Source organism: Streptomyces sp. CG4 (assembly GCF_041080655.1).
GTDB lineage: Bacteria > Actinomycetota > Actinomycetes > Streptomycetales > Streptomycetaceae > Streptomyces.
This window is the reverse complement of record NZ_CP163525.1, coordinates 2,694,010-2,749,627: the sequence shown is the minus strand read 5'-3', so window position 1 is coordinate 2,749,627 and position 55,618 is coordinate 2,694,010. Positions and strand designations below refer to the sequence as shown.

The 55,618-nt window shown below is 70.8% G+C and carries 52 protein-coding genes (2 of these 52 running past the window's edge); 21 read left to right on the top strand and 31 right to left on the bottom strand.

Features of this window, described 5'->3' with window-relative positions; genetic code table 11:
• From AB5L52_RS12445 to AB5L52_RS12415, 7 genes are all read left to right on the top strand, one after another.
• Positions 1 to 2,661, top strand: the 3' portion of a protein-coding gene (locus tag AB5L52_RS12445; RefSeq protein ID WP_369364004.1) for a DNA translocase FtsK. It extends 63 nt beyond the left edge of the window; 2,661 of the gene's 2,724 nt are visible here — the last part of the coding sequence; its start codon lies off the left edge, out of view; the stop codon is at positions 2,659 to 2,661.
• Positions 2,662 to 2,939: 278 nt separating this feature from the next.
• Positions 2,940 to 3,782, top strand: coding sequence for a helix-turn-helix domain-containing protein (locus tag AB5L52_RS12440; RefSeq protein WP_369364002.1), 843 nt, complete (start codon positions 2,940 to 2,942; stop codon positions 3,780 to 3,782).
• Between the two features lie 95 nt (positions 3,783 to 3,877).
• Positions 3,878 to 5,350, top strand: a complete 1,473-nt coding sequence (gene rimO, locus AB5L52_RS12435) for a 30S ribosomal protein S12 methylthiotransferase RimO (RefSeq protein WP_369364001.1) — start codon at positions 3,878 to 3,880, stop codon at positions 5,348 to 5,350.
• A complete protein-coding gene (gene pgsA, locus AB5L52_RS12430) occupies positions 5,347 to 6,111 on the top strand; it encodes a CDP-diacylglycerol--glycerol-3-phosphate 3-phosphatidyltransferase (RefSeq protein WP_369363999.1) in 765 nt (254 codons plus the stop codon). Before rimO ends, pgsA begins: the two co-directional genes overlap by 4 nt.
• Positions 6,108 to 6,653: a CinA family protein gene (locus tag AB5L52_RS12425; RefSeq protein WP_351016326.1), complete on the top strand. Its 546-nt coding sequence runs from the start codon at positions 6,108 to 6,110 to the stop codon at positions 6,651 to 6,653. The genes pgsA and AB5L52_RS12425 overlap by 4 nt, the downstream gene beginning before the upstream one ends.
• Positions 6,654 to 6,762: 109 nt before the next feature.
• Positions 6,763 to 7,137, top strand: coding sequence for a helix-turn-helix domain-containing protein (locus AB5L52_RS12420; protein ID WP_369363997.1), 375 nt, complete (start codon positions 6,763 to 6,765; stop codon positions 7,135 to 7,137).
• Positions 7,138 to 7,445: 308 nt separating this feature from the next.
• Complete coding sequence (locus tag AB5L52_RS12415; protein ID WP_351564146.1) at positions 7,446 to 7,727, top strand: hypothetical protein; 282 nt, start codon at positions 7,446 to 7,448, stop codon at positions 7,725 to 7,727.
• Here AB5L52_RS12415 and AB5L52_RS12410 read toward each other — a convergent pair.
• The 4 genes from AB5L52_RS12410 to AB5L52_RS12395 form a co-directional block, all read right to left on the bottom strand.
• Positions 7,675 to 8,439 (bottom strand): SDR family NAD(P)-dependent oxidoreductase, encoded by a 765-nt coding sequence (locus tag AB5L52_RS12410; protein ID WP_369363995.1) that lies wholly within the window; start codon positions 8,437 to 8,439, stop codon positions 7,675 to 7,677. The two genes, AB5L52_RS12415 and AB5L52_RS12410, sit on opposite strands and share 53 nt — an antisense overlap.
• 94 nt (positions 8,440 to 8,533) lie before the next feature.
• Entirely contained in the window at positions 8,534 to 9,379 is an 846-nt protein-coding gene (locus AB5L52_RS12405; protein WP_351564142.1) for a DNA-formamidopyrimidine glycosylase family protein, read from the bottom strand.
• A gap of 206 nt (positions 9,380 to 9,585) precedes the next feature.
• Positions 9,586 to 14,658 carry an ATP-dependent helicase gene (locus AB5L52_RS12400; protein WP_369363993.1) on the bottom strand — a complete coding sequence of 1,691 codons (5,073 nt, stop codon included), beginning with the start codon at positions 14,656 to 14,658 and terminating at the stop codon, positions 9,586 to 9,588.
• A gap of 135 nt (positions 14,659 to 14,793) precedes the next feature.
• Positions 14,794 to 15,768 carry a hypothetical protein gene (locus tag AB5L52_RS12395; RefSeq protein WP_369363990.1) on the bottom strand — a complete coding sequence of 325 codons (975 nt, stop codon included), beginning with the start codon at positions 15,766 to 15,768 and terminating at the stop codon, positions 14,794 to 14,796.
• Between the two features lie 80 nt (positions 15,769 to 15,848).
• On the opposite strand from AB5L52_RS12395, the gene AB5L52_RS12390 reads away from it, so the two are divergent.
• On the top strand, positions 15,849 to 16,043 hold the full coding sequence (locus AB5L52_RS12390; RefSeq protein WP_351016309.1) for a DUF3046 domain-containing protein: 195 nt from the start codon (positions 15,849 to 15,851) through the stop codon (positions 16,041 to 16,043).
• Between the two features lie 509 nt (positions 16,044 to 16,552).
• Here AB5L52_RS12390 and AB5L52_RS12385 read toward each other — a convergent pair.
• On the bottom strand, positions 16,553 to 17,296 hold the full coding sequence (locus AB5L52_RS12385; protein ID WP_369363988.1) for a hypothetical protein: 744 nt from the start codon (positions 17,294 to 17,296) through the stop codon (positions 16,553 to 16,555).
• A 150-nt stretch (positions 17,297 to 17,446) separates the two neighbouring features.
• Positions 17,447 to 18,364, bottom strand: coding sequence for an aminoglycoside phosphotransferase family protein (locus tag AB5L52_RS12380; protein ID WP_369363986.1), 918 nt, complete (start codon positions 18,362 to 18,364; stop codon positions 17,447 to 17,449).
• Positions 18,365 to 18,648: 284 nt separating this feature from the next.
• Here AB5L52_RS12380 and recA point away from each other — a divergent pair, with 284 nt between their 5' ends.
• Together recA and recX are read left to right on the top strand one after the other, a co-directional pair.
• Entirely contained in the window at positions 18,649 to 19,776 is a 1,128-nt protein-coding gene (recA, locus tag AB5L52_RS12375; RefSeq protein WP_351016300.1) for a recombinase RecA, read from the top strand.
• Between the two features lie 3 nt (positions 19,777 to 19,779).
• Complete coding sequence (recX, locus tag AB5L52_RS12370; RefSeq protein ID WP_369363984.1) at positions 19,780 to 20,679, top strand: recombination regulator RecX; 900 nt, start codon at positions 19,780 to 19,782, stop codon at positions 20,677 to 20,679.
• Positions 20,680 to 20,803: 124 nt separating this feature from the next.
• On the opposite strand, the gene AB5L52_RS12365 is transcribed toward recX, so the two are convergent.
• From AB5L52_RS12365 to AB5L52_RS12330, 8 genes are all read right to left on the bottom strand, one after another.
• On the bottom strand, positions 20,804 to 21,184 hold the full coding sequence (locus AB5L52_RS12365; RefSeq protein WP_369368858.1) for a rhodanese-like domain-containing protein: 381 nt from the start codon (positions 21,182 to 21,184) through the stop codon (positions 20,804 to 20,806).
• 188 nt (positions 21,185 to 21,372) lie between these two features.
• Positions 21,373 to 21,906 carry a cysteine dioxygenase gene (locus tag AB5L52_RS12360; RefSeq protein WP_369363982.1) on the bottom strand — a complete coding sequence of 178 codons (534 nt, stop codon included), beginning with the start codon at positions 21,904 to 21,906 and terminating at the stop codon, positions 21,373 to 21,375.
• A gap of 69 nt (positions 21,907 to 21,975) precedes the next feature.
• A complete protein-coding gene (locus AB5L52_RS12355; RefSeq protein ID WP_350958930.1) occupies positions 21,976 to 22,062 on the bottom strand; it encodes a putative leader peptide in 87 nt (28 codons plus the stop codon).
• 77 nt (positions 22,063 to 22,139) lie between these two features.
• Positions 22,140 to 23,750, bottom strand: coding sequence for an FAD-dependent monooxygenase (locus AB5L52_RS12350; RefSeq protein ID WP_369363980.1), 1,611 nt, complete (start codon positions 23,748 to 23,750; stop codon positions 22,140 to 22,142).
• A 200-nt stretch (positions 23,751 to 23,950) separates the two neighbouring features.
• Positions 23,951 to 24,841 (bottom strand): amino acid ABC transporter permease, encoded by an 891-nt coding sequence (locus AB5L52_RS12345; protein ID WP_351564123.1) that lies wholly within the window; start codon positions 24,839 to 24,841, stop codon positions 23,951 to 23,953.
• Positions 24,838 to 25,503 carry an amino acid ABC transporter permease gene (locus AB5L52_RS12340; protein ID WP_351016284.1) on the bottom strand — a complete coding sequence of 222 codons (666 nt, stop codon included), beginning with the start codon at positions 25,501 to 25,503 and terminating at the stop codon, positions 24,838 to 24,840. Before AB5L52_RS12340 ends, AB5L52_RS12345 begins: the two co-directional genes overlap by 4 nt.
• A 78-nt stretch (positions 25,504 to 25,581) precedes the next feature.
• Positions 25,582 to 26,412 carry a glutamate ABC transporter substrate-binding protein gene (locus AB5L52_RS12335; protein ID WP_369363978.1) on the bottom strand — a complete coding sequence of 277 codons (831 nt, stop codon included), beginning with the start codon at positions 26,410 to 26,412 and terminating at the stop codon, positions 25,582 to 25,584.
• A 77-nt stretch (positions 26,413 to 26,489) separates the two neighbouring features.
• The gene (locus AB5L52_RS12330; protein WP_351016279.1) at positions 26,490 to 27,266 is read right to left on the bottom strand and encodes an amino acid ABC transporter ATP-binding protein; all 777 of its coding nucleotides are present in this window, start codon (positions 27,264 to 27,266) and stop codon (positions 26,490 to 26,492) included.
• A gap of 291 nt (positions 27,267 to 27,557) precedes the next feature.
• Here AB5L52_RS12330 and AB5L52_RS12325 point away from each other — a divergent pair, with 291 nt between their 5' ends.
• The gene (locus AB5L52_RS12325; protein WP_369363976.1) at positions 27,558 to 28,244 is read left to right on the top strand and encodes a response regulator transcription factor; all 687 of its coding nucleotides are present in this window, start codon (positions 27,558 to 27,560) and stop codon (positions 28,242 to 28,244) included.
• Positions 28,245 to 28,253: 9 nt separating this feature from the next.
• Positions 28,254 to 29,657: an ATP-binding protein gene (locus AB5L52_RS12320; protein WP_369363974.1), complete on the top strand. Its 1,404-nt coding sequence runs from the start codon at positions 28,254 to 28,256 to the stop codon at positions 29,655 to 29,657.
• A 160-nt stretch (positions 29,658 to 29,817) separates the two neighbouring features.
• Here AB5L52_RS12320 and AB5L52_RS12315 read toward each other — a convergent pair whose 3' ends face one another.
• Positions 29,818 to 30,816, bottom strand: a complete 999-nt coding sequence (locus AB5L52_RS12315; protein WP_351016270.1) for a TAXI family TRAP transporter solute-binding subunit — start codon at positions 30,814 to 30,816, stop codon at positions 29,818 to 29,820.
• 106 nt (positions 30,817 to 30,922) lie between these two features.
• On the opposite strand from AB5L52_RS12315, the gene AB5L52_RS12310 reads away from it, so the two are divergent.
• Positions 30,923 to 31,354: a MazG nucleotide pyrophosphohydrolase domain-containing protein gene (locus AB5L52_RS12310; protein ID WP_351016268.1), complete on the top strand. Its 432-nt coding sequence runs from the start codon at positions 30,923 to 30,925 to the stop codon at positions 31,352 to 31,354.
• Between the two features lie 146 nt (positions 31,355 to 31,500).
• On the opposite strand, the gene AB5L52_RS12305 is transcribed toward AB5L52_RS12310, so the two are convergent.
• From AB5L52_RS12305 to AB5L52_RS12295, 3 genes are all read right to left on the bottom strand, one after another.
• On the bottom strand, positions 31,501 to 32,955 hold the full coding sequence (locus AB5L52_RS12305; protein WP_351016265.1) for a hypothetical protein: 1,455 nt from the start codon (positions 32,953 to 32,955) through the stop codon (positions 31,501 to 31,503).
• 248 nt (positions 32,956 to 33,203) lie between these two features.
• Entirely contained in the window at positions 33,204 to 33,647 is a 444-nt protein-coding gene (locus tag AB5L52_RS12300) for a MarR family winged helix-turn-helix transcriptional regulator (RefSeq protein WP_369363971.1), read from the bottom strand.
• Between the two features lie 96 nt (positions 33,648 to 33,743).
• Positions 33,744 to 34,103 carry a DUF6204 family protein gene (locus AB5L52_RS12295; RefSeq protein WP_351016259.1) on the bottom strand — a complete coding sequence of 120 codons (360 nt, stop codon included), beginning with the start codon at positions 34,101 to 34,103 and terminating at the stop codon, positions 33,744 to 33,746.
• Positions 34,104 to 34,378: 275 nt separating this feature from the next.
• Between AB5L52_RS12295 and AB5L52_RS12290 the strand changes: the two genes are divergently transcribed.
• Positions 34,379 to 35,140 carry a PP2C family serine/threonine-protein phosphatase gene (locus AB5L52_RS12290; RefSeq protein WP_351016257.1) on the top strand — a complete coding sequence of 254 codons (762 nt, stop codon included), beginning with the start codon at positions 34,379 to 34,381 and terminating at the stop codon, positions 35,138 to 35,140.
• 18 nt (positions 35,141 to 35,158) lie between these two features.
• Here AB5L52_RS12290 and AB5L52_RS12285 read toward each other — a convergent pair whose 3' ends face one another.
• Positions 35,159 to 35,815, bottom strand: coding sequence for a protein-L-isoaspartate O-methyltransferase (locus AB5L52_RS12285; RefSeq protein WP_369363968.1), 657 nt, complete (start codon positions 35,813 to 35,815; stop codon positions 35,159 to 35,161).
• 87 nt (positions 35,816 to 35,902) lie between these two features.
• Between AB5L52_RS12285 and AB5L52_RS12280 the strand changes: the two genes are divergently transcribed.
• A complete protein-coding gene (locus AB5L52_RS12280) occupies positions 35,903 to 36,181 on the top strand; it encodes a hypothetical protein (RefSeq protein WP_351016252.1) in 279 nt (92 codons plus the stop codon).
• 49 nt (positions 36,182 to 36,230) lie between these two features.
• Here the strand turns inward: AB5L52_RS12280 and AB5L52_RS12275 are convergent, their stop codons facing one another.
• Complete coding sequence (locus AB5L52_RS12275; protein WP_351016249.1) at positions 36,231 to 36,656, bottom strand: SRPBCC family protein; 426 nt, start codon at positions 36,654 to 36,656, stop codon at positions 36,231 to 36,233.
• A 274-nt stretch (positions 36,657 to 36,930) separates the two neighbouring features.
• Between AB5L52_RS12275 and AB5L52_RS12270 the strand changes: the two genes are divergently transcribed.
• Together AB5L52_RS12270 and AB5L52_RS12265 are read left to right on the top strand one after the other, a co-directional pair.
• On the top strand, positions 36,931 to 37,800 hold the full coding sequence (locus AB5L52_RS12270; protein WP_369363966.1) for an ATP-binding cassette domain-containing protein: 870 nt from the start codon (positions 36,931 to 36,933) through the stop codon (positions 37,798 to 37,800).
• Positions 37,797 to 38,456 carry a hypothetical protein gene (locus AB5L52_RS12265; RefSeq protein ID WP_369363964.1) on the top strand — a complete coding sequence of 220 codons (660 nt, stop codon included), beginning with the start codon at positions 37,797 to 37,799 and terminating at the stop codon, positions 38,454 to 38,456. Before AB5L52_RS12270 ends, AB5L52_RS12265 begins: the two co-directional genes overlap by 4 nt.
• Positions 38,457 to 38,568: 112 nt before the next feature.
• On the opposite strand, the gene AB5L52_RS12260 is transcribed toward AB5L52_RS12265, so the two are convergent.
• Positions 38,569 to 39,495 carry an aldo/keto reductase gene (locus AB5L52_RS12260; protein ID WP_369363962.1) on the bottom strand — a complete coding sequence of 309 codons (927 nt, stop codon included), beginning with the start codon at positions 39,493 to 39,495 and terminating at the stop codon, positions 38,569 to 38,571.
• A gap of 334 nt (positions 39,496 to 39,829) precedes the next feature.
• Here AB5L52_RS12260 and AB5L52_RS12255 point away from each other — a divergent pair, with 334 nt between their 5' ends.
• Both AB5L52_RS12255 and AB5L52_RS12250 read left to right on the top strand, forming a co-directional pair.
• Positions 39,830 to 40,687, top strand: coding sequence for a hypothetical protein (locus AB5L52_RS12255; protein WP_369363960.1), 858 nt, complete (start codon positions 39,830 to 39,832; stop codon positions 40,685 to 40,687).
• 15 nt (positions 40,688 to 40,702) lie between these two features.
• Entirely contained in the window at positions 40,703 to 41,698 is a 996-nt protein-coding gene (locus AB5L52_RS12250; RefSeq protein WP_369363958.1) for a TauD/TfdA dioxygenase family protein, read from the top strand.
• Between the two features lie 8 nt (positions 41,699 to 41,706).
• Here AB5L52_RS12250 and AB5L52_RS12245 read toward each other — a convergent pair whose 3' ends face one another.
• From AB5L52_RS12245 to AB5L52_RS12235, 3 genes are all read right to left on the bottom strand, one after another.
• The gene (locus tag AB5L52_RS12245; protein ID WP_369363956.1) at positions 41,707 to 42,873 is read right to left on the bottom strand and encodes a glycosyltransferase family 4 protein; all 1,167 of its coding nucleotides are present in this window, start codon (positions 42,871 to 42,873) and stop codon (positions 41,707 to 41,709) included.
• Positions 42,874 to 42,948: 75 nt separating this feature from the next.
• Complete coding sequence (locus AB5L52_RS12240) at positions 42,949 to 43,644, bottom strand: hypothetical protein (protein WP_369363954.1); 696 nt, start codon at positions 43,642 to 43,644, stop codon at positions 42,949 to 42,951.
• Complete coding sequence (locus tag AB5L52_RS12235) at positions 43,641 to 45,632, bottom strand: Gfo/Idh/MocA family oxidoreductase (protein ID WP_369363952.1); 1,992 nt, start codon at positions 45,630 to 45,632, stop codon at positions 43,641 to 43,643. The genes AB5L52_RS12240 and AB5L52_RS12235 overlap by 4 nt, the downstream gene beginning before the upstream one ends.
• Before the next feature lie 96 nt (positions 45,633 to 45,728).
• On the opposite strand from AB5L52_RS12235, the gene AB5L52_RS12230 reads away from it, so the two are divergent.
• The gene (locus AB5L52_RS12230) at positions 45,729 to 46,484 is read left to right on the top strand and encodes a methyltransferase domain-containing protein (RefSeq protein WP_369363950.1); all 756 of its coding nucleotides are present in this window, start codon (positions 45,729 to 45,731) and stop codon (positions 46,482 to 46,484) included.
• Here AB5L52_RS12230 and AB5L52_RS12225 read toward each other — a convergent pair.
• From AB5L52_RS12225 to AB5L52_RS12215, 3 genes are read right to left on the bottom strand one after another with little or no spacing between them, the layout of a single operon-like run.
• A complete protein-coding gene (locus AB5L52_RS12225; RefSeq protein WP_351016224.1) occupies positions 46,457 to 47,296 on the bottom strand; it encodes a hypothetical protein in 840 nt (279 codons plus the stop codon). The two genes, AB5L52_RS12230 and AB5L52_RS12225, sit on opposite strands and share 28 nt — an antisense overlap.
• Before the next feature lie 55 nt (positions 47,297 to 47,351).
• Complete coding sequence (locus AB5L52_RS12220; RefSeq protein WP_369363948.1) at positions 47,352 to 48,611, bottom strand: hypothetical protein; 1,260 nt, start codon at positions 48,609 to 48,611, stop codon at positions 47,352 to 47,354.
• Positions 48,612 to 48,622: 11 nt separating this feature from the next.
• On the bottom strand, positions 48,623 to 49,756 hold the full coding sequence (locus tag AB5L52_RS12215; protein ID WP_369363946.1) for an amidohydrolase family protein: 1,134 nt from the start codon (positions 49,754 to 49,756) through the stop codon (positions 48,623 to 48,625).
• Positions 49,757 to 50,041: 285 nt separating this feature from the next.
• Between AB5L52_RS12215 and AB5L52_RS12210 the strand changes: the two genes are divergently transcribed.
• Entirely contained in the window at positions 50,042 to 52,045 is a 2,004-nt protein-coding gene (locus AB5L52_RS12210) for a radical SAM protein (RefSeq protein WP_369363944.1), read from the top strand.
• Positions 52,046 to 52,055: 10 nt separating this feature from the next.
• Here AB5L52_RS12210 and AB5L52_RS12205 read toward each other — a convergent pair whose 3' ends face one another.
• The 4 genes from AB5L52_RS12205 to AB5L52_RS12190 form a co-directional block, all read right to left on the bottom strand.
• The gene (locus AB5L52_RS12205; RefSeq protein ID WP_369363943.1) at positions 52,056 to 53,159 is read right to left on the bottom strand and encodes an amidinotransferase; all 1,104 of its coding nucleotides are present in this window, start codon (positions 53,157 to 53,159) and stop codon (positions 52,056 to 52,058) included.
• Complete coding sequence (locus AB5L52_RS12200) at positions 53,156 to 53,977, bottom strand: SDR family NAD(P)-dependent oxidoreductase (protein ID WP_369368857.1); 822 nt, start codon at positions 53,975 to 53,977, stop codon at positions 53,156 to 53,158. Before AB5L52_RS12200 ends, AB5L52_RS12205 begins: the two co-directional genes overlap by 4 nt.
• Positions 53,978 to 54,040: 63 nt before the next feature.
• Positions 54,041 to 55,075, bottom strand: a complete 1,035-nt coding sequence (locus AB5L52_RS12195; RefSeq protein ID WP_369363941.1) for a cupin-like domain-containing protein — start codon at positions 55,073 to 55,075, stop codon at positions 54,041 to 54,043.
• 34 nt (positions 55,076 to 55,109) lie between these two features.
• A protein-coding gene (locus tag AB5L52_RS12190) for a hypothetical protein (RefSeq protein ID WP_369363938.1) crosses the window boundary here: on the bottom strand, positions 55,110 to 55,618 show its 3' portion. The gene runs 208 nt beyond the window's last position; the window shows 509 of its 717 coding nt (coding positions 209-717); the start codon falls outside the window, past its right edge; its stop codon occupies positions 55,110 to 55,112.

Here is a 55,618-nt window from a genome sequence, read left to right as displayed (position 1 = left end):
GCTCCGGCGAAGAAGGCCGCAGCGAAGAAGGCGGCGGCCAAGAAGGCGCCTGCCAAAAAGGCACCGGCCAGGAAGGCCGCGCCGAAGCCGGCACCCAGCCCCACCGGGGGCGTGTACAGGCTCGTGCGCGCCCTCTGGCTCGGTGTCGCGCACGCCGTCGGCGCCCTCTTCCGCGGCATAGGCCGGGGCGCGAAGAACCTCGACCCGGCCCATCGCAAGGACGGCATCGCACTGCTCCTGTTCGGCATCGCCCTGATCGTCGCCGCCGGCACCTGGGCCAACCTCAAGGGCCCCGTCGGCGACCTCGTGGAGATCCTCGTCACCGGCGCCTTCGGCCGGCTCGACCTCCTGGTCCCGATACTGCTCGCGGTGATCGCCGTACGGTTCATCCGGCACCCGGAGCAGCCGGAGGCCAACGGCCGGATCGTGATCGGCCTGTCCGCGCTCGTCATCGGGGTGCTCGGCCAGGTCCACATCGCCTGCGGCTCGCCCGCGCGCAGCGACGGCATGCAGGCCATAAGGGACGCCGGCGGCCTCATCGGCTGGGCGGCGGCCACCCCGCTGACGTACACCATGACCGATGTCCTCGCCGTACCCCTGCTGGCGCTGCTGACGATCTTCGGCCTGCTCGTGGTGACCGCCACCCCGGTCAACGCCATCCCGCAGCGACTGCGCGCGCTCGGCGTACGCCTGGGCGTGCTGCACGACCACGAGGCGGAGGACTTCAGCGAGGACGACGAGCGCTACGACGAGCAGTGGCGCGAAGCGCTGCCCGCGCGCCCCCGCAAGCGCTCGTCCGCCCCCAAGTCGTACGACCCCGACGGCGCCGAGGAAGAGGCCCTCTCGCAGCGCCGCGGCCGCCCCAGGCGCTCCGCGGTGCCCCAGCCGGATCCGCAGCGCCAGATGGACGCCGTGGACGTCGCCGCGGCCGCCGCCGCGGCGCTCGACGGCGCGGTGCTGCACGGCATGCCGCCCTCGCCGCTGGTCGCCGACCTCACCCAGGGCGTCAGCATCGGCGACCGCGAGGAGACGACTCCGGTACCGACCCCCGCGCCCGCGCCGTCCCCGGTGCCGGCCGCGCGCCCCAAGCAGGAGCAAATCCAGCCCGGGACCGTCCCCGACCTGACCAAGAAGGCCCCCGAGGAGCCCCGCGACCTGCCGCCGCGCGCGGAGCAGCTCCAGCTCGCCGGGGACATCACCTACGCGCTGCCGTCGCTGGACCTGCTCACGCGCGGCGGTCCTGGCAAGGCGCGCAGCGAGGCCAACGACGCGGTCGTCGCCTCGCTCACCCAGGTCTTCACCGAGTTCAAGGTGGACGCGGCCGTCACCGGTTTCACCCGCGGCCCGACGGTCACCCGCTACGAGGTCGAGCTCGGCCCGGCCGTGAAGGTCGAGCGGATCACCGCGCTGACCAAGAACATCGCGTACGCCGTCGCCAGCCCGGACGTGCGGATCATCAGCCCCATCCCCGGCAAGTCCGCGGTCGGCATCGAGATCCCGAACACCGACCGGGAGATGGTCAACCTCGGCGACGTGCTGCGCCTCGCGGAGTCCGCCGAGGACGACGATCCGATGCTGGTCGCCTTCGGCAAGGACGTCGAGGGCGGGTACGTGATGCACTCGCTGGCGAAGATGCCGCACATGCTGGTCGCGGGCGCCACCGGCTCCGGCAAGTCGTCCTGCATCAACTGCCTGATCACCTCGGTCATGATCCGGGCGACTCCCGAGGACGTCCGGATGATCCTCGTGGACCCCAAACGCGTCGAACTGACCGCGTACGAGGGCATCCCGCACCTGATCACGCCGATCATCACCAACCCCAAGCGGGCCGCCGAGGCGCTGCAGTGGGTCGTCCGCGAGATGGACCTGCGCTACGACGACCTCGCGGCCTACGGCTACCGGCACATCGACGACTTCAACCAGGCGGTGCGCGACGGCAAGGCCAAGCCGCCGGAGGGCAGCGAGCGGGAGCTGCAGCCGTACCCGTATCTGCTGGTGATCGTCGACGAGCTGGCCGACCTGATGATGGTCGCCCCCCGGGACGTCGAGGACTCGATCGTGCGCATCACACAGCTCGCGCGCGCGGCCGGCATCCACCTGGTGCTCGCCACCCAGCGCCCCTCGGTCGACGTGGTCACCGGTCTGATCAAGGCCAACGTGCCCTCCCGGCTGGCCTTCGCGACCTCCTCGCTCGCCGACTCCCGGGTCATCCTCGACCAGCCCGGCGCCGAGAAGCTGATCGGCAAGGGCGACGGCCTGTTCCTGCCGATGGGCGCGAACAAGCCGACCCGTATGCAGGGCGCGTTCGTCACCGAGGCCGAGGTCGCGGCCGTCGTCCAGCACTGCAAGGACCAGATGACGCCGGTCTTCCGGGACGACGTCACGGTCGGCACCAAGCAGAAGAAGGAGATCGACGAGGACATCGGCGACGACCTGGACCTGCTGTGCCAGGCGGCCGAACTGGTCGTCTCCACCCAGTTCGGGTCGACCTCCATGCTCCAGCGCAAGCTGCGCGTCGGCTTCGCCAAGGCCGGGCGGCTCATGGACCTCATGGAGTCCCGCAACATCGTGGGGCCGAGCGAGGGCTCCAAGGCACGTGACGTTCTTGTGAAGCCTGATGAGCTGGACGGCGTGCTCGCGCTGATTCGGGGGGAGGAATAGGGCGAAGGGTCGCCCGGCGGACGCCGGTTACGCCGGGTGGCCTCATCGTCGTGATCCACCCGTTAGAGATCGGCGGGCAACCGTTTCCCTTTCTCGTACGTCAAGTTGAGCGAGAGGACAGGAAGGCATCTCATCCTGGGGTACGTCTTGTCCAGCCCTCGGCGTGTCCGGCCATTCCGATGGCGTACAAAGTCCCACCGCCCGGTTGCCCCACCCTTTCGTACCACCCCTAGACTGAACTTCCAGCACAGGTGGCTACACGCTCGAAAGGCGCCCCCGTGTCCATCGGCAAATCCCCTGAAGACGAGCGTCCGTTCCGAGACGAGTCCCAGGAAGCCCGTGTCTCCGTGGGCCACGCCCTCAAGGAGGCGCGGATCGCGGCCGGGCTCACCGTGGACGACGTCAGCAGTGCCACTCGTGTCCGCATCGCCATCGTGCACGCCATCGAGGCGGACGACTTCACCCCGTGCGGCGGCGACGTGTACGCCCGCGGGCACATCCGTACGCTGGCCAAGGCCGTCCATCTCGATCCCACTCCCCTGATCGCCCAGTTCGACGCCGAGCACGGCGGGCGTCCCGCCCCCACCCCGGCAGCACCTCTGTTCGAGGCCGAGCGGATCCGGCCCGAGCGGCGCGGGCCCAACTGGACCGCGGCCATGGTCGCCGCGATCGTCGTCGTGATCGGTTTCGTCGGCTTCACCATGGTGAAGGGCGGCGACTCCGGAAGCGATGCGAAGTCGCAGGTCGCCGAGGGCAGCACGCCCGCCGCCAGCAAGTCGGCCTCCGCCCCGCCGAAGAAGGACAAGCCCGCCGCACCGAGCACCGAACCCTCCGACAGCGCCATCGCGGCGGCGCCCCAGGACAAGGTGACCGTCCAGGTCAGTGCGCCCAACGGACGCAGCTGGATCTCGGCCAAGGACCACAACGGCCGGATGCTCTTCGACGGGCTGCTCAAGAAGGGCGAGTCCAAGACCTTCCAGGACAGCTCCAAGATCAACCTGATCCTCGGCGACGCCGGCGCGATCGAGCTGTACGTCAACGGCAAGAAGATCGACGACAACTTCCAGCCGGGCGCCGTGGAGCGCCTGACCTACACGAAGGGCGATCCGGTAGCGGGCTGACCGGCCCCTTCGGAAGCGCCTGTGCGACGGAGTCGGCCAAGATCAGCCAACCCCGTCGACGTGGGCTGTCAGTGAGACGAAGTAGTCTTGAGCCCATGCCTGAACGCCGTACCGTCGCACTCGTCACTCTTGGCTGCGCCCGTAACGAGGTGGACTCGGAGGAGCTCGCAGGCCGTTTGGAGGCGGACGGCTGGCAGCTCGTCGAGGACGCCGCGGACGCCGATGTCGCCGTGGTCAACACGTGTGGCTTCGTGGAGGCCGCGAAGAAGGACTCCGTCGACGCCCTCCTCGAGGCCAACGACCTCAAGGACCATGGGAGAACCCAGGCCGTCGTGGCGGTGGGCTGCATGGCCGAGCGGTACGGCAAGGAGCTGGCCGAGGCGCTGCCCGAGGCCGACGGCGTGCTCGGCTTCGACGACTACGCGGACATCTCCGACCGCCTGCAGACCATCCTGTCCGGCGGCATCCACGCCGCCCACACCCCGCGGGACCGCCGCAAACTGCTGCCGATCAGCCCCGCCGAGCGGCAGGAATCGGCCGCCGCGGTCGCGCTGCCCGGCCACGGCCCGGCCGACCTCCCGCAGGGCGTCGCGCCCGCCTCCGGCCCGCGCGCACCCCTGCGCCGCCGCCTGGACGGCTCACCGGTCGCCTCGGTGAAGCTCGCTTCCGGCTGCGACCGGCGCTGCTCCTTCTGCGCCATCCCGTCCTTCCGTGGCTCATTCATCTCCCGCCGCCCCAGCGACGTGCTGAACGAGACCCGCTGGCTGGCCGAGCAGGGTGTGACGGAGATCATGCTCGTCTCCGAGAACAACACCTCCTACGGCAAGGACCTGGGCGACATCCGCCTGCTGGAGTCCCTGCTGCCGGAGCTGGCCGAGGTCGACGGCATCGAGCGGGTCCGCGTGAGCTATCTGCAGCCGGCCGAGATGCGCCCGGGACTCATCGACGTCCTGACCTCGACCCCCAAGGTCGCCCCGTACTTCGACCTGTCCTTCCAGCACTCCGCGCCCGGCGTGCTGCGCGCCATGCGCCGCTTCGGCGACACCGACCGGTTCCTCGATCTGCTCGACACGATTCGCGCCAAGGCCCCCGAGGCCGGCGTGCGCTCCAACTTCATCGTCGGCTTCCCCGGCGAGAGCGAGGCGGACCTGGCCGAGCTGGAGCGCTTCCTGAACGGCGCCCGCCTGGACGCCATCGGCGTCTTCGGCTACTCCGACGAGGAGGGCACGGAAGCGGCGACGTACGACGACAAGCTGGACGAGGACGTCGTGGCCGAGCGCCTGGCGCGGGTGTCCCGGCTGGCCGAGGAGCTCGTCTCGCAGCGCGCCGAGGAGCGCGTCGGCGAATCGGTACGCGTGCTGGTCGAGTCGGTCGACGAGGAAGAGGGCGTCTACGGCCGCGCCGCGCACCAGGCGCCCGAGACCGATGGCCAGGTGCTGCTCACGAGCGGCGCGGGCCTCACCGTCGGACGTATGGTCGAGGCGAAGGTGGTCGGTACGGAAGGTGTCGACCTGGTGGCCGAGCCGCTGACCGGTTCGCTCGGGTGTAGTGAGGAGGCGGGCAGATGACCGGAGTCCCGGCATCCGCCGCGGGTGGCTCCTCCGGCGCGCACGGCGCACGGGGCCCCGCCGCCGACGGCGCCCGGTCCGAGGTCTCCGGTTCTGCCCCTGCTCCCGGCTCCGGCAACGCGGCCGACGCGAAGCCGGCGCGCGGCGGCAAGATCGCGGCCGCGGCCGTCAACCAGGCGAGCGTCTGGAACGTGGCCAATCTGCTGACCATGCTCCGCCTGGTCCTGGTGCCCGGCTTCGTGGCACTGATGCTGGCGAACGGCGGCCACGACCCGGCCTGGCGCGCACTGGCCTGGGCGGCCTTCGCCATCGCCATGATCACCGACCTGTTCGACGGGCATCTGGCCCGCACGTACAACCTGGTCACCGACTTCGGGAAGATCGCCGACCCCATCGCCGACAAGGCGATCATGGGGGCGGCGCTGATCTGTCTGTCGGCTTTGCGCGATCTGCCGTGGTGGGTGACGGCCGTGATCCTCGGCCGGGAACTCGGCATCACGCTGCTGCGTTTTCTGGTCATTCGCTACGGCGTGATCCCGGCCAGCCGTGGGGGCAAGCTGAAGACCCTCACCCAGGGCGTGGCGGTCGGGATGTATGTCCTGGTGCTCACGGGATGGCTGGCCACTCTGCGTTTCTGGGTGATGGCCGTGGCGGTCGTCCTCACCGTTGTCACCGGCCTCGACTACGTAAGACAAGCCATTGTGCTGCGGCGGCGGGGAATCGCCGCGCGCGCGGCAGCGTTGGAGGAGAAGGAAGCGTGAGCGCTCAGGCCACCGAACTGGTGCGACTACTGACTGTGAGGGGAGAGACCCTCGCTGTCGCCGAGTCCCTCACCGGTGGCCTGGTGGCGGCGGAGATCACCTCGGTTCCCGGAGCGTCCAAGGTGTTCCGCGGTTCGGTCACCGCCTACGCCACGGCGCTGAAGCACGAGCTGCTGGGCGTCGACGCCACCTTGCTGGCGCAGCAAGGAGCGGTGGACCCGCAGGTCGCGGGCCAGATGGCAGCCGGAGTGCGGAAGGCTCTGGACGCCGACTGGGGCATCGCGACCACCGGAGTCGCCGGCCCCGAACCGCAGGACGGCAGGCCCGTCGGGACGGTCTTCGTGGCCGTCGACGGGCCGCTCACCGACCGCCCCGGTTCTGCCGGTGGCGGAAAAGTGGAGGCCCTGCGGTTGAACGGCAGCCGTGCGGAAATCCGTATGGAGAGTGTACGGAGCGTGCTCACACTGCTCCTTGAGCAGCTTGCGGGCGAACACACCGGGAATGAGCGGGCACAGGATACGGAACGGAACGGGGGGTTTTGATGTTTGCAGCCCTGAGTGAACACGACATCGCTCCCCGCACGGCCGCGGCGCAAGGCGGTACGGTGGGGCGAGAAGGATGCGGCTACGCGGTCCGAGGAGGGAGCCACCGATGATTCTGCTCCGTCGCCTGCTGGGTGACGTGCTGCGTCGGCAGCGCCAACGCCAGGGCCGTACTCTGCGCGAAGTCTCCTCGTCCGCCCGAGTCTCACTCGGCTATCTCTCCGAGGTGGAGCGGGGGCAGAAGGAGGCTTCCTCCGAGCTGCTCGCCGCCATCTGCGACGCGCTGGACGTACGGATGTCGGAACTCATGCGGGAAGTGAGCGACGAGCTGGCGCTCGCCGAACTGGCCCAGTCCGCCAGGGCCACCGAGCCCGTGCCTGCGCCGGTCCGTCCGATGCTGGGTTCGGTGTCGGTGACCGGTGTGCCACCGGAACGGGTGACCATCAAGGTGCCCGCCGAGGCGGTGGACGTGGTCGCCGCGTGAGTCTGTGCGCGGCTTAGCAATCCGAGACGAGTGAAGCCCCGGCCGGCTGCTCCAGGAAGACCTGGAGCGCCGGCCGGGGCTTTCGCCTTGCCGTCTCCCGCCCGTCGGGTGTGCGGCTCGCGTTGCTTGTGCGTCCGTTTGCCGGGCCCGGGTGGTGCGGTCATGGTGGAGGGATGCGGCGGCAGGGACGTAAGCGTTGCGGCCGAGATCGGTGCGCTGATGTGTGGCCGGTGCTGCATCGGTGAGCCCTCGGTGCGCCTCCCGCGCTGCGCGGGCGGCGGTCTAGCGTCCCGCTGGAGGTGACGGCCATGGTGGTGCGGACAGCGCGCTACGGGGTCGCCCTGGTGCTGGGGGCCGTGTGGTGGTGGGCCGTGCTGCGGCTCGCCCTCGGGCAGGGCGCGGGCGTGCTGGAAGGGGCCGTCGCGGCCGGCGGATGGGGCCTGAGCCTGCTCCCGGTGCACTGTGTGCCCAAGGGACGGGCGGACGGGGCGTTGCCGACGGGGCGCTGGGTGGCCGCCTGGCGAGCGGGGGACGACGTCACCAGGGCATCGACACACCCCCGTTCGGGCGAAGTATCTGACCCGTCGTGAACGCCGACGCGTCCGACGCCAGGTACAGCACCGCGTGCGCGACGTCGTCCGGCTCGCCGACCCGGCCCAGTGGCGCCATCCGCGCCATCATGCCCTCGGTGTGCGCCTGCGCCTCACGATCATGTCGCTCGGTCATCGGGGTGCGGACCCAGCCCGGTGCGATCGCGTTGACCCGGATGCCGTGCCGGCCGATCTCGGTGGCCAGCGTCTTGGTCAGCTGGACCACGGCCGCCTTCGCCGCGCCGTAGCAGAGCAGCCCGGGGCCGCCGGTGTCGACCGCGCCGGACGCCATGGTGACGATGCTGCCCCGGGTGTCCCGGGCCAGCATCAGCCGGGCCGCCTCCTGGCAGGCGTGGAGCACGCCCTTGAAGTTGACGTTCAGCACCCGGTCGAGATCTTCGTCGCGGGTCTCCAGTACGGGGCTGTTGTGCATGATCCCGGCGATCGCCGCCATCACGTCCAGGCGCTCGCAGGACCGGACCGCCTCGGCCAGCGCCGCCCGGTCGGTGACGTCCAGGACATGGGTACGGGCCGTGCCGCCGCGTTTCTCGATCAGTTCCGCCGTGCGGTGCAGGCCGTCCGCGTCCCGGTCGGCACAGTGCACGGTCGCGCCCGCCTTGGCGAGCAGCACGGCGGAGGCCCGGCCGATGCCGCCGGCGGCTCCGGTGACGAATGCGGTGCGTCCGGTGAGGTCGTACGCCGTGAGGGGCATGTAGCGACGGTACGAGCGTTTCTGACGGATCGTCAATTAGTGGGGCGGTGCGGATCGTCCACCACCCCTGGAGGCGGGGTGTCGTGGCGCGTCGTCAGGCTGTGCGGCGGGGGTGGCGATCGCGCCGGCGCTGAGGTGCGCCGGGGGCGGGCGCGGGGCCCGGCTGGCAGGTCGGGCACCAGTAGGTGGGGCGGTCCTGGGAGCCGTCGCCCTGGTCGGCCACGCGGACGGGGGTGTGGCAGCGCAGGCAGGGGCGGGGTGCGCGGCCGTAGACGAACAGGTCGTGCCGGTGCAGGCCCGTGGTCCGGCGGACCGGGCGGTCGCGGTTCGCCTCCAGGAGCTTCTTGGCGAGCCCGGGCAGCTTCTCGGCGCGATCCGCGGGCAGCGCACCGACCGGCAGCCATGGGGTGACGCCGAGCAGGAAGCACAGCTCGCTCTTGTAGACATTGCCGATGCCGGCCAGATTGCGCTGGTCGAGCAGGGCCTCGCCGAGCGGGCGGGCGGGATCGGCGAGCACGTTGGCGAGAGCGCGCTCGGGGTCCCAGTCCGGGCCGAGCAGATCCGGGCCGAGGTGGCCGACGACCCGCCCTTCCTCGCCGGTGCGCAGCAGCTCCAGGACCTGGAGGCGATAGCCCACGGCCGTGCGATCGACGGTACCGAGGACCGCCCGGATCTGGTGCGCCGGGCCGCCGCGCCAGCGCTCGCCCGTGCCGTACACCTTCCACGCGCCCTCCATCCGCAGATGGGTGTGCAGGGTCAGGCCGCCCTCGAACCGGGTGAGCAGGTGCTTGCCGCGCGGAATCGTGCCGAGCACCGTACGGCCCGTGAGGTCGACCGTCGCGTACTTCGGCACCCGGAAGTCGCTGCGGGTCAGCGCCTTGCCCGCGAGAGCCTCGTGCAGCCGCCGCGCGGCCTGCCAGACCGTGTCACCTTCGGGCATGCGTCCAGGGTGCCATGGGGGAGGCGGGGTCCAGGGAGCGGCTGCTCGGGGGGGGGGGGGCGCCCCGAAGGGGCGCGGGGCTGTGTTTGACATGCGGCTACCGCCGCGCGGGCGCGACCAGCCACCCGCGACCAGCCACGATGACGCCGCAGCCGCACGACGGCACAGCGCGGCAGTTTCAGCTGCGCGGTGCTCCTGGCCGTACGTCACGCTCTCAGGCGCAGGCCGCGTGGCGTGGCCACGAAACCCGCGGCTTCCAGAAGGGTGCCTATGGGCGAGGTCAGGGCCTGGGCGCCGTTGATCCGCTCGACGGTGACCGTGCCGAGGGAGCCCTCGCGGGCGGCCGCGGCCAGAGCCTCGGCGGCCGTACGGAGACGGGGGTCGTCCGGGGCCGCGGTGTCCGTGGTGACGGGCCAGGCCAGCAGGGTCTTGCCGCCGCGCTCCATGTACAGCGTCAGCTCCCCCTCCACCAGGACGACCAGCGAGCCCGCCTTGCGGCCCGGCTTGTGCCCGGCATCGGTCGGCGGCTCGGGCCAGGAGAGAGCCGCGCCGTAGGCGTTGGCGGGGTCGGCCGCGGCGAGGATCACGGCACGGGGGTCGGGCGCGGACGTGCCCGTACGAGCACTGCCGTACGCCCGGTGCGCCGGTGCGCCGTAGCCGCCGGTGCCGCCTCCTCGGGGGCCGCCGTAGCCGGGGGAGGCGAAGGGGTCGGCGAGGTCGCGGGGCGAGACATGGTCGCCGGGGGCGGGGAGGGGGTCCGCCGGGGGCCAGGTGAGGTCTCCGTCGAGACCGGGGTGCCCGAATCCGCCGTCGCCGCCGCCGGGGAGCGCGTGGTCGTGTGGTGAGGGGGTGTGCGGTGAGGGGACGTGCGGTGCGCTGTCGGACGTGCCGAGGCGGTCCGGGAAGGCAGGATCGGCGAAGCCGCTGGTGAAGGCTGTGTCGGCGAAGCCGTTCGGGAAGGCCGAGCTTGGGTAGCCGGCCGGGAAGCCCGAGGTGGGCAAGCCGTCCTGGCGGGCTGGGGCGGTCAGGGTCTCGCCGCGTTCGCGCGCGTTGGCCACTGCGCGGAGCCGGTCCACGGCACCGTCCATGGCGAACTGGGCCGCGCCCAGGCCCTCGACCACATAGCCGCGCCGCGCCTGACCGCTCTCCTCGAACGCGGACAGCACCCGGTACACCGCCGAGAAGCCGCCCTCGATCCCCTCCGCGGCGACCGCCCCGCGGGTGACCACGCCGTGCCGGTCCAGGAGGGTGCGGGCCAGGGCGTGGGCGCGCACGGTGGCGTCCGGTTCGGCCGTGGGCAGCAGTGACCAGCGGCCGGCGACGGTCGGCGGGCCCGTACGGGACGCGGTGCGCGCCGCCGCCGTCAGGGAGCCGTAGCGCCCGCGCGGGACGGCGCGCTTGGCGCGGTGAGCCGTGGCGCCCGCCGTACGACCGGATCCCAGGAGCGAGCGCATCGGGGCGAGGGTGTCGTTGGTGAGCCGGCCCGACCAGGCCAGGTCCCAGAGCGCGTCGGCCAGTTGGGGGTCGGTGGCGTCGGGGTGGGTGGTGGCACGGACCTGGTCGGCGATCTGGCGGAAGAACAGGCCGTAGCCGCCGGAGAGCGCGTCCAGGACGGACTGGTGGAGCGCGGTCAGCTCCAGGGGGTGGGGCGGCGGGAGCAACAGGGGAGCCGCGTCCGCCAGATAGAGGGAGACCCAGCCGTCCTTGCCGGGCAGGGCGCCCGCGCCCGCCCACACCACCTCGCCGGCGGCGGTCAGTTCGTCGAGCATCGACGGCGTGTAGTGCGCCACGCGGGACGGCAGGACCAGCTTCTCCAGCGCGGAGGCGGGCACGGAGGCGCCCTGCAACTGCTCGACGGCGCGCACCAGTCCGTCGATGCCGCGCAGCCCGTGCCCCTTGCCGATGTGCTGCCACTGGGGCAGGAACTGGGCGAGCGCGGCCGGTGGCACGGGCTCCAGCTCATGGCGCAGGGCCGCCAGGGAGCGGCGGCGCAGTCGGCGCAGTACCGCCGAGTCGCACCACTCCTGGCCGATGCCCGCCGGGTGGAACTCGCCCTGGACGACCCGGCCGCTCGCGGCCAGCCGTTGCAGGGCACCCTCGGTGACCGCCACGCCCAGGCCGAAGCGGGCGGCCGCCGTGGCCGAAGTGAACGGGCCGTGTGTACGGGCGTACCGGGCGAGGAGGTCGCCCAGGGGGTCCTTCACCGGCTCGGTGAAGGCCTCGGGCACGCCGACCGGCAGGGCCGTGCCGAGCGCGTCGCGCAGCCGGCCCGCGTCCTCGATCGCCGCCCAGTGGTCGGCTCCGGCGATGCGGACCTTGATGGCCCGGCGGGCCCCGGCCAGCTCGCGCGCCCACTGCGGATCCGCGCCCCGTGCGACCAACTCGGCGTCGGTCAGGGGGCCGAGCAGCCGGAGCACATCGGCCGCGCCCTCCACGTCCTTGACCTGGCGGTCCTCGGTGAGCCACTGCAGCTCGCGCTCCAGCTCGGTCAGCACCTCGGCGTCGAGCAGCTCGCGCAGCTCCGCCTGGCCCAGCAGCTCGGCCAGCAGCCGGGAGTCCAGGGACAGCGCCGCGGCACGGCGCTCGGCGAGCGGGGAGTCGCCCTCGTACAGGAACTGGGCCACATACCCGAAGAGGAGGGAGCGGGCGAATGGCGACGGCTCCGGGGTGGTGACCTCGACCAGGCGCACCTTGCGGGACTCGATGTCGCCCATCAGCTCGACGAGCCCGGGGACGTCGAAGACGTCCTGGAGGCATTCGCGGACCGCCTCCAGAACGATCGGGAACGAGCCGAACTCGCTCGCCACCTGAAGCAGTTGGGCCGCGCGCTGGCGCTGCTGCCACAGCGGGGTGCGCTTGCCGGGGTTGCGGCGCGGCAGCAGCAAGGCACGGGCTGCGCACTCGCGGAACCGGGAGGCGAACAGGGCGGAGCCGCCGACCTGGTCGGTGACGATCTGGTCGACCTCGCCCTTGTCGAAGGCGACGTCCGCGGCGCCGACGGGTGCCTGCTCGGCGTCGTACTCCGTGCCGGCCTTCATGGGAGCCTGGTCGAGCAGGTCCAGGCCCATCAGGTCGGCGTCGGGCAGGCGCAGCACGATGCCGTCGTCGGCGTGCATGACCTGCGTGTCCATGCCGTACCGCTCGGACAGCCGGGCGCCGAGCGCGAGCGCCCAGGGGGCGTGGACCTGAGCGCCGAAGGGGGAGTGGACGACGACCCGCCAGTCGCCCAGCTCGTCCCGGAAGCGCTCCACGACGATCGTGCGGTCGTCCGGGACGTGGCCGCAGGCCTCACGCTGCTCGTCCAGGTACGACAGCACGTTGTCCGCCGCCCAGGTGTCCAGGCCCGCCGCCAGCAGCCGCAGCCGGGCGTCGTCCTTGGGCAGTGAGCCGACCTCACGCAGGAACGCGCCCACCGCGCGGCCCAGTTCGAGCGGTCGGCCCAGCTGGTCGCCCTTCCAGAAGGGCAGTCGGCCCGGCACGCCCGGCGCGGGGGAGACCAGGACGCGGTCGCGGGTGATGTCCTCGATGCGCCAGGAACTCGTGCCCAGCGTGAAGACGTCGCCCACCCGGGACTCGTAGACCATCTCCTCGTCCAGCTCGCCGACCCGGCCGCCGCCCTTCTTGGGGTCGGAACCGGCGAGGAAGACCCCGAACAGGCCCCGGTCCGGGATCGTGCCACCGGAGGTGACGGCGAGGCGCTGGGCGCCCGGCCGGCCGGTGATCTCCCCGGTCACGCGGTCCCACACCACACGCGGGCGCAGCTCCGCGAACGCGTCGGACGGGTAGCGGCCCGCGAGCATGTCGAGGGTCGCCGTGAACGCCGACTCGGGCAGCGAGGCGAAGGGTGCCGCGCGACGGACCGCGGCCAGCAGGTCGTCGAACTGCCAGGTGTCCAGCGCCGTCATGGCGACCAGCTGCTGCGCGAGCACGTCCAGCGGGTTCGCGGGCACCCTCAGGGACTCGATCGAGCCCGTGCGCATCCGCTCGGTGACCACGGCCGCCTGGACCAGGTCGCCCCGGTACTTGGGGAAGACCACGCCGGTGGAGACGGCGCCCACCTGGTGTCCCGCACGGCCTACGCGCTGGAGCCCGGAGGCGACGGACGGCGGGGACTCGACCTGCACGACCAGGTCGACGGCGCCCATGTCGATGCCCAGCTCCAGGCTGGACGTGGCGACCACGGCGGGCAGCCGGCCGGCCTTCAGGTCCTCCTCGACCAAGGCGCGCTGCTCCTTGGAGACCGAGCCGTGGTGCGCGCGGGCGATCACCGCGGGCGCGCCCTGGGCGGCGCCCGAGCCGCCCATCAGCTGGGCCGGGGAGTGATGCTCCTCCAGCGTCTCGCCGGTGGCCCGCTCGTACGCGATCTCGTTGAGCCGGTTGCACAGGCGCTCCGCGAGGCGCCGGGAGTTGGCGAACACGATCGTGGAGCGGTGGGACTGGACCAGGTCGGCGATCCGCTCCTCCACATGCGGCCAGATCGACGGCTTCTCACCGCCCTCCGCGGCGTCGGCCGCCGGGGAGCCGCCCAGCTCGCCCATGTCCTCGACGGGCACGACCACGGACAGGTCGAACTCCTTGCCGGACTCCGGCTGGACGATCTCCACCTTGCGGCGCGGCGAGAGATACCGGGCCACCTCGTCCACCGGGCGGACGGTGGCCGACAGGCCGATCCGGCGAGCCGGCTTCGGCAGCAGCTCGTCGAGCCGCTCCAGGGAGAGCGCGAGATGGGCGCCGCGCTTGGTGCCCGCGACCGCGTGCACCTCGTCCAGGATCACCGTGTCCACGCCTGTGAGCGCGTCGCGCGTGGCCGAGGTCAGCATCAGGAACAGCGACTCGGGGGTGGTGATCAGGATGTCCGGCGGGCGGGTGGACAGGGCACGCCGCTCGGCCGCCGGGGTGTCGCCGGAGCGGATGCCGACCCGGACCTCGGGCTCGGGCAGGCCCAGGCGCACGGACTCCTGGCGGATGCCGGTCAGCGGGCTGCGCAGATTCCGCTCGACGTCGACCGCGAGGGCCTTCAGCGGCGACACGTACAGCACCCGGCAGCGCTTCCTCGGGTCGGCCGGGGGCGGGGCCGAGGCGAGCTGGTCCAGGGCGGCGAGGAACGCGGCCAGCGTCTTGCCCGAGCCGGTCGGGGCCACCACCAGCACGTCCGAGCCCGCGCCGATGGCCTGCCACGCGCCGGCCTGGGCCGCGGTGGGCGCGGAGAACGCCCCCGTGAACCAGCCGCGGGTCGCGGGTGAGAAGCCGTCGAGGGCTCGGTGTGCGGAGCTGACCATGCGTCCATCCTGCACCCGCCCACTGACAATCGCGCTGACCTGGGAAAACGCCGTGGAGCGGGGAGCAGGGAGCGGGGGGCGGGTGGCGGCGGGACGTGGGGCGGGGAGTCGCCGCAGAACGCGGCGCAGGCCGGCTCAGCCCACGAAGCGGCCGTAGGCCCGGAGGGTCCGCAGCGCCTCGATCGTCACCAGGGCGCGCGCTTCCAGTGCGGGGGCCGGGGCCCACTCGCGCCGGGCGTACCACCCAGGCTTCAGGCAGTGCGGGAGGACGGGCCAGCCGCCGTCGTCCTGTTGCTCGGCGGCCAGGTGGTCCAGGGAGCGGGCCATCTCGTCGTCCGTGAACCACGCGCGCGCGAGTGACTCCGGACTTCTGGCGAAGTCGTGCGGGAAGTGGTGCTCGCCCGGGGCATGGCCGGAGGCGACCGGACCGGCGTCGAGCCGGCCCGGGTCCAGGACCACGAGCCGTTGCTCCCGCACCATGCGGCCGAGCCGGTCCGCCGCGGCCTCCGCACGCGAGCGGTCGGGAGCGGAGTCCAGGAAGGCCACGGCGGCCTCCACCTCGTACGGATGGGACTTGTCCAGGGACTCCACCGCCTGCCAGCAGAAGTCGGTGGCCCGGAACAGCCAGGCGTGCCACACCTCGTTGCGGTGCAGCAGCCCGATCACCGGTCCGGTGGCGAGCAGCTCGCTGGGCGGGTCGTCGACGACCGGGACGAACGGTGCCGTCGGATACCCGCGCTGGCTCGGACGGACCGCCGGCAGGGCGCCGTCCGCGGCAGAGACCGACGTCAGATAGCGGCACACCCGCTCGGCCCGCTGCCCGCCGCAGCGCCCGATGGCGTCCAGGACGCGCAGCGCGTGCGCGGTGTGCAGGGGCTGGCTCACCGGGCCGCGCAGATCGGGCTCCAGCCCGTGCCCGTACCCGCCGTCTTCGTTGCGGTAGGCGTCCAGCGCCGCTTCCACCGCGTCCGGGGTGCCGTGCAGGAAGTGGTACGCGAAGAGGCGCTGCTCCAGCACGCGCGCGGTGAGCCACACGAACTGCTCGGCGCGGAAGAGCGGAGAGCGCGCCGGGGGCGTGGAGGGGAGTGGGGGAACTCCGGTTTCGGACATGCGTCAGACCGTAGGACGGAAAGCGGTCTCGGCAAGGGCTCCCGGCCGGGGCCCACCCCCAGGGGCGGGATACTGGAGTCATGCGGTTGACGGTCTTCTGGCAGCGGATGGCGGAACACTTCGGTTCGGGGTACGCCGACACCTTCGCGCGCGATCACGTCATGACGGAACTGGGCGGACGCACGGTGCACGAGGCGCTGGACGCCGGCTGGGACGCGAAGGACGTGTGGCGCGTGGTCTGCACGGTCATGGAGGTGCCGGGCGAGCGCCGCTGACGCGTCGAGCGCCGTGGTGCCGAGGCGTTCTGGGACTGGGGTGCCGAGACGCTGACGCACCTGCCCGATACGCCCTGATCACCCGTGAGGAGGCCCGCCCCAGGGCGCCGGTCGGTCACGAAGATCGCAGGTGGGCACCGGTTGTCGGTGGCGTCGGTGACACTTGGCGCGTGGCACGCACTGACGAGGACAACGAGCCGTTGACCCGGAATGCGGCAGCTACCGGCACGACACCGTCCGACCGGCCCCAGGCCTCCGACACCGTCGTTCCGGGCGGTCGCATGCCGCGCAGGCTGCCGCGCGCCGTGGGCCGAGCGCCCCGGGGTGCTTGCACGCATACGCAGGCTGCGGGCGCCGCAGCCCGAGCTGGAGCCGGAGGAGTCGTCGTAGGCGGGTGCTGGTCAGGCCGGAGGAGCGTGGGCGTGTGGCGGTCGGCTCAGAAGGGTGCCGGTCAGGTTCAGAGGGCGCGGCAGGCCGGTGCCGTCTCGGTCCTGGGCTGACTGCCTTCTTCAGTACGTCAGCACCGCCCACACCCCCGTGCTCGCGACGGCCGCCGCGTAACAGCCGACGGCTGTGGCCACGATCCGTCGGCGGGTCCGTTCGCTCCAGGGCGAGCGGGACAGCAGCCAGGCCAGTGCGGGCAGGACGAGCACGGCGTGCAGACTCACGCCGTGCAGGGGCTTGAGCGGGGCCGTCGAGTGATAGGCGGCCTCCTGGTGGCCGGTCCGCGTCAGCACCACCCCGCGCGCGATCATCGCCGCCCCGGAGGCCAGCGCCACCAGCAGGAACGCGAACCCGGAGCGGATCGCGAGCGGCATGCCGACCGGACCTGCCGGCCGGTGTCGGAAGGACGCGACGGCGAAGAACGTGAGCAGGGCGACCAGGACACCGCCGCCCACCGCGAGCGTCATGGACACCGCCGTGTCGAAGGGGGTCTCCATGTTCAGGTGCGAGGGCACCCGGCGCCACGCCTGGAGGGTGATCCCGCCGACCTCCACCGCGCAGTCGGCGGCGAAGACGAGCAGCAGGACCGAACGCAGCCGCGGGCCGGTGCGCAAATACGAGGTGACCCAGGTGATCGCGATCAGGGTCAGCCCGAAGGAGAGCCCGAAGGTGATGGGCTTGCGCCAGGAGACGGGGCCGTACCAGGAGCCGCCGTCGACCGCGAACACCACCACGTGTACGAGACCGGACAGGACGAGAAAGAGCCCCGTCGCATGACAGAGGCGGTCGACGACGCGCGGATTCTCCATGGGCCAAGGCTCCCGGGAGCGGCCGCCGCGGTCGTCGTCCGGCCGAAGGCATCCGCCGTACGCCAACGGAAGTAGCGGTGCCGAGTGGTGGAGAACGGCGCCTTGTGACAGCGAAGCTCAAGGGTTTGCCCTGGAAGGCTGAGAGTGTGGTCAGCGGCGGGCCGTTGCGAGGAGACGTCGTAGCGCGGCCCGGGCGGGTGGCCCCCAGGTGGGCTTGCCGCCCGGGCGGCCGTGGACGCCGGCCTCTCCGATGAGGAGGCCGCTGAGGGCGCGCAGCAGCGCCCAGCCGCGGGCGCGGCGCAGGGTCGCGGGGTCCGGGGCGGGCCGGTAGGCGGCGTGGAAGCGGTCGGCGGCGCCGTCCGGCAGGAGTACCCAGGCGGCGGCGAGGTCGCAGGCCGGATCGCCGGTGCAGAGGTCACCGAAATCGATCACGCCGCAGAAGGTGCCGTCGTCGGTGAGGACGTTGGCCGGATGCAGGTCGCCGTGGAGCCACAGGGCCGGACCCGACCACGCAGGCGCGGCGGCAGCGTCCTCCCAGACCGCGTGGACGGCTTCCGCGTCGGGGACCAGCCCCTGCTCGGTGGCCGAGGCGAGTTGCCGGGTGAACTGTTCGGTGCAGCCGGCCAGCGGCCCTCCGCGGCCATGGCCGGCCGGTGCCTCGTCGGGGGCGGGTTTGTGAAGGGCCGTCAGGAAGTCGGCCAGGGCGTCGGCCGCCTTCGCGCCCCTCGTGGCGGGGGCACGGTCGGCGGGCGAACCCGGTAGCCACGTGGTGACGATCCAGGGGCGCGGAAACCGCTCGGAGGGCTCGCCGAGGCGCTGTGGGACGGGGACCGGCAGGGGGAGGCCCGGGGCGAGGCCGGGCAGCCAGGCGTACTCCTTGCGCAGCAGCGCGTCCGCGGACCGTGTCGCCCAGGGCAGCCGGACGGCCAGGTCGTCACCGAGCCGCCACAGCTGGTTGTCCCAGCCGCGCGCGCCGAGCCGCACCGGGCGATCGGCCAGATCCGGGTGCTGGTCGCGCAGCAGATCCCGGACGAACTCCGCGGTGATCTCGGTCTCGGTGTGGGTCATGCCGAGCGACGATAGGCGTGCGGCGGCCGGCCCGGGCCGCTTTCCGGCCCGCCGGCGCCGCCGGACCCCGGCTTCCGGCGGCGGGTGGTGCGCTTGACACGAAAATCGAACATCTATTCTCATGGAGATTCAGGCAAGGCTTTCGGCGGTGGGGTTCGTCCTGTTTCGCGGGAGGAAGTCCCTCGGTTATCCACAGGCTCGGCCTGCGTCGGGGCGCATTGTCAGTGGCAGGGGTTAGCGTCTTTGACGTGAAGCGATCGACTCAAGCAAACCGGGTGGAACCCATGGCAGGAACCGACCGCGAGAAGGCGCTCGACGCCGCGCTCGCGCAGATTGAACGGCAATTCGGCAAGGGCGCGGTCATGCGCATGGGCGAGCGGTCGAAGGAGCCCATCGAGGTCATCCCGACCGGGTCGACCGCACTCGACGTCGCGCTCGGCGTCGGTGGTCTGCCGCGCGGCCGTGTCGTGGAGATCTACGGCCCGGAATCGTCCGGTAAGACGACCCTGACCCTGCACGCGGTGGCGAACGCGCAGAAGGCCGGCGGCCAGGTCGCCTTCGTGGACGCGGAGCACGCCCTCGACCCCGAGTACGCGCGCAAGCTCGGCGTCGACATCGACAACCTGATCCTCTCCCAGCCGGACAACGGCGAGCAGGCGCTGGAGATCGTGGACATGCTGGTCCGCTCCGGTGCCCTCGACCTCATCGTCATCGACTCCGTCGCCGCGCTCGTCCCGCGCGCGGAGATCGAGGGCGAGATGGGCGACAGCCACGTGGGTCTGCAGGCCCGGCTGATGAGCCAGGCCCTGCGGAAGATCACCAGCGCGCTCAACCAGTCCAAGACCACCGCGATCTTCATCAACCAGCTCCGCGAGAAGATCGGCGTGATGTTCGGCTCCCCGGAGACCACGACCGGTGGCCGGGCACTGAAGTTCTACGCCTCGGTGCGCATCGACATCCGCCGCATCGAGACCCTGAAGGACGGCACGGAGGCGGTCGGCAACCGCACCCGCTGCAAGGTCGTCAAGAACAAGGTCGCCCCGCCCTTCAAGCAGGCCGAGTTCGACATCCTCTACGGCCAGGGCATCAGCCGCGAGGGCGGTCTGATCGACATGGGCGTGGAGCACGGCTTCGTCCGCAAGGCCGGCGCCTGGTACACGTACGAGGGCGACCAGCTCGGCCAGGGCAAGGAGAACGCGCGCAACTTCCTGAAGGACAACCCCGACCTGGCCAACGAGATCGAGAAGAAGATCAAGGAGAAGCTGGGCGTCGGTGTCCGGCCGGAGGAGCCCGCCGCCGAGCCCGGCGCGGACGCCGCGGTCACCACCACGGCCGGCGACGACGCCAAGACGGTGCCCGCCCCGGCAGCCGCCAAGGCCACCAAGCCCAAGGCCGCCACAGCCAAGAGCTGACCCGTGACACGACGAACCGACTGGGCCGAGCACGAGTACGCCACCCCCGGTGCCCCACGGGGGAGGGGCACCGGGGGCTACCCGGACTCCGCTCCGGGCGGTGACGACGGCTTCGAGGGGTACGACGGGCGCGACGGGCACGACGACTACCGCGGAACCGGGGGAGACGACGGAGCTGGGCCGGGCGGCGGTAAGGGCGATCCGGGCGGCATGGGCGAAGGGCCGTACGGGGGTGGCTCGCCCAGCCGTGGCTCAGGCCGCGGTGCAGGTCGTCGCTCCGGCGATGGCGGCGGCGCACGGGGCGGACAGGGGCGTGGCCGGCGGCGGCGCGGCTTCGGGGACGCGCCCGGTGAGGACGAAGGCCCCCCTTCCTCGTCGAGGGCCGAGCGGGGGGAGTCTTCAGGGGACCCGGCTGAGCGGGCACGGGCGATCTGCCTGCGCCTGCTCACCGGGACCCCACGCACCCGCAAGCAACTCGCGGACGCCCTGCGCAAGCGGGAGATCCCCGAAGAGGTCGCCGAGGAAGTGCTGTCGCGGTTCGAGGAGGTCGGGCTGATCGACGACAGCGCGTTCGCGGATGCGTGGGTGGAGTCCCGGCACCATGGCCGGGGACTCGCACGCCGGGCGCTCGCCCAGGAGTTGCGCACCAAGGGCGTCGACTCGACGCTGATCGACGAGGCCGTCTCCCAACTCGACTCCGAGCAGGAGGAGGCGACGGCCCGCGAGCTCGTGGCCCGCAAGCTGCGCGCCACCCGTGGCCTCGACCGCGACAAGCGGCTCCGCCGCCTCGCCGGGATGCTCGCCCGCAAGGGCTACCCCGAGGGCATGGCGCTCCGCGTCGTACGCCAGGCCCTGGAGGAAGAGGGCGAGGGCACGGAGTTCCTTGGCGAAGGGGACTTCTGAGAAGAGGGGGAGGGGGAGGGGTGGGGGACTTCTGAGTTCTCGGGGCGAGGGTGCTCGCGCCTACCGGACCGAGCGTGTCAGGGAGTCCGCCCCTGGTCAGGCACGCAGGGGCGACCCGCGCCGCTCAGGGCCGCGCCGGCGCCACCGGCAGCCCCTCAGCCCGCCACGCCTGGAAGCCGCCCACCAGGTCCGTCGCCCGGTGCAGGCCCAGTTGGTGGAGGGAGGCGGCGGCGAGGCTGGAGGCGTAGCCCTCGTTGCAGAACACCACGACGCGCAGGTCGTGGCCGGTTGCCTCCGGGACGCGGTGGCTGCCCTGGGGGTCGAGACGCCACTCCAGTTCGTTGCGTTCGATGACGAGGGCGCCGGGGATCACTCCGTCCCGCTCGCGCAGGGCCGCGTACCGGATGTCCACCAGCAACGCCCCACCGGTCCGCGCCGTCTCGTGCGCCTCCCGTGCCTCGACGCGCCGATACCCCGCGCGCACCCGCTCCAGCAACTCGTCTATACCGACGGGCCGTTCGGGCCGTTCAGCCCCGCCTGCTGCCTTCCCCGCGCCGCTTGCCGTCGCCACGGCGCTGTCCGCCAGTGTCTCCTCCACGCCCCTTGCCGTCACTGCAGCACCGTCCGCCGGTGTCTGCGCCGTGCCGTTCGCCGTCACCAAAGCCCCGCCCCCCGGTGTCTCCTTCGCCCCGCTCACTGCCAGTCCTCCGGGCGTTCGACCTGTTCGAGGCGGAGGACATGGCCGGTGCGGCTGTAGCGGCGAATGCGGGGCAGGGGCGGGTAGTAGGCGTGCACGGAGATCGCGTGCTCGTCGCGGGAGTCGTTGAGGACTTCGTGGACGTGGTGACGGCCGAAAGCACGGCCCTCGCCGGCGGGCAGCAGGCGATCGCGGTCCACGTCCTCGGTGAGTTCCAGGGTCTTCCAGCCGTCGGTCGGCAGCCGGGCGGCCAGTGAGTGTTCCCTGAGCGCGCCGGAGGCCGTGAGGAACGCGCCGACCGAGTCGGCGTGGTCGTGCCAGCCGGTGCCGGTGCCGGGCGGCCAGCCGATCAGCCAGGCCTCGCTGCCCCCCGGTCCCTTGAGCCGTACCCAGGTGCGGCCCTCCGGGTCGAGTGGCAGGGAGGCGATCAGCTCGGTGTCGGCGGCCGTACGCCGTACGAAAGAGAGGAGGTCCGCCTGGGTGGGCGCCGAGCCGACGGCAGGGGAAACGGGAGCAGGGGAGACAGACACGTACACCGTCCTGAAGAGTGTTCGCGGAACGGGCGTATGACGGCGCCCGGAAGGAAGAGGGATGCGAATTCAGCAGGACGGGTGACACACGCAGCCCGCGTAGCGGACGAGGTCCATGTGGACCCTCCGCCACAGGCGCACGCAGGTGTCGGTCATGGTCCGGAGTACAACATGTGCGTGCACTTCGGTCAACTCACTGTCACCATGTGGACAGAGGGTGACAGGCCGTCGGGTCAGCGTGCGCCGGAGGCCGCCTGTGCCTCCTCCTTCTCCTTCGCCGGGCCGCCCACCGTGGCCTCCGCCGCCGCGTAGAGCTCGGCCGGCCGGACCCCGTTCAGCGTGGTGACCAGATGGCCGTCGGGGCGCACGAGCAGCACGCTGTGCGCCGGCGCACCCGGGTAGCTCTCGGCGACCAGCAGTTCGGCGGGGTACGGCAGCGCCGTCACGGCCGCCGCGAGCCGGGGCATGATCCCGGCGGACATCCAGTGCTTGCGGTCCCACACGCCCGTGCCCGGCGCGATCAGTACGACGAGCAGGGCGCCACGGCCGAACCGGTCGCGCAGTCGTACGAAGGAACCATCCTCCGCGGTGACCCGTACATCGGTGACCAGCGCGCCGCGCGGGGTGTCGACCGGGATCTCGCCCTCCAGCTGCCGGGGCGTCAGCGGGGAGTCGGCGTACACCCCCGGCGCACCCAGCGGCCCGCGCCCCAAGTGACCGTCCGTGAGGAGCGCGTCGTGCCCCCGCGCCTTGCCCGGGACGATCTGGCGCAGCCCGCCGGCGCCGCGCAGCACCGGCAGCACCTGGTCGGCGGCGCGCAGCCGCGCGGTGATCACCGCGCGCCGCTCGGCCTGGTAGCTGTCCAGCAGGGCTTCGTGCGGGCCGTGGTGCCAGGCCGCGGCCAGCTTCCAGGCGAGGTTGTCGACGTCCCGGAGGCCCTCGTCCAGCCCTTGGGCGCCGAGCGCGCCGAGCAGATGGGCCGCGTCCCCGGCGAGGAAGACCCGGCCGGCGCGCCACCGGCGGGCCAAGCGGTGGTGCACCATGTGGACACCGGTGTCGAGCAGCTCGTACGCCGGTGTGGAGCTGTCCGTCCAGCCCGCGAGGGTCTCGCGGATCCGGGCCACCAGCGTCTCGGGCGTGACCAGGTCCTTGCCCGGTGGCAGCAGCCAGTCCAGGCGCCACACGCCGTCCGGGAGGGGGCGGGCGGTCACCTCCCCGGCCGAGGGCCCGGACTGCCGCCACGGCGGCATCCGATGGAGCAACGTCCGGCCCTCCCACGGAAGTTCCGTGCGCAGCGCGGCGACCGCGTACCGCTCCACCGCCGTACGGCCCGGGAAGCGGATGTCCTGGAGTTTGCGCACGGTGGAGCGCGGTCCGTCGCAGCCGATCAGGTAGCTGCCGCGCCACCAGGTGCCGCTTTCGCCGCGGGTGTGCGCGGTGATGCCGGAACGCTCCTGCTCGATCGAGTCCAGGCGGCTGTCCACGGCCGTCTTCACCAGTGGCTCGTCGGCGAGGGCCGCGCGCAGGGCGCCGGTGAGGACGTGCTGGGCGATGTGCAGCGGGGCGGCGGGATCCGACGTGTCGAAGGTGATCTCGCTCAGCACCTGCTTGCGTCGCAGGGATCGCCATCCGGTCCAGCGCACACCGTGCCCGGTGAGCGGTGTCCCGGTCAGCCGCTCCAGCAGGGCAGCCGTGTCCTGCCGCAGCACTACGGTGCGTGCCGGGCGGGGTTCGTCCTTGCCGGGGCCCTCGTCCAGGACGACGGTCGGCACCTGCTGGCGGGCCAGCGCCAGGGCGAGCGTGAGCCCGACGGGCCCCGCTCCGACGATGATCACCGGGTCCATGACGCGGCGCCCCCTGCCCGTGACGATGCCCTGACGGAGACAAGTGAACAGGAAGGGGGAGCGGGGTGCACGATCACACAACGTATGCAACCCATTGGCAGAGTTTGCGTCAAGTGACCAAGGGCAGTGGCGATCACACCACTGCCCTTGGGTCGCGCATTCGGGTTCGCACCGTCGTGCGATTCGGGTTTGAGGGAGAGTCAGGCCGTGGTTCCGGTGGCAGCCGTACCCGCGATATTCGCCTCGTTCTGGGCGCCGAGCACCGCGCCGGTCGACTTCTTGCCGCGCCGCAGCCGGCCCTCCAGCCAGCTCGCGAACGAGGTCAGGGAGAAGTTGATGATCACGTAGATGACGGCCACCACCGTCAGCGAGGCGATCATGTTGCCGTAGTAGCCGGCCATCGTGTTGGCCGAGGCCATCAGTTCGGGGAAGGTGAGGACCGCGCCGCCGAGGGCGGTGTCCTTCACGATGACCACCAACTGGCTGACGATGGCCGGGAGCATGGCGGTGACCGACTGCGGCAGCAGGACGAGCCGCATCATCTGCCCCTTGCGCAGGCCGATCGCCAGGGCCGCCTCGGACTGTCCCTTCGGCAGGGTGAGGATGCCCGCGCGGACGATCTCCGCGAGCACCGACGCGTTGTACAGCACCAGGCCGGTGACGACCGCGTAGAACGGCCGGTCGTCCGAACTGACGTCGGTGTACTGGGCGAAGAGGGCGAGCCCGAAGATCATCAGGACCAGGACGGGGATCGCGCGGAAGAACTCGATCACGATCGTGGCCGGGACGCGTACCCACAGGTGGTCCGAGAGCCGGGCTATACCGAGGACGGCGCCGAGCGGAAGCGCGATGACCATCGCCAGGGCCGCCGCTTCCAGGGTCTTCTGCAGACCGGGCCAGATGTACGTCGTGTACGCCTCGGTGCCGCCGAAGAAGGGCTTCCACAGTGCCCAGGCCAGCTGTCCCTTGTCGTCGAACGCCTTGTACACCCACCATGCGACGGCCCCGAGGGCGATCAGGAAGACCGCCGTGTACAGGACGTTGCGCCGCTTGGCGCGCGGTCCCTGGACGTCGTACAGGACCGAGCTCATCGCTTCACCGCCACCTTCTTGCCCACCCAGCCGAGGATCAGACCGGTCGGCAGGGTCAGGCAGACGAACCCGAAGGCGATGACCGCGGAGATCGCCAGCAGCTGCGCCTCGTTCTCGATCATCTTCTTCATCAGGAAGGCTGCCTCCGCCACGCCGATCGCGGCCGCCACCGTCGTGTTCTTCGTCAGCGCGATCAGTACGTTGGCCAGCGGAGCGACGGCCGCGCGGAGGGCCTGAGGCAGTACGACCAGGCCCAGCACCTGGGGGAAATTCAGTCCGATGGCCCGCGCCGCCTCCGCCTGGCCGACCGGCACCGTGTTGATGCCGGCCCGGATCGCCTCGCACACGAAGGCCGAGGTGTAGACGATCAGACCGAGCACGGCCAGCCGGAAGTTGATCGTGTCGAAGTCTTTTGCACCGAGGTTGATGCTCAGATTCTGGTTCAGGCCGAGGGAGGAGAAGAGGATGATCACCGTGAGGGGGATGTTCCGCACGATGTTCACGTAGGCGGTGCCGAAACCGCGCATCAGCGGTACCGGGCCCACCCGCATGGCGGCCAGCAGAGTGCCCCAGACCAGGGAGCCCACGGCCGACAGCAGCGTGAGCTGCACCGTCGTCCAGAAGGCGCCCAGCACGTCGTACTTGTCAAGAAAGTCGAACACGATCTCCCGCGCTTCCGCGTGTAGGGATGCCCCGGTGCGCCGCCGTGTTCAGAGGCGGCGCACCGGCGGGGCGTTGCCTCAGCTCTTGATGTCGCCGATCTTCGGGGCGGCCTCGTTCTTGTAGTCGGCCGGACCGAAGTTCTTCTTCACGGCCGTCTCCCACGAGCCGTCGGAGACCATCTCCTCAAGGGCCTTGTTGATCTTGGCCTTGAGGTCGCTGCCCTTCTTGACGCCGATGCCGTAGTTCTCGTTGGTCATCTTGAAGCCGCCCAGCTTGAACTTGCCCTTGAACTGGGCCTGGGAGGCGTAGCCCGCGAGGATGGAGTCGTCCGTGGTGAGGGCGTCGATGGCGCCGCTCTGCAGACCCCCCAGACAGGCGGAGTAGGTCGGGTACGTCTGGAGGTTCGCCTGGGGAGCCAGCTTGTCGTGGAGGTTCTGCGCCGAGGTCGAGCCGGCCACCGAGCAGAGCTTCTTGCCGTTCAGATCCGCCGGAGACTTGATCTTCGTGTCGTCCGCGCGCAGCAGCACGTCCTGGTGGGCCAGCAGATACGGGCCCGCGAAGTCGACCTTCGCCTGACGCTTCGGCGTGATCGAGTACGTGGCTGTGATGAAGTCGACGTCACCGCGCTGCAGCATGGTCTCGCGGTCGGCGCTCTTCGACTCCTTCCACTCGATCTGGTCGGCGCTGTAACCGAGCTTCTTGGCGACATAGGTGGCCACGTCCACGTCGAAGCCCGCGTAGCCCTGCGGGGTCTTCTGGCCGAGGCCCGGCTGATCGAACTTGATACCGATGGTGATCTTCTTGCCACCGGAGGAGCCGCTGTCGTTCTTCTTGCCGCTGCACGCGGTGACCGACACGGCGAGGGCGAGGGCGACGGCCGAGACGGCGGTGACCTTGCGGAGCTTCATGCTGAACGTCCTTATGAATGGAGAGGAACGAGGTCCGTTGGAAAAGCCGACCCATGCTGGGGCGGCCGCTCGTACCGTCAGTGGTGCAGGATCTTGGACAGGAAGTCCTTGGCCCGGTCGCTGCGCGGGTTGCTGAAGAACTGGTCGGGCGCGGCCTGTTCGACGATCCGGCCGTCGGCCATGAAGACCACCCGGTTCGCGGCCGAACGCGCGAAGCCCATCTCGTGGGTGACGACGACCATCGTCATGCCCTCGCGGGCGAGCTGCTGCATGACCTCGAGGACCTCGTTGATCATCTCGGGGTCGAGGGCGGAGGTCGGCTCGTCGAAGAGCATGACCTTCGGGTCCATCGCCAGCGCCCGCGCGATGGCGACGCGCTGCTGCTGGCCGCCGGAGAGCTGGGCGGGGTACTTGTCCGCCTGGGTGCCCACGCCGACCCGGTCGAGCAGCGACCGGGCCTTCTCCTCGGCCTGCTTCTTGTCCGCCTTGCGGACCTTGAGCTGGCCCAGCATCACGTTCTCGAGCACGGTCTTGTGCGCGAAGAGGTTGAAGGACTGGAAGACCATCCCGACGTCCGCCCGCAGCCGGGCCAGCTCCTTGCCCTCCTGGGGCAGCGGCTTTCCGTCGATCGTGATGGCGCCCGAGTCGATCGTCTCCAGGCGGTTGATGGTGCGGCACAGGGTCGACTTTCCGGACCCGGAGGGCCCGATGACCACGACGACCTCGCCGCGGGCGATCGTCAGGTCGATGTCCTGGAGCACATGCAACGCGCCGAAGTGCTTGTTGACGCTCTTCAGGACGACCAGATCGTCGGACGTGGCCCCGCCTTCCTTGGCCACCGCTACATTGGTCATCGCTCTCAGGCTCCGTCCTCCTCGGTTTCGGAGGACAGTAGTGAGCGGCTGTGACCTGCGTCATCACATCTGAGGGAGATCTGAGCATCACGATCCGATAGCAATCGGACACGTGTCGTAGTACCTGCCGCCCGCGTGCGTATCGGCCGGATAACGGAAACGCCGGGCAACCGGAACCCTCTTGACGCCGTCCTTATCCATCAGCGTGACTGCCAGGGTGCACGCGCGCGTGCGGGCTACCTGACGCACGAGAACCTAGACCGTACGACCGCTGAACCGGAGGGGGCCGGGATGAGACTGCTGCTCGTCGAGGACGACAACCACGTCGCCGCGGCCCTGTCCGCCGTACTCGCGCGGCACGGTTTCGACGTCACCCACGCGCGCAGCGGCGAGGAGGCCCTCCAGGCCCTCGTGCCCGAGGGCAACGGTTTCGGCGTGGTCCTGCTCGACCTCGGCCTGCCCGACCAGGACGGCTACGAGGTGTGCGGCAAGATACGCAAACGCACCAGCACGCCGGTGATCATGGTCACCGCCCGCTCCGATGTCCGCTCCCGTATCCACGGGCTCAACCTCGGCGCCGACGACTACGTGGTGAAGCCGTACGACACCGGGGAACTGCTCGCCCGTATCCACGCCGTCAGCCGGCGCAGCGTCCACGAGGACGCGGGGGCCGGTACCGAGAGCTCCCTGCTGCTCGGCCCGATGCGGATAGAACTGCCCACCCGGCAGGTCACCGTAGACGGTTCGACCATCCAACTGACCCGCAAGGAGTTCGACCTGCTCGCCCTGCTCGCGCAGCGCCCCGGTGTGGTCTTCCGGCGGGAACAGATCATCAGCGAGGTCTGGCGCACCAGTTGGGAGGGGACCGGCCGCACCCTGGAGGTGCACGTCGCCTCCCTGCGGGCCAAACTGCGCATGCCCGCGCTGATCGAGACCGTACGCGGCGTCGGCTACCGCCTCGTCGCCCCGGCCGCCTAGCGGGGACGGGTGCGCGCACGTCTGCTGCCGCTGCTCATCGTCCTGATGGCGGCCGTACTCCTCGCCCTCGGGCTTCCGCTCGCCGTCAGCCTGGCCGCCGCCCAGCAGCAGAAGGTCGTCGTCGACCGCATCGACGACACGGCCCGCTTCGCGGCGCTCGCCCAGTTCGTCACGAGCGGGCCCAGCGGCTCCCGCCGCACGAGCACCGACGAACGCCTGGAGGCTCTGCGCAGCGAACTGGACAGCTACTACGGCGTCTACGGCATCCGCGCGGGCGTCTTCTACCGCAACAGCTCGGCGATGGCCAACTCCCCCGGCGACTGGTTCGTACCGCAGACGGGGGAGGTGCGGGACGCCTTCGACGAGGCCCTGCTCAGCCGGCGCAGCCACGACCCGAAACAGGTGTGGCCCTGGCAGCGCAGCCGGCTCATCGTCGCCTCCCCGGTGATCCGGGACGGGGACGTCGTGGCGGTCGTGGTCACCGACTCGCCCACCGGGCAGATGCGTTCGCGGACCCTGCGCGGCTGGCTGCTGATCGGGGCCGGAGAGATCGCGGCGATGCTGCTGGCCGTCGGCGCCGCGCTGCGGCTGACCGGCTGGGTGCTCAGGCCGGTGCGGGTCCTGGACGCCACCACGCACGACATCGCCACCGGACGCCTGAAGTCCCGGGTCGCGGCCGCCGGCGGGCCGCCGGAACTCAGACGGCTGGCCCGGTCGTTCAACGAGATGGCGGACAACGTCGAGGACGTGCTGGAGCAGCAGCGCGCCTTCGTCGCCGACGCCTCGCACCAACTGCGCAACCCGCTCTCGGCGCTGCTGCTGCGCATCGAACTGCTCGCCCTCGAACTCCCCGAGGGCAACGAGGAGATCGCCTCGGTCCGCACCGAGGGCAAGCGCCTCGCGCAGGTCCTGGACGACCTGCTCGACCTGGCGCTGGCCGAGCACGCCGCGGCGGACCTGAGCCTGACCGACATCGGCGCGCTCGCGGGGGAGCGGGTCGCCGCCTGGTCACCGGCCGCCGACGCGAAGGGCGTCCGGCTGACCGGGGACTGTCCGCCCACGACCGCCTGGGCGGACCCGATCACCCTGTCCAGCGCCCTGGACGCGGTGATCGACAACGCAGTGAAGTTCACCCCCGAGGGCGGCACGGTGGAGGTCACCGTCGCCGCCGACGGCGACACCTCCTCGGTCGTCGTCACCGACACCGGACCCGGCCTCACCGACGAGGAACTCGCGCGCGTGGGCGACCGCTTCTGGCGCAGCGGCCGCCACCAGAACATCAAGGGCTCCGGCCTCGGCCTGTCCATCACGCGCGCGTTGCTCGCGGCGGGCGGCGGGCGCATCGACTACAGCCACCACGAGCCGCGTGGCTTGCGGGTGACGGTGACGGTGCCTCGGCAGGGGGAGCACTGACCGGGCGGGCGCGCGGGCACACCGGGCATCCCGGGCACACCGGGCACTGGTCACCGTCCATCGGTAGCCGGTAGCCGGTAGCCGGTAGCCGGTAGCCGGTAGCCGGTAGCCGGTAGCCGGTAACGGCTCGGCCCGGGTCGACAGGCTCTCGTCCGCCCCGCTACGGCTTCATCGAGCGGTAGTAGCGGCGGGCGCCCTCTTGGAGGGGGAGGGGGTCGGTGTAGATGGCGGTGCGCAGGTCGACCAGTTGGGCGGAGTGGACGTGGGCGCCGATGCCGTCGCGGCTCTTGATGACCGTGCGGGTGACCCATTCGGTCAGCCGGGGGTCCATGTCCGTGCGGGTCATCAGAAGGTTGGACACGGCGATCGTCGGCACCTGGCTGCCCAGCTGTACGGTCGGGTAGGCCGACTCGGGGATGTTGGTGGCGCGGTAGTAGCGCGCCTCCTGGCCCTCGTTGTGCAGCTTGGTGACGAGGTCGCCCTCGATCGGCACGAACTTGAAGCCGGCCTTCTTCGCCAGCGCCGCCAGTCCCTTGGTGGGCAGACCGCCCGACCAGAAGAAGGCGTCGATCTTGTGCTGCGCCAGCCGGTCGGGCCCGGTGTCGATTCCGTCCGCGGCCGCGGCGATGTCCTTGCGCGGGTCGATACCGGAGGCCTTGAGGACCCGCTCGGCGATCAGCCGCACCCCGGAGTTGGGCAGCCCGGTCGCCACCCGCTTGTGCCGCAGGTCCGCGATGCTTCGGATGTCCGAGTCGCCGCGTACGACGAGATGCACATAGTCGTCGTAGAGCCGGGCCACTCCGCGCAGCCGCTCGGCACCGCTGCCGTGCGCCAGTTCGTACGCCTCCACCGCGTCGGCCGCGGCGATGGTGAAGTCGGCCTTGCCGGTCGCCACCCGCTGCACGTTCTCCTGCGAACCGGCGCTGTTGAGCAGCTTCACCTTCAGGTCGGGCATGTCCTTGGCGAACTCGGCGCGCAGCCGCTCGCCGTACTCCTGGTACACCCCTCGGGGCGTGCCCGTGCTGAAGACGATCGTCCCGCTCGGCGGTTTCTCGCCCAGCGGCAGCAGCCACCACAGCAGGAGCCCGAGCACCACGGCACCGGCGGCCGCGGCCGACAGCGCCCGGCGTCTGCCGATCCGGGGGAACGTCTTGGACATGCGGCGATCCTGCCAGGCCGGGTGCGGCGCTGACCAGGGTAGGGGTCACTCCGGGACGGGGAAGCGGGCCGCGGGCGCTGTCAGTGGTCGCCGTTAGAGTCGACGCATGAGCACTTCACCCGCCGACCTCGTCCGAGAGTTCCACCGCGCCTTCGGACTCGACGCCCGCAGTACGCCGACGGAGGTGGCCCCCGAACTGGCCGCGCACCGTGGGGAACTGCTCGCCGAGGAGGCCGCGGAGGTCGCCGAGGTCGCGGTCGACGGCCCGCTGGACAAGCTCGCGCACGAACTGGCGGACGTGGTCTACGTCGCGTACGGCACGGCGCTGGTCCACGGCATCGACCTCGATCAGGTGATCGCCGAGATCCACCGGGCCAACATGAGCAAGCTCGGCCCGGACGGGCAGGTCGCCCGCCGGGCCGACGGCAAGGTCCTCAAGGGAGAGCACTACCGCGCCCCGGACGTGTCGTCCGTGCTGCGCGGCCAGGGCTGGATACCGGCGTCGGCGCAGCGCGCTGCTTCGGAGCCGAGCGCCTAGGTGCGCTGCCTTGGTGCCTTGGTGCCTCCGTGCCGAGAGCCTGGCCGCGGTGCCTCGGAGCCGGGTGGCTGACGGCAGTGTCTCGGAGGCGGGTGCCTGGCCGCGGCGCCCGGGAGCCGTGCGCCCGGCCGGTCTGCCTGTCATGCCTACAAGGTGCCGCCCGCCAGCTTCCACTCCCGGTTCAGGGTGCCCAGGGGGATGCTCCGCTGGACGATCGGGGTGCCGAAGACGGACAGTTGGAGCCGCAGGGCCCCGGACAGGTCGACCCCGCCGTACACGCCCCAGGCGGCCCCGGTCTTCGCCTCGGCGGCATTGGTCTTCGCCCCGCTGTCGGCAGTGGAGGCGGTGACCGTGCCCGCGGCCTCGCCGCGGAGATACGGAGCCAGGTCGGCGGCGACGCCCACGGTGCCGTAGAGGCCGACCGAGGCCTCGGCGCCGAGCGCCGTCTTCAGGTTCCCGGCGGTGGTGACGGAGGCGTGCACGGGGGTGCTCGTCATGTGCGCGGAGCTGACCGGCGTCCAGCCATGCGCCAGCCCGAAGGTGCCGCCCGCCTTGAAGTCGCCCTTGAGGTGCTGCTCCACGTCGACGGTGACCCGCCCGTCGCCGCTGATCTGGACGTATGCGGTCAGGTCGAGGTTGACGACGACGGGGACGGGGCCGACCTGCAGGACGGGGTCGGCGTGCAGCTTGGCGAACGGGATCCGCAGTGGGGTGCCGGTGGCCGCGGCGGCCCGGCCCTCGACCGCCCAGCCGGAGGTCCAGTCACCGGACACGCCGAGGTAGGCGGAGCCGGGCGGTGCGTCGGTACCGGTGCCGCCGTAGGCGAAGTCGACCCGCGGGGCGACCTGGACGAAGCCGTGCACCGAGGCCGAGGCCGGGGCGCCCTGGGCGGTCGGGATGCCGGCGCTCACATCGAGCCGCAGGCTGCCGAGCGGCACCGTCGCCCCCTTCGGGCCGACGTGCACGTCACCGGACTTCGCCCAGGACACCTTCACATCGGGCAGCAGCTTGTCGACGGCGAAGGACGAGGGGTCGACCGGCACGGCGCCCTTCGCGCTGTCGTCGCCGAGCAGCGCGTTGAGCGTGGCGGGTTCCGTCTGCACCTCGGTGCCGCCGTCCCGCTCGCCGATGACCTTGGTGACCTTGGCCAGCAGTCCGTGCGGTGCGCCGGGCGCGGGCGTGCTGGCGATCACATCGCCGACGGCGGTCCGGTGCGGGGCACCGGTGGGGGAGGGGGAAGAGGAGGGAGAGGCGGTCGGGGAGCTGGGTGAACTCCCTTGACGGGCAGCCTTGTCGGAGAGGACGGCCCGCCGGGTGTGGCTGTCGTACGCGCTGACGGCGAGCGCCGTCCGGTGTGCCCGCTGCCCGGAACCGGCCGGTCCCGCCGTGGCGGTCGCGGCGGTGGCGGGAGCGGCGGCTACGGCGAGCGAGTGGTCCGTGCCGTCGGCGGGCCGGCCGGTGACCTCGACCTGCCGGCCGTGTCCGGTGCTCGCCGACGGTTCGGCGTGCGATGCGGGCGAGGAGCAGGCCGCGGCGAGGAAGAGGGAGGTCACGGCGAGGGCGGGCAGCAGGGCACGTCTGTGCCGCACGCGTCTGTGCATGGTCGGTCCCGGGTGAAGTGGGGGGTGGCAGTGAGGCACCGGGCGAACGGGCTACTTGGAGGTAATACCGGCCGGTAACTCGATGTGATCCATGAGCATGCCACGCCCCTGTGCATGGTTCCCTCACAAACCGGCCACATCTCAACGTGAGCTGCGCCACGGCGAGTTCAGGTCGGCGGGCGGCTGAAACCGCCCGTGCGGGACGGGGGTTGAGAGCTGGAGGGAGCGGAGTCGATGCGCGCCGAGGTTCAGCGGCCGGCCAGGCCGGTGCCGCCGAGGCGGGTCAGCAGGGTCGACAGCAGGCCGGTGTCCTCGGCATTCCATGACGGTGCGGCGAAGATCTCGGCGGCGGTCTCCTCGGCCGTGGCGCGCATCTCCGCCAGCAGTCGCCGGCCGGTCGTGGTCAGCGACGCGTAGGCCACGCGCGCGTCCCGGGCATCCGCCTCGCGGGTCACCAGCCCGATCCGCTCCAGCGGAGCCAGCCCGCGGGTGACCCCGGACGCCGTCAGGCCCAGCGCCTCGGCGAGGTCCACCCGGCGCATCCGGCCGCCGGGCGCCTCGTCCAGCCGGAGCAGCAGGGTGAAGTCGGCGAGGCTCACGCCGTGCAGGCCGCTCAGCCGGGAGTCGAAGCGGCGCACGAGCGCGGCCTGGGCCCGTACCAGGCGCAGCGCCGCGTCCAGGGTGTCACTCATCGCCGCCGCTCACCTCCCGCCCACGGTGCGTACCCCACGTCACTCATTGCTCTCTCCTTGAGTGCTCAAGTTTATGACCTGCGGGAACATGCCGCTTCATACGCCGTTGGAACGTGCCGCGCGTCGCTGCCGCTTGCCCATCGGCGCCTGGGAGAGGTCCTCGGCGGTGGAGCGGAGGTTGGTGAAGCCGTAGCCGTGCTCGGTGAGCCAGGCCTGCGCCGCGGTCTCGGCCCGTTCGGTCGCCTCCAGGATGTCCGCCTCTTCCTCCCCGGTGTCGGCGAAGCGGAAGACGAAGGCCGGCCGGGCGGCGATGTCGTAGGTGAGGGTGCCCTCGGGCGTGAACGCGGCGCGCAGCACGTCGTGTTCGGCGGCCTCGGCCAGCAGTGTGGCCCGCTGAGCGTCGGTGAGGCCGGCGAAGGCGCCGCGGACGGTGATCCGGAAAGTGCGAGTACTCATTGCGCGACCATAGGCACAGCGGACCCGGCGGCTCCACCGGGTTTCGGTGTCCGGTTTCCGCGGGCGGGCGCCGGCGGGCGCGGGCGGGGATCCGGCGGTTGTACCGGATGTGGACTGCGTGCGGCGGTGGAAAGGGGGCGGTTGTCGGCAATGGACACCACCGGCGGGCGCCTACGCTTGAGCCATGACCAGCGGCAGCGACCGGTGCTCCACCGTGGATCTGCGCCGCTAGCCGACCGACTGCTCGGGTCCGTGCGGGAAGGCGGTGGCGTTCCATGCGGTACGTGGCGGTGAGTGCGCTGAGCCATCCCGGGCTGCTCCGCGAACGGAACGAGGACAGTCTCGTGGTCGGGCCGTGGACGCTGTGCGCCACGGTGACGGAGAGTCCGCAGACCCTGGTCTTTCCGCTCGGCACGCCGCTGGTCGTCGCCGTCGCCGACGGGCTCGGTGGGCATCCCGGCGGGGACGTGGCCAGCGCCCTGGTGGCCCGCCGGATCGCATCCCTCGGACCCGCCTTGAACAGCGAGGACGCCGTGCGGGACGCCTTGAGCGTCTGTAATCGGGCGGTGTACGAGGCCGCCGGCGGCGACGAGGGCGGTGAGCTGGCGGCCATGGGGACGACGGTCGCCGGCATCGTCGTACACCCCGACTCCCTGCTGGTGTTCAACGTGGGCGACAGCCGGGTCTTCGCGGATTCCCCGGACGGGCTGCGCCAGGTGAGCGTCGACGACAGTCCGCCGCTCGAACCCGGGCAGCGCACCACGTCCATCGTCACCCAGTGCCTGGGCGGCAGCCGCTCGTACCGCGCCGTCCGCGCCCATGTGTCGGCCGAGCCCCTGTCCTCCGGCGGCCGTTATCTGATCTGCACCGACGGCCTGACCGATCCGGTGCCGCAGGATCTGCTCGACGAGGTGATGCGGGAGCACGACGACGGCCGGGCGGCCTTCGAGCTGTGGAAGGCGGCCATCGCGGCGGGCGGTCCCGACAACATCACGCTGGCGGTCGTACGCGTCGCGGACGCGGAAGCGGAAGCATAGGAACGGCACCCCTCCCCGTCACACCGTCTCGTCCGGCGGGAAGCCGTATCGCCCCTGCAGCCGGACGAAGCAGGCCGGAGTCAGCACCCGCAGCCGCACCAGCCCCGACGCGGTGCGCTCGAAGCACACCACCTGTTCACTCCCGCCCGGCCCGATCGGCTGGACCAGGCGGCCGCCCGGCCTCACCTGGGCGGCCAGCGGCGCCGGCACCTCCGGGAACGCGGCCGACACGAGAACGGCGTCGTACGGGGCACGGTCCGGCACGCCCCCGCTGCCGTCGCCGACCCGGAGCTCCACGTTCCGCACGTCCTGACGTGCGAGGTTCCCGCGTGCCTGGCGGGCGATGTCCGGCCGTATCTCGATGCTGACCACGTCCGCGGCCAGCCGGGCGAGCAGCGCGGTCTGGAAGCCGAGACCCGTCCCGACCTCCAGGACATGCTCGGATCCGGCCAGCCTCAAGCCCTCGATCATCAGGGCGGACAGCGAAGGCTGCGTGGTGACCTGCCCCTGCCCGATCGCGACGGCGACGTCCCGGTAGGCGAAGGACACCTGACCGGCGGGGACGAAGTCCGCCCGGGGCGTCGTCCGCACGGCTTCGAGCAGGCGTTCGTCCCTGATCCCGGCGACGGCGAGGGCCCGCACGAGATCGTCCGGCTTGCCAGGCACGGCGTTCATGGGCACGGCGTTCACGGGTACGGCGTTCACGGATACGGCGGTCGCGGATACGGACCGTTCGGGCTCGGGAGCGCCTACGGTGGAGACATGCCCGAGATCGTCGTCTACGAAGTAGACAAGCCGGTGGCGACGCGCTCCTCCCCGGGATCCCCGAGCGGGGCGGAACAGCGCGTCCGCAAGGTGCACGCAGCCCCCGCGGCCCCGGGGTCACGCACCACCGCGGGACCACGAACCCTGTGCGGCAAGGACACCTTCGCCATGGAGACGGCCCGCTGGAAGCCCTCCGAAGACCCCGGAGCGCCCTGGTACCCCGCGGAATACGCGTCCGTGGTCTGTCCCGAATGCGCTGCCGTGCTGGAGATCTGAGCGGCGTACCGGCTGCTCGCCGGCGCGGAGCCTGCCGTGTTTGTGCCGGTCAGCCTCGTTCCACGTACTCCTTCAAGTGCTCCAGATCACTGCGGACGAGCCGTTCGATCGCGTTCGTCTGGGCGAAGCCCTTCGGCCCGCCGAAGGCGTCCCGGACCGAGCCCGGGTCGTACTCCAGCCGTGCCTGGATCCGGGTGTGGTTCTGGTCGATCGGCTGGACCGAGAAGGAGCCCGTCAGCTCGGGGGCGCTCGTGGTGAGCCACTCCATCACCCGCTCACCGCGGTCGCTGACCTCGGCCTCGACCTCCCGGGCCGGGCCGCCCGTCTCGACGTCCAGATGTGCTCGGCCCCCCGCCTCCTTACGTGCGTCCCGCACTCCTTGCACGAAACGCGGATAGTTCTCCACCAGGTGCAGCGTCTCCCAGGCCTTGTCGACCGGAACCCCTACGTCGACGTGTAGCTCGAGGGTGCTCATGGCTCACCTCCACGTGCGGCTCATGGCGCATGCCCTTCCGCTTCCAGTGTGCGCCCGGCGGGATTCCCGTGTGCGCCGGGCAGGAGCGGAGCGGTGACTCCGGCATCGCGGAGCCGACCAGCGACTCCGGCAGATCCTCGGCCGCGCTCCCGTCCCACGCCGAGGGCCGCCCCGAAGCCCAGCCGGCCTGTCCGCACGGAGCGCAGGCGCCGTAACCTGCGTGCACCGAGGTTGCGGTACGGACTGAGGAGTTCACTTGTTACGACTTCAAGCAGTGAGCAAGCGCTACGGCCGTGGCGACTGGATTCTGCGCGATGTCGATGTCGAGGCCCCGGCGGGAGAAGTCGTGGCATTCACAGGGGGAAACGGTTCGGGGAAGTCGACACTGTTGCGGATCGCCGTGGGTCTGTCCCGGCCGACCCACGGCCGCGTGACCATGCGCCCGCCGGTCGTGGGATACGTACCCGACCGCTTTTCCCCGAACGAACGCATGTCGGCGGTGGACTACTTGACCCATGTGGGACGCGTGCGCGGGCTGACCACCTCGGTCGCCTCGTCGCGCGCGGACCGGCTGCTGGACAGGCTTGCGCTGGTGGGCGGTAAGCAGGCCCCGCTGCGCAGCCTGTCGAAGGGCAACGCCCAGAAGGTCGCGCTGGCCCAGGCCTTGTTGGTGGACCCCGGACTGCTCGTCCTCGACGAGCCGTGGTCGGGGCTGGACGCCGACGCCCATGGCGTCCTGGTCGAGATCATGACCGAGGTCGCCGACGCGGGCGGCACGGTGATCTTCACCGACCACCGCGAGTCGGTGACGCGGGCCCATGCCACCCGCAGCTACCGCGTCAGCGAGGGCCGGGTCTCGCTCCGCGAGCCGGAGCCAGGGCCGCATGGCCACCGGCCCTGCGCGGAGGTGGTCCTGACCAGGAACCCGGGCCGCCACGTGCCGCGGGACCTCGTCTGGGAGGAACTGGACGGTGTGCTGGAGGTGAGCCGCACGGCCGCGGGCGTCCGGATCAGAGCGGCCCGCGAGACCACCGACGCCCTGCTGCTCACCGCGCTGCGGCACGGCTGGTCCGTGGAGCGAGTGGAAGGGACGGCGGTGGACCTTTTCGCGCAGGGTGCCGCCACGCACGGAGGCACGCGGTGATCGCCCTCATCCGCTACACGTTCGCCACCGTGCTGCACACACAGCGCTACGTCGCCCCGCTGCTCCTGTTCATGGGACTGCTGGGCGTGCTGACGGTGAACGGCAGCGGCTCCTTGCCGCCCGCCTACGCGTCCTCCGCCGGTGCGCTGTTCGTCTGCTCGACGTGGCTGACCGTCGCGCTGATGAGCCTGGACGAACCGGCCCAGCGGGCGATCGTCGTCGTCGCGTCCGGCGGCCGGTCGTTGAAAGTCCTGCTCGCGGCGATCGGCACGGCTCTGCTGAGCTGTCTGGTGCTGATGGTCTTCGGCCTGCTCTTCCCATTGTGGATGGGGCGTTACCACGTCACCATGGGCGATCTTCTGCTGGGGGTCGAGGCCCAGTTCACGACTGCGTTGGTGGGCATCGGCATCGGCGTGTTGTGCTCACGGCCGGTCTTCAGGCGCCAGGGGTACGCGGTGGTGTCCGCCGTAGCGCTGGTGATGGCAGCCCTCTTCGCCAAGGGCATGCCCCCGGTCAACCGGCTCTTCACTCTGATGTCGACGACCCCCCAGGCGACGAAGCTGCTGGCTCCCGCGGGGGGCATGCTGGCGATCGCGGCCGTGATCCTGGTCGCGTGCACGGCCGTTACCCAGTTCGTCGCCACGCGCAGAGAGTGACGACGATTCCCCTCCGCTCGCGGTCGCCCGGCACGCCCTGGCGGCCGCCCGCGAGGGGGAGTGGGCCGAGCCCCCGTCGTCGACAGGGCGACCGGGGGCCGACCGGGCTTCTCTACAGCAGCTTCAGAATCTCCCTCAGCTCTTCGTCGGTGGGAATCCACTCCCCGGCCGCCGCGTTCGCCTTCACCTGTTCCGGCCTCGTGGCCCCCGCGATCACCGAACTGCAGCCGGGGAGCGCGGCAAGGCCGCCGACCGCGATCTCCAGAAGGCTGCGACCGTTCTTCCCACCCCAGGCGATCAACGCCTCTACGGTGTCGAGCCGCGTCTCCGTCACCTGATACGCGCTCTCCGCGATGCGGGTCCCTTCCGGGATGGCCTCGCCACGCCGCACCTTCCCGGTCAGCAAGCCGTTCGCCAGCGGGAAGTACGGCAGCACGCCGAGCCCGAAATGGCGTGCGGCCGGGACGACTTCGTTCTCGCTGCCCCGGTTGAGCAGCGACCAGTGGTTCTGCGCGGACACGAACGGCTCGAACCCTCCGGAACGGGCGGCACACGCGGCTTCGGCGATCTGCCAGCCGGCGAAGTTGGAATTCCCGATATAGCGGACCTTGCCTTCCCGGACCAGCTCGGTCAGAGCGGCGAGCGTCTCCTCGATGGGAGTGTGCGGGTCGGGTGTATGGATCTGGTAGAGGTCGATGTAATCCGTGCGGAGGCGTCGGAGGGACGACTCGACGGCGCGGCGAATGTAAGCACGTCCCCCTTTGGCGCCGGCTGCGGGCCCGTACCCCATCTCCATTTTCCGATGCCCGAACTTCGTCGCCAGGACGATGCGCTCCCGCTGCCCCTGAAGGCATTCGCCGAGCACGGACTCGGAGTCTCCGTAGACGTCGGCCGTGTCGAAAAGGGTGATCCCGGCATCCAGCGCGGCACTCACCACCGCACGGGCCGGGTCGAGCCCGACAGAACGCCCCAGTTCATTGCATCCCAAGCCGACCGCGGAGACCTGTAACCCCGAAGTGCCCATGGAGAGATAGCGCATGGTTTCCCAGTGTGTGAGGGTGCGCGGACGGAACGCAAGAGCGCACCTCGAATCAGGACTCAGTGATGCCATCGAGATCAGGTCCGAAACGGGCCCAATATGTCTGCTGAAGGGGATGGAAGGGGCGGAAGTGATGCCTGAGGCAAGGGGGGTGGAATTCTTCGTGCCCGGACTTGGCCGAATCCGCGGGAGGGGAAATCGCGGTCCCTTGACGGTCCCTCAGGGTTGTCGACAATCGAACCGGTCGGCTGCTGATTTCCTCTTGTTCCGCGCAGTTGGACTGTTGAAGTCATGAAAAACCGTGCTGGCAAGGACATCAGAGAGGATTTCAGCAATGGCGGATGGTACCGCCCCTGTCGCGCTGACGGGCGTTGTCGGCCCGGCTGACTACTTCCGTTTCGAGGAACGCGACGAGCTCGACTGGGACGTGTGGTCCGATGTCCTCCGTGGGCGGATCGCCGGCGCCGTCTTCCGGGGCGTGCTGACGTCAGAGGTGTGTGACAGCGTCCGGAGAAATTTCTGGAACAGCCCCCTCCTGAAGGGCTCGGCCGAGGGGGTGTCCCTCAACGGCAATGTGTGCGGTGCTCTCCTGGTGGCACACTCCAGCATGTCCGCCTACCTGGACGAGGTGGAGCGTAATCGCCCCTATATCGACGCGCTCTTCGCGGGGCCCGGCCGCGCCGTACCGGCCCTGGTCGACGACTACGCCCGTCACCTGGCACAGCAGGGCGTCCAACTGCGGGTGGCGGAACACCAGGGCCGTCAGGCGGGGACGTTCAAGCTACGGAGCCGGGAGAGCGAGGGAGCTTATGCCCTGGCGCCGCATACAGACGCTTCGGCCTTCCGGACCATGCCGCACCTGAGCGGATTCGAAATCCAGCGGGCTGTGCGCTATTACTCGGTGATTGCCTGTCTGGAGAACGACGCGGGTGGTGAGTTGGTGATCTGGAACATCACACCCGATCAGGAAAGCATCCGCGCACTGCGCTCTGGGCTCGATCCCAGGTACCCGGAAGAGGCTCTCGCCGGCTTCGCGAGGCTCACTGTTCCCGTCCGTACCGGAGATTTCTACCTGTTCGACGTGGGGAACATCCACGCCGTCGGACAGCGGCACGCCGAGAAGGCCGTGCGTTGTTCCGTCCAGTGGAACATGGGAGTGCTCGATGACACGACCATTCTGCGCTGGGCATGACTGAGGAGGCGCACCGTGGCCGAGGTAGTGTCCAAGACTGACGTACGCCGCATCGCGGGGAAAATCGGGGCGGAAATTCGAGGCGTCGATCTGCGGGCGCTGGACGAGTACGGGGCCGACACCATGGGAGAGATCCGTGCCGCCCTGCTCCGTCACAAAGTGATCTTCTTTCCTGGCCAGCACCTGGACCACGCCGAGCATGTGACGTTTGCACGTCGTTTCGGCGAGGTGACCCGCCTTCCGGGCTCGAAGCACGGCACGCACCCGGAAGGGTTCCCGGAGATCCTTGTCGTCGACCCGGATGTCAACGACGCCCGGCACGGCCTGAGATTCGAGGAGCGGCTGCATCGTAAGTCGGCACGTCATGACTCCGGTTGGCACGTGGACATTGCCGCCGTCGTGAATCCGCCGGCCATTTCGGTGCTCCGATGCGAAGTGGCCACGGAGTGCGGCGGCGACACCCAGTGGACCAACCTCGTCGCCGCCTATGAGGGTCTGTCCCGTCCGCTGCGGCAGTTGGCCGACGGCCTGCGGGCCGAGCACGCTCTGCACGCCGGGGTACGGCTGCTCTTCTCCGACGAAGAGGACCTGGAGATCATCCGCAAACGGGCCCGGGAGACGCTGATGTCCCTCCACCCCGTGGTGCGGGTACACCCGGAGACCGGGGAGAGGGCACTCTTCCTGCCACCGGCGTCCGTCTCCCACCTTACCGAACTGCTCCCCTGGGAGAGCGACGGCGTTCTCGACATCCTCTTCGCCCACCTCAGCCGTCCGGAATACACCGTGCGCCACCACTGGGCGCCCGGCGATGTCGCCGTGTGGGACAACCGCGCGGTGGCCCACCTCCAGCCCGCCGATCTCCACTACACCGACTACCGGCGCAGGATGTACCGGGTACTGGTCCTGGGGGACCGCCCCGTCGGGCCCGACGGTTTCACGTCCGAGTCCGTACGAGGCGAACCGCTCACGTCCTTCAGCGGACCCGAAGAGAGTGGAAACCCTGGCGGATGAGAAGGCCGTCAGCCGGCGTCTTCCCGGCGCCGGCTCGGGTCACTCGGGTCATGGGGTAAGCGCGTGGGAAGCAGTACTCGATCCACCCTGTGCCGCCAGGTGTATCGGGTCATGAGCTGACGCTTGGCCTCGTCGGCCAGTGCCTTGCGAAGGCTGTCGTCGCCGACCAACTCGGTGATCGCCGCCTTCCAGGCTTGGCGGTCTTCAGGAGGGCACAGGAGGCAGTTCTGCCTGTCCACGAGAACCTCCCGCAGGACGGGAATATCGGAAACGATCATCGGCTTTCCGTGTGCCATGTACTCGAAGACCTTGTTGGGCGAAAGCCAGGGGGCTGTGTTCGCGTTTCCCGCAAAGACGCCTATTCGCCGCTGGTAAGGGGCGAGCATGAGGTCGAAACGCGCGTAGTAGGACGGTAGGGCGGCGGGCGGTTGGTGGCCGTGGAAATACAGGTTCCCTGGGTGATCCTGGGCCGTCCAGTAGGCGAGGTCCCTGATGGTTCCGCCGACCACGTGGAAGTCGTGTTCTGGCAGCAGACGCGCGACGTCCGAGATGATGTCAATGCCGCGTCCCCGGTAGAGGTGTCCCACGTAGCCGATCTTCAACGCGTGGTCACGGCCGGGCAGTTCGGTGGCAGGCCCGGAGCCGTCCGCCGGATCGTGTCCGCTGGGTGCCACGACTACGTGATCGTTTGAAAGTCTGGGGAAGGCCTTGAGAAGGTCCTGTTTGAGGGCCTCGGTGATCGTGACGACGTAAGCGGAGTTTCGGCTGGCGAACAGGCGCCGCTGTGTGAGCAGTTCGGCCCGGCTGCCACTGACCGTGTGTGCCTCGAAGACGAAGGGGCCCAGCGTGGAGCAGGCGAGGAGGGCTCGGGAGTTTCTTCCGTACATCAGGTCAGGAACCCCATGACGCCGGATGTCCCTGCGGACCCGGAAGGCCCAGGCCCACTTTTCGAGTTGTGGATACCGCTGGAACATCGGGGGTGTTATGAACCGGATGGGAAAGCGGTGCCGCACCCCGTAGTACTCGTAGACGTCGTCGACCTCGATGCACCCGGGATACGCATAGAGCGTGACATCGTGCCCTGCGGTACAGAAGGATTCACACAACCGCATCACCGAGACGCCGTTGGCGTAAGGTGAGGGAATAGGGTCACCGTGCAGGAAGAATATCCGCATGACCACGTCTCCTTGTGTGTCAGCTCGTGCGCTTCGAGAAGGAAACCCTCTGCCGACAAGCCGCCGGGGTACGTTCTACGTGCCGCCGTGACCGTGACTCATCCAAGGGATACAGCGCAGGGAACACGCCATCAGGTGTTCGGGTACGTCGCCGACGCCGTCGCACCAGGGAATGGGCAGCACGCGGATGCCCGGTCGGTGAACGGCATGGTAGGTCGGAAGCGGCGTCGTGCTGCTCAGTGGGCGTGCGGCGAGGAGGACGCGTCCACCGGGGGCGACCGCGTCCAGGGCGCCACGGATGCCGGCGGCGCTGCCGGTCGTCTCGACGACGACCTCCGGCTGCGGGTCGGAGCCCGGTGCCGGGCCGGGCAGGGCCAGCCGGATGAGGCGGGCGAGTGCCCCTTGCCCCACCACCTGCACGGCAGCCTCGCCGACGGACTTCGCGGCAGCGTGGGCGGTGGCCGCCCAGGCGCGTGCGGCGCGCTCGTCGGCGCCCGGCGCCGGGTACCCGTATGCCCAGGTCTCGGCGGCTGCCGGGTCGTCGGCGAACCACGCCAGGTCCGCTGCCGGGTCGTCGGCGAACGATGCCAGGTCCGCTGCCGGGCTGTCGGCGAACCACGCCGAGTCCGCTGCCGGGTCGGCGGCGCACCGTGCCCGGTCCGTCGGGGCCGAGCCCCCGTCCGTCGGGGCCGAGCCCGCGGTCGTCGGGGCCGGGCCCGCGGTCGTCGGGGGGCCGTCGGGAGTGCGCATGACGTGCCGCCAGTCGCTCATGGCGCACCGCCTTCGAGGAGACGGGCCGGGGAGACGGCGCGGCCGAGGCGCGCGGAGGCGTAGGCGGCCGCCACGACCGCCTGGGTGCGCAGTCCGTCGGCCAGGCTCACATCCACCGGCGAGCCCTCGTGAACCGCCCGCGCGAAGCGGGTGAACGCCCAGGTGCGCAGGTCGATCGAGGTCGGCGCCGCCTCGGCAGGGCTGTGTGTCGGGCTGGGCGTCCCACGGTGGGTGAGCCAGTAGTCCGGCGTCAGCCCCACCTCACCCTTCTCTCCCCAGATCCGGGTGCGCATGCCCCGGCCGCCGGTCACGCTGGCGCTGCCGATGAGGGTGGCGACCACGGTGCCGAAGCGCAGGACGAGGCTGACCACGTCCTCGATTCCGGGGGCCGCTGCCGTCGTCGAGGGGGCGGTCTCCGCGTAGACGCGGTCGGGTTCCCGGCCGATGAGTGCCCGGACCGCGTCGATCTGGTGGATGAGGTTCATGATGAGGAAGCCGCCGCCCGCGCGGTCCTTCGACAGGCGCCAGGTGGTGGAGACGCGGCCGCTGATGCCGCTGCGGAAGTAGTCCGCGGGCTTGTCCGTGAAGTATGTGCCGCAGACGCCGAGCGGGTCGCCGATCTCCCCGGCCGCGATGGCCGCGCGGGCCCGGCAGAACCTCGGGTCGGTGCGGGTCGGGAAGAGGACGCCGGTGCGCAGCCGGCTGCCCTCCGCGAGCGCGGCCATCCGCCGCGCCGGAACCAGGTCCTCGGCGACGGGCTTCTCCAGCAGGACGTGCTTGCCCGCGGCCAGTGCCTGCGTGAGCAGCGGCTCGTGGGTGTCGTGCGGGGTGGCGACGACGACCACGTCGACATCGGGCCGCGCCAGCAGGGCCGACACGGACGTCTCCGGCCGGCCGCCGAACCGGGCGGCGGTCTCCTCGGCCAACTCCGCGACGGGGTCATGGCAGGCGGTCAGTTCGGCCTCGTCCGCTGCGGCGAGCGCCCGGGCGTTCTCGATGCCGATGTCGCCGCAGCCGAGCAGGCCGAAGCGCATCGGGCGCACGGAGAGGGCGTGCCGACTCGGGGCGGGGCGCGGGGCGTCCCAGTGCAGCGCGGCGCTGATGAAGGCGCGATCGGCGGCGAGGCGTCGGTAGACCTCCGGGGCTTTGTGCGCCGGGTAGTCGGACAGGACGTCCCTGACGGTGAAGCGGCGCTGTTCCAGCAGGGTGAAGAAGAGGTCGCCGAGCCGTTCCTCATCCGCCTCGGTCAGCTGGGAGACGTGGGTGCCGCGCAGGTGCAGCAGGCGGTCGTGGAGTTGTTGCAGCGGCACGTCCGCCTGCTCCGCCCGCGGCGAGCCGAGCAGCACCACCCGGCCGCCGTCCGCGGCCGCGGCGATGGCGACGGCCAGGCCAGGGCCGCTGTCAGTGACGTCCAGGACGAGTGGGGTGCCGCCGTCGAACCGTCCGGGTTCTGCGAACACGGTGAAGGGTTCCGTTCTGGAGGTCCACGTCTTGGCGGTGGATGCGGAGACCGCCCTCACCTGCGGCGCGCCGCAGGCCGCCGCCAGGCGGCGAGTGATGACGCCGAGCAGGCCTTGGCCGACCACCGTCACCGGCTCGCCCGCGCACTGCCCTCCGGTTTCCAGGCCGTGCAGGGCGGTGAGGGCGAGCTGCCACACCGCGGCATCGGCCGGCCGGACGTGATCGGGCACGGCGCGCACATAGCGCGTCGGTACGACAGCCACGTCGGCGTGGCGCGCATGGCGCACCGCCACCCGGGTGCCCGCGGGAAGGCCCGGGCCGCTGCGCACCGTACCGGCGGCCATGTAGCCGGGGAATTCCGGGAACCGGGAGCCGGCGGTCGGACGGTCCAGCAGGATCGCGCGTTCGGTACCGGGTGACAGCACGCTCACGCCGACATCGACCACGACGTGCCCCGGCCCGCCCGGCGGCTCGTCCTGTTCGATGATCTCGCACCGGCCGGGACCGGGTAGGACCACCTGTCGCATGCACGCCTCCATGGGGTATGCGGAGACACCTATCATCACGGGATTTAGCAGTGTCGGCCAGAGTACGATCGGGGAAGCATCTCGATTGCGCAAGACATGCCCGAATACCGTGCCCTGAAGGCGTGGTTGACCGGGCATAATTCTTCAGGCATGGTAAAGCGCGTGATAGCTTGGACATTGCGCAAGCTGGATTTCGATCCCCGTACCATCACATTCGTCGAGCATGACTGTGCTCGCCTCCTCGCCCGGCTCAGAAAACGCCGCCGGGTGCCACGGCCGGAGAACTCCTCCGGATTTCGCAGAATCCATTTGGGCTGTGGTGACCGCCGCGTTCCGGGCTGGCTCAACTGCGATGTTTCCGGCTCGGATTTCGACATCGATCTGGCGAACGGACGGCTGCCGTTCCCGGACGCTTCGGTCACCGTCGTGGTGATGCAACACGTCGTCGAGCACCTCGAACTGCGCGGGCAGTTGATCCCCCTGTTCCGGGAGCTGCACCGGGTCTGTACGGACGACGCCGTGCTCTGGCTCTCCTGCCCGGATCTGGCCAAGGTCTGCGCCGCCTACACAGTGGACCGGGGACAGGCGCTGAAGGAGGACCGCTGCCGCCGCTGGCCGGACTACTCCCTCGGCGGCGCCCCCGTCCAGCAGCTCATCAACGACCTCTTCCAGGCCCGCGGCAGGCATCGCAACCTCTTCGACCTCGAACTGCTGACCTGGGCCCTCGGCCAGGCCGGCTTTCCCGCCGTGGAACCGGTCAAGGAGGCCGAACTGCTAGCCGCGCACCCGGAGTTCCCGCCCCGTCACGACGATGAGCAGTCGCTCTACGTGCGGGTGCGCAAGTCCCGGTAGTGACACCACAGGTCATAGAGCGGGATCTCCGCCGGGTCCGCCTGGGTCGGTTTGACCGGCTCGGTCCAGTGGACCATCAGGGTGGGAGGCACGGCGGGGTGCACGATCCCGCCGTCCTTCGCCCGGACGCCCGGCGTCCAGGCGAAGACCTCGGCCGGGATGCTCTGGTCGCCGGTCGTGGTGCGCAGGCGGTGCAGGCTGGTGTACGGCAGGCCCGAAGTGACGATGAGATAGTTCAGGAAGGGCTGTTCGTAGCCGAGTTTCATATGCGGCGTGAGCTCACGCGCCGCAGGCAGCGCGGCGGTGATTCCAGCCAGGGTGAGGGCACCCTTGCGCGAGGTCACGAATCCGGTGTTGGCGGCGTATTCGTACTGTTCCGCCGTCAGTTTCCCGGACTCTCTGACCGTTTCCTTCCAGGCGCGGCCCGGGAGATGGGACGTGGCGGTGACGAAGCCGTAGTCCGCGAGCTGGTCGAAGACGAAGTCGATGTTCCGCAGGACGGCGGTGTCGCTGTCGATGTAGAGAAACTCGTCGAACTCTCCCTCCCACGCCGCGAGTTTTCTGAAGTGCCCTTTCCGGTGCTCATGGAAGGAGAGACTTATCTCGTCGCACCGTGCCAGGAGCTGTTCGTCCTCCCATACGCTGAAACCGTACCGGTCGCCGAGTGCGGCGATCCGTCCGTACGCGTCGTCGAAGGGGATCAGCCGGAGCGGGATGTCGGGGTTGGTGCGACGGAAGCTGTTGAGGAAAACGGTGGCCAGTTCCACCACACGGTCATTGGCCACGAAATACACGCCGCGTTTGCCGGGCATGGCGTCTCGCCCTTCTCGTCCAGGACTGTCGGTCACGGGGGTGTTCCTCAGTTCCTCAGTAGACGGCGCTCACCACGGTGTTCAGTGAACCGTGCACCTTGTGCGCGCGCTCCTGCATGACCATCACGCCGGCCAGACCCTCCGGGGTGTAGAAGGCGCTCAGTTTGGTGTAGCCGTCGAACTTCACGTCCTCCCCGCTCCTGGAGACGGCGGCGGCGGGCTCCGCCAGCAGGCGCGCGTCCTGGGCGACCCAGGGGTGGCCGGCCGCGGTGTCGGCACAGACGCGGTCGAAGAGCGCGCGCAGTGCCGGACCGGAGAAGCTGCCGGTGTGGTAGACGGCGCGGCTGCCCCAGTTCAGCGTCGGGTGATGGCTGCCGAACTTCACGTAGTAGCGGCGCCTGCCCTGGCCCAGCCGGCAGTACTCGTCCAGGGTGACCCAGGTGCCGTCGGGCAGGTGGAAGCCCTCGGGCGTGATGATCTCGGTGTGCGGGAAGATCCCGCGGATCTCGTCCGGGTAGTACTCCCGGGCCTTCGCCCAGAACGGCCAGGCCATGGTCACCTTGGCGTCGTAGAGCGGCGTGGGCGGGTGGTCGAAGAAGAGCTCGCCCCGGTCGCACGCCTCCATCCACTGGTCGAAGAACCCGTTGTACCGGAGGTCGTAGAACTCGTGGGCGCGGACGAACCCGCAGTCCTTCCAGTGGACGGCGTCCCAGGCGAAGTGCCGGATGCCGGCCTCGCGCAGCCGCTGCACGGTGTAGTGGACGCCGTGCGGCCGGGAGGCGTTGCCGGTCAGGTGGTGGATGACGAGGCCGTCGCCGAACCGGGCGCGCACGGAGGCCGCGAGGGTGTCGACGAGCGGGGCGAAGTTCCGTTCCGCGTCGTCGAAGTCCTCCGGGAAGGCCCGGTAGAGGGCGTGCACCTGGTCCGCGATCTCCCAGCCGGAGGCCGGGCACTGCACCTCCGCGATGGCCCCCGGGGCGGGTTCGTCGGTACGGAAGTAGAGCGGGAGGGCGAGGTGGCGCTCCGTCAGCCTCAGATGGAACTCCCGGCCTCGCTCCGGCGGCTGCCCGGCCAGCACGGTCTCCGCGATGGCGGGATCGGCGTCACCGCGCAGACTGGCCAGGAAGACGTCGCGGGTGATCCGCTGGAACTCGCGGATCAGGGCGTTGCGGTCGATGAAGCCCTGCAGGGTCCTGCCGTCCAGTGCGTAGGGGCGAGGGGAGATGAGGTTCGTGAAGCCGACGCCCGCCCGGGTCCTGTGCTCGATGTCGTCGTCGATGAAGCGGTACCAGGGGTGCGTGGTCGGCTCCGCCATGCGGATCTCCTTCACTCGGCGGTCAGTGTCGCGAGATCGAATCGGTACAGGCGTGCGCAGTTGCCCGAGGTCACCTGCTTGCGGGCCGCCTCGCCGGCGTCTGCCAGGCAGCGGTCCAGCACTTCCCGGGAGTTCGGCCAACTGCCCTCGTAGTGCGGGTAGTCGCTGCCCCAGAGGAAGTTCCCGGCACCCAGCCGGCGCATCGTCAGGACGCCCACCTCGTCCTCGGTGAACGTGGCGTGCACCTGGCGGCGGAAGTAGTCGCTCGGCGGCATGGTGAGGTCGGTGCGCAACGCCGGGCCGAGCTTGTCGTAGATCCGGTCGGCGTGCAGCAGGTGGTAGGCGATCCAGCCGATGTCGTTCTCGGCCAGGACGATGTCCAGGCCGGGGAAGCGCTGGAGGACGCCGGAGAAGATCAGGTCGGTCAGCGTGTGCTGGAGCTCCTCCGGGTAGGCCATGTTGCGCTGGATGCGGCCCATCGGGGACGCGTAGTCGAAGAGCCGGGGGCTGTCCCGGTAGCCGCTGAGGCAGTGCAGGGAGACGGGCATGCCCAGCTCCTGCGCCGCCCGCCAGAAGGCGTCGATGGCAACTCCGGCGAAGTCCCGCTCGGCGGGGGCGGAGGCCCAGACGGCGGCGCCCCTGAGGCCGAGGCCGTGGCAGCGGCGCAGCTCCCTGACGGCCTCCTCGGTGTCCCAGAGCGAGATCAGTCCGAGGCCGGCCAGCCGCTCCGGCGCATACCGGGCGTAGTCGGCGAGCCAGTCGTTGTAGGCCCGGAAGCAGGCGCGCTGGAAGTCGCCGTCCGCCAGCCAGAACAGGTGCAGGGCCAGGCTGGGGTACAGCACCTCCCCGGCGACCCCGTCCAGCGCCATGTCCTTCAGCCGTGCGGCAGGATCGCTGCCCCCGGCGCGGGCCGCCTCGACGACGACGTCCGCCCCGTCCACGAAGTCCTCGGGCGTGGTGTCGGTGGCGTAGAGGGTGTTGACCAGGGCGGGCCGCAGATCGTCGCAGGTGAAGTACCAGCCACGTCGCTCGGCGTCCCAGGAGATCCGGGGCGCACGGTCGCGGTATCGGCGTTCCAGCCCCTCGGTCCACAGTCGCACGGGTTCGATCACGTGGGAGTCCGCCGACAGCACGGGGTCGATCACAGACCCACTCCTCCCCATGGGGTAAGGACCATCGCGACACATGTCGGCAAGCGTGACCTGCGGCGATGACGGAAAGCGGTAAGTGGAGAGCCGTCCGGAGAATGCGGGACAGACGGCGGCGACGCTTTCTCCTTTCGACGCCTTCTCCGTTCTTCGGCCGGCGGACTCCATTCTTCGGCTGGCGGATGACCGGTCAAGGGCGCGCACCACCGAACGCGTCGATTCGGACACCGGGCGTGACGGACCGCTGGTACGGCGAACCGACGGTGTGTCACCATTCCCCGCATGCCGGCCGACGACACGATCGCCCGAGCACGACAGGGCGCGGACATCCTCCTCCTCAGCGCCTCCAACTACCCGGCGCTGCCCATCTACCCCTACGCCTTCGTGCAGGTCTCGGCGGTGGCCGCCCGCCACGGCCTCTCGGCAGCCCGCCTCGACCTGCTGCACACGCCCAAAGCATCGTGGCGCCCGACGCTGCGCCGGGCCCTGGAGCGCACCGACCCCCGGGTCATCGGCATCCACCTGCGCCAGCTGGATTCCATCTTCATCTGGAACTATGCCGACCACGACCTCCCGGGCGCCCCGCCGGTGCGCAGGAACAGCTACTGGCCGTTTCACGACACCAGGCAACTCATAGGCATTCTGCGGGAGTTGACGCAGTGTCCGATAATGCTGGGTGGTTTCGGCTTCACCACCCGCACGCCGGACCTGCTGGACCGGCTCCAGCCGGACTTCGGGGTGACCGGCGAGCCGGACGAGGTGCTGGAGCACCTGGACGACGTACTGGCTCATCGCGACATGGAGCGGATCGCCAACCTCGCCCACCGCTCCGGCGACGGCTACACCCTCAACCCCCGGGTCTTCCTGCCGCCCGCCGACCACACCGAGTACACCGACGCCGTGCTGCGCGACCTTCTGGACTTCTACGGGCCGCAGCGCGTCACCGGACCGGACGCGGACGTCCACGTCCCGGTCGAGGTGCAGCGCGGCTGTCCGTACCGCTGCTACTTCTGCACCGAGCCGATGGTCAAGGGGCGGCGCCATCGCGTCCGTGACCTCGACGTGGTGATGGCCGACATCGCCTTCCTCGCCGACCGGGGCGTCTCCCGTGTGTGGCTGGTCTGCTCGGAGATCAACATCGGCAGCAACGGGCTGCTGTTCGAGATGGCCCAGCGGATGAGGAAGCTGAACCACGGCCGCCCGAAGCCGGTGAGCTGGACCTGCTACCTGCTGCCCAACCCCGTCCTGGAGCGGGACGAGATCCGGACGCTGCTGGAGTCCCGCTTCGAGCCCAGCTGGAACCAGTTCGCCTCCTACGACGACGAGAACCTGAAGCGGACACGGGTTCCCTACCGGGCCCGGCACGCGGTGCAGGCCCAGGTCGCCTGGCTGGAAGAGGACCAGGCGTTCCGCCGTACGCACGGCCTGCCCACGCCGCCGCGGCGGCTGGACATGTTCCTGGGCAACACCTACGCCACCCCGGAGACCGTCTCGGCCACCTTGCGCACCGTCAGCGAGCTGCGCCTGGGCGAGCGCTTCGACGACTCGCTCATCACCCGCGCCACCCGGGTCTTCGACCTGGGCGACGGTCTGATCGGGGACACGGCGGCCGCCGCGTACTCCGTCGGCCCGGAAGGGCTCCTGGACGAGGTCGACCTGGTCCATCCCACCTTCAGCTACCCGGCAGCGCTGGTCGAGGCCCTCGGCAGCGCCCGGGCCGTGGACGAGTTCTTCGCCCACGTGGAGAAGACCTTCCTGTCCCGCGCCTATCGGGCCCGCCTCGACTGGCCGGCGTTCCTCGCCCGCCACACCGACGAGCAACGCCTGGCCGAGTGGTGCGAGCGCCTCCGGCACACGCCGGGACCGTCCGGCGCGGACCCGGCGGCCCGCACCGTCCGCGCCGCCCTCGCGGCGGACGGCGCTACGACGCTGCTGAAGCGACTGCGGGACAGCCCCCCGGCCGGCGCCTCGGCCGAGGAAAGCGCGGGCCCGGTCGCACAGGCCCTCGTCGAGCTGCTTGTCGGCACCGAGCTGGACCGCACCCGCGCGGTCTTCGCTGCGATCGGCCTGCCGGGCTACTGGGACGACCGCACCGCCCGGACCGCCTATGACGTCTGCGCCGGGCTCGCCGCCCGCTTCGCCGCCGTCGAGGACCTGCTCGACGCGGCGCGCGCGGCGGCGGCCCCCGGCGACCCGGCCCTGCCCCTGCTGGCCGTGGAGTACTGCCTCTACGACAACAACGTGCTGCTGCGCCCGGACTACACGCGGATCCTGTTCCGCGCCTGACGGCCCCGGATCACCGGCCGCCGGGCCGGGACAGATACCGTGCGGGCCCGCCCTCCCGCACGGTGTCCAGCGTGACGCAGTGGAAGGAACCGCCGAAGGTGTAGACGTGCCGGAAATCCACCGGCACACAGTGGAATCCCCAGGCCCTCAACGCGTCGATGAGCGGCTGTTCCTGCCGCTCGACCACCACGGTCTCCGCGTCCAGGGAGAGCACGTTCATGCTCAGCCACGGACTGCAGAAGTACATCGGCCAGTCCGCCGGCAGCGTCGGCGCCGGGGCGGGCAGGATCTCCCAGTCGTCGAAGAGTTCGTGGTGGACGTAGCGATCGGGGTTGACCAGGAGCTTGCCCGGTGCCAGCGGCGCCAGGGTGGCGTCGATGTGCATCGCGTGCGGATCGTCGGTGTCGATGACCGTCACGCCGAAGTCCGGCCCCACGGCCCGCCGCACCCAGTCGATGCCGAACTCGTTGGTGACGTGGCTGCGCTGGACCACCAGATCGCGGCCGAAGCGCAGGAAGTCGGCGGCGTCGAAGACCGGCTCGAACTCGGTGACCGCCCAGTCGCCCGCGTCGCCCCCGGCGCGGTACAGCTCGTCGGTCAGCTGCGGGCGCGGAGCCGGGAGCCAGCGGGCACCACGCCGGAAGTACGACTTGATCAGTGAGCGGAAGGCGTCCACCTCGTGCTGGCGGCAGCGCCAGGACATGGGGGCCTCGATGATGGCGTCGCCGACGACCATCAGCAGATCCCTGGGCATCCCGGCGTACAGCCCGCCCGCGGAGCTCCACTGCGGTGTCCCGAACGGCACATGGTGCTCGACGGCATCCGGCCGGACCACCGCGATCCCGTGGTCCTCCAGCACCGCGACCAGGCCCTCCAGCTCCTCCTCGGCCGCTTTCAGCAGGCCGGCGGGAAACGGGGATCCGCCCAGCTCCTGGAAGACCGGCTGGGCGGCCTCGGGCAGGACGTGCGCCATCGACTCCTGCCAGTCGGGGAAGACCCCGCCGAGCAGACTCCCCACCACCACCTCCCGCAACGGGTCCCATTCGGTGTACGAGTTGACCGCCGGCGGCAGTGCCTGGCCCTGCTCGTCCGGGTGCCTCGCATCGTTCGTCATGCTCCCCCACTTCGGTGCGGCCCTGCTGCCGTCTCCACATGCCCATCAGATGTGTCCTGCTGCCGGGTGGCACTGGCCAGTCCGCCGGCCGTCTCGCCCCCGTCGATCACGAACGTCTGCCCCGTGACGAACGCGGCGTCCGGGGACGCCAGGTAGTCCACCAGGGCGGCGATCTCCGCCGGGGAGCCGAGCCGCTTCAGCGGCAACGCCCCGGCCTGCTCGGCAAGTTGCTGTTCGGTGTACTCGGCCCGTTGCATGGGGGTGAGCACATAGCCCGGACAGATCGCGTTGACCCGGACCCGAGGCGCCAGCTCCAGGGCCAGTGTCCTGGTGAGTTCGATCACCCCGGCCTTGCTCACGTTGTACGCGGCGTAGTCGGGCATGCCCACCATGCCGCTGACCGAGGCGGTGTTGACGACCACTCCGCCGTCCGACGCCATCCGGCGCCCCGCCTCGCGGGCGACCAGGAAGACCCCGGTGAGGTTCACCCGCAGCGTCAGCTCCCACTCCGCGAGTGAGGTCTCCAGGAACGGCCGCCGGATGCTGATCCCGGCGTTGTTGCACACCACGTCCAGTCCGCCCCAGGCCGTGTCCGCCGCGGCGAACGCGTCCTGCACCGACTCTTCCTGCGCCACGTCCGCGTGGAGCAGCAGCCCCGCTTCCGGGACGTCGTTCGCGAATCGCGCGAGGGCGTCCCGGTCGCGATCCAGTACGGCCACCCGCGCGCCGTTCCGCACGAAGCGCTGCGCGATGGCGGCGCCGATTCCCGAGGCACCGCCGGTGACCAGCACCCGTCGCGGCTCTCGCCCAGCCTGCACTACCAAGCCTTGTCTCCTGAGTGGTGAGGTCCCGCCTGCTGCGGTGTTCCCTGACGACAGGGCCTAGGACGCGCTGGGGTCGTTCCCGTGGGAGAAGCCGCCGGAGCGCAGTGCGTCGTAGAGCCGCTTGCCGGTGGACGGAGGGCTGAAGAAGAAGCGGGTCGGCTCCGCGCGGCGCAGCAGCCCGTGTACGACGAAGTCGCGGGCGGTGGCCTTCCAGTACGTCGGTCCGAGGACCCCGAGCAGGGCCAGGTACTGGGCGAGCCCCAGCGGCCGGCCGAACCAGTGGTTGACCGAGACGGACGGAGTGCGGGCCCGGATGTCGTGCCACCAGCCGCGCGGGATGTAGAGCAGGTCGCCGGGACCCATGTGCACATGGTGCAGCACCGCGTTCCTCAGCCTGGGATGGCGGCGCATGTCCGGAGCCGCGAGGTCCACCTGGCTGTTCACCAGGTTGTCCGGAAAGGGGTAAGCGGCTCTGCTGTCCTGCCAGGCCAGCAGGGTCACGCTCTTCTCCCCCCACAGCTGGCAGAAGAGGTTGTCCTTGAGATCCGAATGCAGCATCGAGCGTGTCCCGGCGGAGCCGATCCACACCCGGGTGTCGGTGGGGTGCCCGTCGGAGGGGAGCAGAGAGGCGAAGTCGCAGTCGGCGGGATCGAAGATCTCGTGAGCCCGTTGGTAGGCCAGATAACAGGGTGCGGACGGTCTCGCGGAGCGGATCCGCTCGACGAACTCGGCGAAGCTCAGCTCCCGCTCGTACCGTCGCTGGTCCTGCGGGAAGAGGACGCCCGTGTCCGGGAGGTCCAGCAAGGCCGTCACCCGCTGGTCGCCGTGCCGTTCTGCCAGGGTGAGGGGGTTCCATTCGGTGCGGGCGGGCCATGAGTCGAGGAGGCCGGAGCAGAGCAGCGGTCCGGAGCGGCGGGCGACGGTACGGCGCAGTGCGCCGATGTCGGACATGGCGGCCCGCGGCACCCGACGGACCGTCAGTCCCGCGCTGAGCAGCCGCAATGCCGTCGTGGGAGTGGGGTCCGCCGGCTCCTCCGGGCACTCCGACTGCCTTCCGAACCACCCTGCTCCGGATCGTTCGATTCGGGTCATGACAAATCACTGTCGGGTCCTGCCTGCTCCTTGCCTAGACCGCCAGGCCAGGTACCCCGCGTGAGCGCCCACTTCCGGCCAGTGAGCAGGGGTCTCGTGCTCCGGGGGGTCGTCGGGGTCGGAGGGGCGCTGTGTTGAGAGGGTCGTCGGGGTCGGAGGGGCGTCGGGCTGAGAGGGCCGTCGGGCTCGGAGGGTCGCCGTGTTGAGAGGGTTGTCGGGCTGAGAGAGCCGTCGTGCTCCGGGGGTTGCGTGGGCTCAGGCCGGCTTCAGGCTGCGGCGGAGCGCCGCACGCCGGACGCCGGGCCGCCCGCTCCACCATCAGCAGGCCCCGGGAGTGCCCGAGGGGGCGTAGCGCCCGCTGGACGGGGACCGACCAGGGCCGGCGCAGACCGCCGAGCACCGCGAACCGGGTTCCGGAACCCTCCGCGACGGCCGCCATGCCACCGACCACATGGCGGCTCTGCATCAGACACCACCCGGTCCGCAGCCGCACGTCGAAGCGGGCCCGGTGGCCGAGCGGGCCGTACGCCCACGCCAACTGCC

Coding starts and splice junctions, on each gene's coding strand:
- AB5L52_RS12285 (WP_369363968.1), bottom strand. CDS start 35,815: ATGAACGCCGTGCCTGGCAAGCCGGACGATCTCGTGCGGGCCCTCGCC.
- AB5L52_RS12225 (WP_351016224.1), bottom strand. CDS start 47,296: ATGCCCGGCAAACGCGGCGTGTATTTCGTGGCCAATGACCGTGTGGTG.
- AB5L52_RS12385 (WP_369363988.1), bottom strand. CDS start 17,296: ATGGAGAATCCGCGCGTCGTCGACCGCCTCTGTCATGCGACGGGGCTC.
- AB5L52_RS12220 (WP_369363948.1), bottom strand. CDS start 48,611: ATGGCGGAGCCGACCACGCACCCCTGGTACCGCTTCATCGACGACGAC.
- AB5L52_RS12205 (WP_369363943.1), bottom strand. CDS start 53,159: ATGACGAACGATGCGAGGCACCCGGACGAGCAGGGCCAGGCACTGCCG.
- AB5L52_RS12420 (WP_369363997.1), top strand. CDS start 6,763: ATGATTCTGCTCCGTCGCCTGCTGGGTGACGTGCTGCGTCGGCAGCGC.
- AB5L52_RS12410 (WP_369363995.1), bottom strand. CDS start 8,439: ATGCCCCTCACGGCGTACGACCTCACCGGACGCACCGCATTCGTCACC.
- AB5L52_RS12415 (WP_351564146.1), top strand. CDS start 7,446: ATGGTGGTGCGGACAGCGCGCTACGGGGTCGCCCTGGTGCTGGGGGCC.
- AB5L52_RS12305 (WP_351016265.1), bottom strand. CDS start 32,955: ATGCACAGACGCGTGCGGCACAGACGTGCCCTGCTGCCCGCCCTCGCC.
- AB5L52_RS12280 (WP_351016252.1), top strand. CDS start 35,903: ATGCCCGAGATCGTCGTCTACGAAGTAGACAAGCCGGTGGCGACGCGC.
- AB5L52_RS12235 (WP_369363952.1), bottom strand. CDS start 45,632: ATGCGACAGGTGGTCCTACCCGGTCCCGGCCGGTGCGAGATCATCGAA.
- AB5L52_RS12275 (WP_351016249.1), bottom strand. CDS start 36,656: ATGAGCACCCTCGAGCTACACGTCGACGTAGGGGTTCCGGTCGACAAG.
- AB5L52_RS12335 (WP_369363978.1), bottom strand. CDS start 26,412: ATGAAGCTCCGCAAGGTCACCGCCGTCTCGGCCGTCGCCCTCGCCCTC.
- AB5L52_RS12290 (WP_351016257.1), top strand. CDS start 34,379: ATGCGGTACGTGGCGGTGAGTGCGCTGAGCCATCCCGGGCTGCTCCGC.
- AB5L52_RS12325 (WP_369363976.1), top strand. CDS start 27,558: ATGAGACTGCTGCTCGTCGAGGACGACAACCACGTCGCCGCGGCCCTG.
- AB5L52_RS12380 (WP_369363986.1), bottom strand. CDS start 18,364: ATGACCCACACCGAGACCGAGATCACCGCGGAGTTCGTCCGGGATCTG.
- rimO (WP_369364001.1), top strand. CDS start 3,878: ATGCCTGAACGCCGTACCGTCGCACTCGTCACTCTTGGCTGCGCCCGT.
- AB5L52_RS12330 (WP_351016279.1), bottom strand. CDS start 27,266: ATGACCAATGTAGCGGTGGCCAAGGAAGGCGGGGCCACGTCCGACGAT.
- AB5L52_RS12240 (WP_369363954.1), bottom strand. CDS start 43,644: ATGAGCGACTGGCGGCACGTCATGCGCACTCCCGACGGCCCCCCGACG.
- AB5L52_RS12400 (WP_369363993.1), bottom strand. CDS start 14,658: ATGGTCAGCTCCGCACACCGAGCCCTCGACGGCTTCTCACCCGCGACC.
- AB5L52_RS12350 (WP_369363980.1), bottom strand. CDS start 23,750: ATGGACCCGGTGATCATCGTCGGAGCGGGGCCCGTCGGGCTCACGCTC.
- AB5L52_RS12345 (WP_351564123.1), bottom strand. CDS start 24,841: ATGAGCTCGGTCCTGTACGACGTCCAGGGACCGCGCGCCAAGCGGCGC.
- AB5L52_RS12310 (WP_351016268.1), top strand. CDS start 30,923: ATGAGCACTTCACCCGCCGACCTCGTCCGAGAGTTCCACCGCGCCTTC.
- AB5L52_RS12245 (WP_369363956.1), bottom strand. CDS start 42,873: ATGCGGATATTCTTCCTGCACGGTGACCCTATTCCCTCACCTTACGCC.
- AB5L52_RS12300 (WP_369363971.1), bottom strand. CDS start 33,647: ATGAGTGACACCCTGGACGCGGCGCTGCGCCTGGTACGGGCCCAGGCC.
- AB5L52_RS12260 (WP_369363962.1), bottom strand. CDS start 39,495: ATGCGCTATCTCTCCATGGGCACTTCGGGGTTACAGGTCTCCGCGGTC.
- AB5L52_RS12355 (WP_350958930.1), bottom strand. CDS start 22,062: ATGACCGACACCTGCGTGCGCCTGTGGCGGAGGGTCCACATGGACCTC.
- AB5L52_RS12405 (WP_351564142.1), bottom strand. CDS start 9,379: ATGCCCGAAGGTGACACGGTCTGGCAGGCCGCGCGGCGGCTGCACGAG.
- AB5L52_RS12255 (WP_369363960.1), top strand. CDS start 39,830: ATGGCGGATGGTACCGCCCCTGTCGCGCTGACGGGCGTTGTCGGCCCG.
- AB5L52_RS12195 (WP_369363941.1), bottom strand. CDS start 55,075: ATGACCCGAATCGAACGATCCGGAGCAGGGTGGTTCGGAAGGCAGTCG.
- pgsA (WP_369363999.1), top strand. CDS start 5,347: ATGACCGGAGTCCCGGCATCCGCCGCGGGTGGCTCCTCCGGCGCGCAC.
- AB5L52_RS12295 (WP_351016259.1), bottom strand. CDS start 34,103: ATGAGTACTCGCACTTTCCGGATCACCGTCCGCGGCGCCTTCGCCGGC.
- AB5L52_RS12210 (WP_369363944.1), top strand. CDS start 50,042: ATGCCGGCCGACGACACGATCGCCCGAGCACGACAGGGCGCGGACATC.
- AB5L52_RS12315 (WP_351016270.1), bottom strand. CDS start 30,816: ATGTCCAAGACGTTCCCCCGGATCGGCAGACGCCGGGCGCTGTCGGCC.
- AB5L52_RS12230 (WP_369363950.1), top strand. CDS start 45,729: ATGCCCGAATACCGTGCCCTGAAGGCGTGGTTGACCGGGCATAATTCT.
- AB5L52_RS12395 (WP_369363990.1), bottom strand. CDS start 15,768: ATGTCCGAAACCGGAGTTCCCCCACTCCCCTCCACGCCCCCGGCGCGC.
- recA (WP_351016300.1), top strand. CDS start 18,649: ATGGCAGGAACCGACCGCGAGAAGGCGCTCGACGCCGCGCTCGCGCAG.
- AB5L52_RS12390 (WP_351016309.1), top strand. CDS start 15,849: ATGCGGTTGACGGTCTTCTGGCAGCGGATGGCGGAACACTTCGGTTCG.